Annotated in this window: 41 protein-coding genes, 1 tRNA gene and 1 pseudogene; 37 read left to right on the top strand and 6 right to left on the bottom strand. The window is 50.8% G+C overall.

What is annotated here, in order from left to right; genetic code table 11:
- The first annotated feature begins 358 nt into the window (after positions 1-358).
- A complete protein-coding gene (locus Q8L79_RS00215) occupies positions 359-1009 on the top strand; it encodes an START domain-containing protein (protein WP_305266976.1) in 651 nt (216 codons plus the stop codon).
- 81 nt (positions 1010-1090) lie between these two features.
- Here the strand turns inward: Q8L79_RS00215 and Q8L79_RS00210 are convergent, their stop codons facing one another.
- On the bottom strand, positions 1091-1324 hold the full coding sequence (locus tag Q8L79_RS00210) for a hypothetical protein (RefSeq protein WP_305266974.1): 234 nt from the start codon (positions 1322-1324) through the stop codon (positions 1091-1093).
- Between the two features lie 273 nt (positions 1325-1597).
- On the opposite strand from Q8L79_RS00210, the gene Q8L79_RS00205 reads away from it, so the two are divergent.
- The 9 genes from Q8L79_RS00205 (at position 1598) to Q8L79_RS00165 (ending at position 17104) form a co-directional block, all read left to right on the top strand.
- Positions 1598-1831: a hypothetical protein gene (locus Q8L79_RS00205; protein WP_305266973.1), complete on the top strand. Its 234-nt coding sequence runs from the start codon at positions 1598-1600 to the stop codon at positions 1829-1831.
- Between the two features lie 86 nt (positions 1832-1917).
- Positions 1918-3054: an efflux RND transporter periplasmic adaptor subunit gene (locus Q8L79_RS00200; protein WP_305266972.1), complete on the top strand. Its 1137-nt coding sequence runs from the start codon at positions 1918-1920 to the stop codon at positions 3052-3054.
- Between the two features lie 76 nt (positions 3055-3130).
- Positions 3131-6331, top strand: a complete 3201-nt coding sequence (locus tag Q8L79_RS00195; protein ID WP_305266971.1) for an efflux RND transporter permease subunit — start codon at positions 3131-3133, stop codon at positions 6329-6331.
- Positions 6328-7968, top strand: a complete 1641-nt coding sequence (locus tag Q8L79_RS00190) for an efflux transporter outer membrane subunit (protein WP_305266970.1) — start codon at positions 6328-6330, stop codon at positions 7966-7968. The genes Q8L79_RS00195 and Q8L79_RS00190 overlap by 4 nt, the downstream gene beginning before the upstream one ends.
- 176 nt (positions 7969-8144) lie before the next feature.
- A complete protein-coding gene (locus Q8L79_RS00185) occupies positions 8145-10526 on the top strand; it encodes a phosphoketolase (RefSeq protein ID WP_305266969.1) in 2382 nt (793 codons plus the stop codon).
- A gap of 24 nt (positions 10527-10550) precedes the next feature.
- Positions 10551-13064, top strand: coding sequence for a glycogen/starch/alpha-glucan phosphorylase (locus tag Q8L79_RS00180; RefSeq protein ID WP_305266968.1), 2514 nt, complete (start codon positions 10551-10553; stop codon positions 13062-13064).
- On the top strand, positions 13061-13699 hold the full coding sequence (locus Q8L79_RS00175; RefSeq protein WP_305266966.1) for a histidine phosphatase family protein: 639 nt from the start codon (positions 13061-13063) through the stop codon (positions 13697-13699). The genes Q8L79_RS00180 and Q8L79_RS00175 overlap by 4 nt, the downstream gene beginning before the upstream one ends.
- A gap of 31 nt (positions 13700-13730) precedes the next feature.
- Entirely contained in the window at positions 13731-15815 is a 2085-nt protein-coding gene (gene glgX, locus Q8L79_RS00170) for a glycogen debranching protein GlgX (protein ID WP_305266964.1), read from the top strand.
- Entirely contained in the window at positions 15812-17104 is a 1293-nt protein-coding gene (locus Q8L79_RS00165; RefSeq protein ID WP_305266962.1) for an acetate/propionate family kinase, read from the top strand. Before glgX ends, Q8L79_RS00165 begins: the two co-directional genes overlap by 4 nt.
- A 280-nt stretch (positions 17105-17384) precedes the next feature.
- On the opposite strand, the gene Q8L79_RS00160 is transcribed toward Q8L79_RS00165, so the two are convergent.
- The 3 genes from Q8L79_RS00160 to Q8L79_RS00150 form a co-directional block, all read right to left on the bottom strand.
- On the bottom strand, positions 17385-18017 hold the full coding sequence (locus tag Q8L79_RS00160; protein ID WP_305266961.1) for an ion channel: 633 nt from the start codon (positions 18015-18017) through the stop codon (positions 17385-17387).
- Between the two features lie 212 nt (positions 18018-18229).
- Positions 18230-18355 carry a glycine zipper domain-containing protein gene (locus tag Q8L79_RS00155; protein ID WP_305266982.1) on the bottom strand — a complete coding sequence of 42 codons (126 nt, stop codon included), beginning with the start codon at positions 18353-18355 and terminating at the stop codon, positions 18230-18232.
- Positions 18356-18520: 165 nt separating this feature from the next.
- A complete protein-coding gene (locus Q8L79_RS00150) occupies positions 18521-18907 on the bottom strand; it encodes a Rap1a/Tai family immunity protein (RefSeq protein WP_305266959.1) in 387 nt (128 codons plus the stop codon).
- Positions 18908-20162: 1255 nt separating this feature from the next.
- On the opposite strand from Q8L79_RS00150, the gene Q8L79_RS00145 reads away from it, so the two are divergent.
- The 9 genes from Q8L79_RS00145 to Q8L79_RS00105 all read left to right on the top strand — a co-directional run bounded on the left by Q8L79_RS00145 (position 20163) and on the right by Q8L79_RS00105 (position 29350).
- Positions 20163-21023: a DUF2092 domain-containing protein gene (locus Q8L79_RS00145; RefSeq protein ID WP_305266957.1), complete on the top strand. Its 861-nt coding sequence runs from the start codon at positions 20163-20165 to the stop codon at positions 21021-21023.
- Positions 21020-21820: a hypothetical protein gene (locus Q8L79_RS00140; RefSeq protein WP_305266956.1), complete on the top strand. Its 801-nt coding sequence runs from the start codon at positions 21020-21022 to the stop codon at positions 21818-21820. Before Q8L79_RS00145 ends, Q8L79_RS00140 begins: the two co-directional genes overlap by 4 nt.
- Before the next feature lie 132 nt (positions 21821-21952).
- Positions 21953-22435 carry a hypothetical protein gene (locus tag Q8L79_RS00135; protein ID WP_305266955.1) on the top strand — a complete coding sequence of 161 codons (483 nt, stop codon included), beginning with the start codon at positions 21953-21955 and terminating at the stop codon, positions 22433-22435.
- Positions 22436-23282: 847 nt separating this feature from the next.
- Positions 23283-24473 (top strand): hypothetical protein, encoded by a 1191-nt coding sequence (locus Q8L79_RS00130; RefSeq protein WP_305266954.1) that lies wholly within the window; start codon positions 23283-23285, stop codon positions 24471-24473.
- A 158-nt stretch (positions 24474-24631) separates the two neighbouring features.
- Entirely contained in the window at positions 24632-25765 is a 1134-nt protein-coding gene (locus Q8L79_RS00125) for a hypothetical protein (protein ID WP_305266953.1), read from the top strand.
- A 416-nt stretch (positions 25766-26181) separates the two neighbouring features.
- On the top strand, positions 26182-27273 hold the full coding sequence (locus Q8L79_RS00120; RefSeq protein ID WP_305266952.1) for a hypothetical protein: 1092 nt from the start codon (positions 26182-26184) through the stop codon (positions 27271-27273).
- 330 nt (positions 27274-27603) lie between these two features.
- Positions 27604-27792, top strand: coding sequence for a hypothetical protein (locus Q8L79_RS00115; RefSeq protein WP_305266951.1), 189 nt, complete (start codon positions 27604-27606; stop codon positions 27790-27792).
- 160 nt (positions 27793-27952) lie between these two features.
- Positions 27953-28591: a class I SAM-dependent methyltransferase gene (locus tag Q8L79_RS00110; RefSeq protein ID WP_305266950.1), complete on the top strand. Its 639-nt coding sequence runs from the start codon at positions 27953-27955 to the stop codon at positions 28589-28591.
- 258 nt (positions 28592-28849) lie between these two features.
- Positions 28850-29350 carry a DUF2799 domain-containing protein gene (locus Q8L79_RS00105; RefSeq protein WP_305266949.1) on the top strand — a complete coding sequence of 167 codons (501 nt, stop codon included), beginning with the start codon at positions 28850-28852 and terminating at the stop codon, positions 29348-29350.
- 294 nt (positions 29351-29644) lie between these two features.
- Here Q8L79_RS00105 and Q8L79_RS00100 read toward each other — a convergent pair whose 3' ends face one another.
- Complete coding sequence (locus Q8L79_RS00100; protein ID WP_305266948.1) at positions 29645-31054, bottom strand: amino acid permease; 1410 nt, start codon at positions 31052-31054, stop codon at positions 29645-29647.
- Between the two features lie 295 nt (positions 31055-31349).
- Between Q8L79_RS00100 and Q8L79_RS00095 the strand changes: the two genes are divergently transcribed.
- The 18 genes from Q8L79_RS00095 to Q8L79_RS00010 all read left to right on the top strand — a co-directional run bounded on the left by Q8L79_RS00095 (position 31350) and on the right by Q8L79_RS00010 (position 45500).
- On the top strand, positions 31350-32444 hold the full coding sequence (locus Q8L79_RS00095) for a L,D-transpeptidase family protein (RefSeq protein ID WP_305266946.1): 1095 nt from the start codon (positions 31350-31352) through the stop codon (positions 32442-32444).
- A 119-nt stretch (positions 32445-32563) separates the two neighbouring features.
- Positions 32564-34147: a phosphoglycerate dehydrogenase gene (gene serA, locus Q8L79_RS00090; protein WP_305266944.1), complete on the top strand. Its 1584-nt coding sequence runs from the start codon at positions 32564-32566 to the stop codon at positions 34145-34147.
- A complete protein-coding gene (locus Q8L79_RS00085) occupies positions 34144-34785 on the top strand; it encodes an HAD-IB family phosphatase (protein WP_305266942.1) in 642 nt (213 codons plus the stop codon). The genes serA and Q8L79_RS00085 overlap by 4 nt, the downstream gene beginning before the upstream one ends.
- Before the next feature lie 146 nt (positions 34786-34931).
- Entirely contained in the window at positions 34932-35678 is a 747-nt protein-coding gene (locus Q8L79_RS00080; protein WP_305266941.1) for a YebC/PmpR family DNA-binding transcriptional regulator, read from the top strand.
- Positions 35679-35691: 13 nt separating this feature from the next.
- Complete coding sequence (gene ruvC / locus Q8L79_RS00075) at positions 35692-36192, top strand: crossover junction endodeoxyribonuclease RuvC (protein WP_305266981.1); 501 nt, start codon at positions 35692-35694, stop codon at positions 36190-36192.
- The gene (gene ruvA, locus Q8L79_RS00070; RefSeq protein WP_305266939.1) at positions 36189-36800 is read left to right on the top strand and encodes a Holliday junction branch migration protein RuvA; all 612 of its coding nucleotides are present in this window, start codon (positions 36189-36191) and stop codon (positions 36798-36800) included. The genes ruvC and ruvA overlap by 4 nt, the downstream gene beginning before the upstream one ends.
- The gene (gene ruvB, locus Q8L79_RS00065) at positions 36797-37831 is read left to right on the top strand and encodes a Holliday junction branch migration DNA helicase RuvB (protein ID WP_370869840.1); all 1035 of its coding nucleotides are present in this window, start codon (positions 36797-36799) and stop codon (positions 37829-37831) included. Before ruvA ends, ruvB begins: the two co-directional genes overlap by 4 nt.
- A gap of 27 nt (positions 37832-37858) precedes the next feature.
- Positions 37859-38275 carry a tol-pal system-associated acyl-CoA thioesterase gene (gene ybgC / locus Q8L79_RS00060; protein WP_305266937.1) on the top strand — a complete coding sequence of 139 codons (417 nt, stop codon included), beginning with the start codon at positions 37859-37861 and terminating at the stop codon, positions 38273-38275.
- Positions 38265-38942 carry a protein TolQ gene (tolQ, locus tag Q8L79_RS00055; protein WP_305266936.1) on the top strand — a complete coding sequence of 226 codons (678 nt, stop codon included), beginning with the start codon at positions 38265-38267 and terminating at the stop codon, positions 38940-38942. Before ybgC ends, tolQ begins: the two co-directional genes overlap by 11 nt.
- Before the next feature lie 11 nt (positions 38943-38953).
- Positions 38954-39379 carry a protein TolR gene (gene tolR / locus Q8L79_RS00050; protein WP_305266978.1) on the top strand — a complete coding sequence of 142 codons (426 nt, stop codon included), beginning with the start codon at positions 38954-38956 and terminating at the stop codon, positions 39377-39379.
- A 9-nt stretch (positions 39380-39388) separates the two neighbouring features.
- Entirely contained in the window at positions 39389-40672 is a 1284-nt protein-coding gene (gene tolA, locus Q8L79_RS00045) for a cell envelope integrity protein TolA (protein WP_305266934.1), read from the top strand.
- Between the two features lie 97 nt (positions 40673-40769).
- A complete protein-coding gene (tolB, locus tag Q8L79_RS00040; protein WP_305266932.1) occupies positions 40770-42053 on the top strand; it encodes a Tol-Pal system beta propeller repeat protein TolB in 1284 nt (427 codons plus the stop codon).
- 57 nt (positions 42054-42110) lie between these two features.
- A complete protein-coding gene (pal, locus tag Q8L79_RS00035) occupies positions 42111-42686 on the top strand; it encodes a peptidoglycan-associated lipoprotein Pal (protein ID WP_305266930.1) in 576 nt (191 codons plus the stop codon).
- Positions 42687-43523 carry a tol-pal system protein YbgF gene (gene ybgF, locus Q8L79_RS00030; protein ID WP_305266928.1) on the top strand — a complete coding sequence of 279 codons (837 nt, stop codon included), beginning with the start codon at positions 42687-42689 and terminating at the stop codon, positions 43521-43523.
- 2 nt (positions 43524-43525) lie between these two features.
- Positions 43526-44167 carry a 7-carboxy-7-deazaguanine synthase QueE gene (gene queE, locus Q8L79_RS00025; protein ID WP_305266926.1) on the top strand — a complete coding sequence of 214 codons (642 nt, stop codon included), beginning with the start codon at positions 43526-43528 and terminating at the stop codon, positions 44165-44167.
- Between the two features lie 6 nt (positions 44168-44173).
- Complete coding sequence (gene queC / locus Q8L79_RS00020) at positions 44174-44851, top strand: 7-cyano-7-deazaguanine synthase QueC (protein WP_305266924.1); 678 nt, start codon at positions 44174-44176, stop codon at positions 44849-44851.
- A gap of 49 nt (positions 44852-44900) precedes the next feature.
- Positions 44901-44976, top strand: a tRNA-Lys gene (locus tag Q8L79_RS00015).
- Positions 44977-45281: 305 nt separating this feature from the next.
- A complete protein-coding gene (locus tag Q8L79_RS00010) occupies positions 45282-45500 on the top strand; it encodes a hypothetical protein (RefSeq protein ID WP_305266922.1) in 219 nt (72 codons plus the stop codon).
- A gap of 97 nt (positions 45501-45597) precedes the next feature.
- On the opposite strand, the pseudogene Q8L79_RS00005 reads toward Q8L79_RS00010, so the two are convergent.
- A pseudogene (locus Q8L79_RS00005) lies at positions 45598-45966 on the bottom strand (transposase); the annotation flags it as partial.

Below are 45966 nucleotides of genomic sequence, written 5' to 3'. Positions count from 1 at the left end.
TCTTGATTAGCAAGATGCTTCAGCTAGCACCGTCATACTGGCAGGGATGCCAGTATCCAGAGCCAGGGATGGTAACTTTCCGATACCGCTGTGGCCTGATTTAGGCTTGATGCCAAGCCATAGTCTCACATCCATGTGACTGGATTCCGGCATCCCTGCCAGAATGACGAGATTTTTGGTGCTAGCTGAAGCATCTTGCTAATCAAGATGATTCTTGAGCTGATAATGTATGAGTATTACCGGTCGGATATAGACATCGCTACAGTTAAATAAAATTGTTATGTCTTGTGTTTGCAATTCAACACATAAGCTAAAACTATCAATCTTTTAGCTTTTATCATTGGGATTTTATGACGAAATGAATAAAATGTTTTTATGGCTAAGCTTATTCACTTTAATCTACGAATTCACATCAACAGCAATAGCGAGTGACTGGAACTTAGAGCTGGACGAAGAATCCATTCAGATCTATACGAGAAATACTACGGAAGGTAATTTCAAAGAGTTTAAAGGGATAACTAAATTAAAAACATCTCTAAATAGCATGGTTTCTCTGTTGGAAGACGCGGAGGCCTGTAAACAATGGGTGTATAAGTGCATAAATGAACAAACATTGAAAGTAATAAGCCCATATGAAAAATATAACTATTTGCTATCTGATGGAAACCCTTTAAGTGATAGAGATTCTATAGTTCACATCATTAGAGCTCAAGACGTTGAATCCAGAACAGTGACTTTTAAGGTTACAGGCGTTCCCGATTTTATCCCGGAAAAACAAGATATAGTCAGGGTGCCAATGATTAATGGATCGTGGACATTAGAACCGGATAACGATGGTAATACCATTATTACACTTCAAAATAATAGCAATCCGGGCGGTAGTATTCCTGACTTTATAGCCGATTATTATGGCATTTACACTCCGTTTTACACGCTCTTAAAATTAAAAAGCATAGTAATGAATAAAAAATATCAAAAGGTAAATAATTTAGTTGATGAGTTAAAATAAACTAATAATTTTTCTCCTGCCTGCGCGGGACTGCGAGACGGTATCTACGGGACTGGATATTGCGCCAAAGGCTGAGTGTGATTACGCATCACTTCTTGAATGCGGCCATTGCTCCAGCGCGGCCAGCTGTCCATAGCGATACAGCGCCACGTTGATATGTTTGGACAACGCCAGTGCATCCCGTACCAACGCGCCGGGCAATGTGTAGATGTTATGGATGGTGCCGGTGATGTTTTCCGCAGTCCGGAAAGGTTGCATAAAGCCGACTGGCGCGATCACCGGTACTTTACCGCTTTCTACATCTTTCGAACTCAATACGCCATACGAAAGAATACCTATCCGGACTAACTCGAAAAATCAGCGACTTTTATATTCCAAAGCCTGTGAGCCCAGTGCATGAAGCAGGGGCAGTCAGTCGAATCTTCAAAGCAAATAAGGCGCAACATGAATCTTGGACTAAGGTCCAATAGCGCGGCCTGCCCAGGTAGGAATACAGTAATTACCTATCATCTTGAGATTAACCAATCCGTTTTCCGGCAAAGCATTAACAGTTTGCTGTTTGGGCGTTGATCATAGGGAGCTTTCGTGATGAACCAAATTAATACTCTCACCCACCATCTTGCAACGCTTCGTGTGTTTTTTGGCCGTACTGCGTTACTCATCTTCGCGATGCATGCTGCCGGATGCGGCGATAAGGACAAAGAGGAAGCCCAGACGCCGCCAGTCACAGCAACGCCCCAGCCTGCGCAACCGGCATCTGCAATTGCTCTGACTCCGAAGCCCGAGAGAGGTGAGCTGACGCTGCCCCTGAGATTTTTCTGAGGAATTGATCAGGTAAGCACTTAAATACAGGACATGAGTTTCAGGCTGGAGATAGTCAAAAAACAATTCTTGGATGAGGAGCCAAAATGAATTTTTATGCGCTAGTTCAGCGAGGGTCGCAGATAAAATCCGGACTTGCAATTTGCACGGTCAGCTTGGCATTGCTCGCGGCGTGCGGACAAAGCGAAGAACCCGCCAAAACCGACGAGACGATACGGCCAGTAAAACAGATGAAGGTCGGCGGTTCCCTGGCAGGAAAGACCCGAAAATTGCCCGGTACGGTACGCGCTTCCGATCGCGTCGATCTGGCGTTTCAAGTGCCAGGCCCACTGGTTGAACTTCCGGTTAAAGAAGGTCAAAGAGTCAAGAAAGGAACGCTCGTCGCACGCATTGATCCCAGGGACTATGACACCAATCTACGCAACGCTGAAGGGGGGCTGGCGAAAGCTGAAGCAGGGCTCACTTACGCCATCGCTGAATACCATCGTTATGTAAAAGTCAAGCAAACCGATGCCGGAGCTGTCAGCGATTCGATGGTTGCGCTAAAACTGGCCTCCGAAAAGGTCGCCCGCGCCGAGCTGAAATCCGCGAAAGCCACTGTTACTGCGGCCAGGGACCAATTGGGATACACCCGTTTAAAGGCCCCTTTCGATGGAGTGATCGCCCGAAAGCACGTTGATAACTATCAGGAAGTGCAGGCCAAGGAGGTAATACTCAGCTTACAGAATGTGAAAGACGTGGAAGTATTAATTGACGTTCCTGAGCTGATGATTGCGCCGATCCGTAAAACAGAACCCCGCTTTTATGCCGAATTGGCCGCGGACTCAAATCGGCGATACGAGTTACAGGTTAAGGAGTTCGCGACCCAAGCCGATTCGGTTACACAAACGTATCGCGTGGTGCTGGTGATGCCTGCGCCGACCGGTATCCGAGTACTTCCTGGAATGACGGTTGACGTTTCCATTGAATTTACCGAAGAAACCGAGGGGGGAGCGGAAATCTTGATACCGGCAATCGCCGTAATTGCCGACAGCGCCGGTAAACCGCAAGTCTGGGTGATCGATCCGCAAACCCAGAAAGTGCAAAGACGTGCCGTGACAACAGGCGATTTATCCGGAAGCGACAGTATTCGAATTGTCAGTGGATTGAATCCGGATGAAACCATAGCGGTCAGCGGGGTCAGCAAGCTCCGTGAAGGCCAAAGGGTTCGGGCGCTTGAATAAAACCGTTAATCCTGTCCAAAAATGACAAATCCTGCACGATTCTAATTATCAATTAGACCAAGGGGGACCCAAGCAAATGAATTTAGCGGAGTGGAGCATACGTAAAAGCGTCATCACTTGGGTGATGATCGTGCTGATGTTGGTGGTCGGCTGGCAGTCTTACCAGGCCTTGAGTCGTTTGGAAGACCCAGAGTTCACGATCAAGGAGGCTGTGATTTTGACCCCTTATCCCGGCGCGTCTGCCGTGGAAGTGGAAGAAGAGGTCACCAACGTGATCGAGAAGGCCGCGCAGGAAATGGGGCAGTTGGATAAAGTCGAGTCGCATTCATACCGCGGTCTCTCCAACGTAAAAGTCGAAATGAAAGATGAGTACGACAAGTTTTCGTTGCCGCAGGTATGGGACGAGCTGCGCCGCAAGGTCAACGACGCCCAGGGCAAATTGCCGCCCAAAGCGGGCCCTTCGCTGGTCAACGATGATTTCGGCGATGTTTACGGCATTTATCTCGCGATTACTGGTGAAGGCTACAGCTACAAGGAAATGTACGAATACGCCAAATACCTGCAAAAAGAATTGCTGAAAGCGACCGATGTCAAGCGCATCGTCCTTTACGGGGAACAAAAGGAGGCGATTTACGTGGAAATGCGCCGCGAAAAAATGGCGCAGCTCGGCATCTCTCCGACAGACATCTACACAGCCTTGCAAGCAAAAAACATTGTTGCGAGCGCAGGTAATTTCAGTTTGGGGCAGGAATTCATACCAATTAACCCGACCGGCGAGTACAAATCGGAACAGGATTTCGGCGATCTTCTGATTACCTCCCGTGGGCAGAAATCCCAAAGCCTAGTGTACTTGCGCGATGTGGCTGACATCAGGCGCGGCTATCGAGAACCGCCAACGACGCTGCTGCGCTTCGACGGACAGCCCGCCATCGGCTTGGGAATTTCGACCGTATTAGGCGGTAACGCCATCCTAATGGCCGAGTCATTGGATCAGCGCTTAAAGGAGCTCGAATCGATGCGCCCGGTGGGCATCGAAACCCACATCATTTCCCATCAGGCGCAATCGGTGACCACGGCGCTAACCGGCTTCATCGTGAACCTGGCGGAAGCCGTGGCCATCGTGGTCGGCGTGCTGCTGGTGTTCATGGGTTTGCGTAGCGGCCTGATTCTCGGCGTGGTGCTGATGGTAACTATCATGGGTACCTTCATCGTAATGAATATGCTTAATATCACCTTGGAGCGCATCTCCTTGGGGGCGTTGATCATTGCCTTGGGCATGTTGGTGGATTGTGCCATCGTGGTCACCGACGGCATGCGCATGCGTATGGCGCAAGGACAAAACGGCGACGATGCGGCGCGCGACATCGTCGGCCAGAACGCGTTGCCGATGCTGGGCGGCACCGCGGTAGCGATTATTGCTTTTGCCGCGATCGGCACTTCCGAGGATTCCACCGGCGAGTATTGCCGCACCTTGTTCTCGGTGATCCTGATTTCGCTCTCGTTTAGCTGGCTGACCTCGGTCACCTGCACACCTTTGTTATGCAAGACCTTTCTCAAAACCGGTGCCGTTGCCACGAGCGGCGACGTGGACCCTTATTCGGTAGGGTTTTACGGAAGTTACCAGCGTTTCCTGATTTTCTGCCTGCGTTTCCGCTGGGTTGTGGTGGGCATTGTCGTGGCGCTGTTTATCTCAGCTCTTTTTGGATTTGGTTTTGTCAAGAATAGCTTTTTCCCCGACTCCACTCGTCCGCAATTCTACGTCGATCTTTGGTTCCCGGAAGGCATGGACATCAAGGAAACCGACCAGCGCATCAAAGAGGCCGAGAAGCTGATCAAGAAGCACGAAGGCGTGACCCATTTGACCAGCCAGCTGGGCGGCGGCCAGGTGCGCTTCCTGCTGACGTATACGCCGGAACACAGTTACCGCAGTTTCGGACAGATCCTGGTCGATGTCGACGATTACACCCGCATTGCCACGATGGCCCCGCGTGTTCAGCAGGAACTCGAAGCGCTCTATCCCGATGCGGTCGTGAGCGTGCGGCTGTTCGTCCTGGGCCCGTCGACCGGCGGCAAGATCCAGCTGCGCATCTATGGAGCGGACGCCGAGGAATTACGGCAATTGGGCGAGAAAGCCGAGTCTATCCTTTTAGCGGAGCCGACCGCCAAGGCGGTGCGCAACGAATGGCGCGACAAAACCAAGATGCTCAGGCCGCAATTGGCGGAATCCCAGGCGCGCCGCGCCGGCATCGACCGCCCTGAGGTGGCCGAAGCGCTGGCGATGGCGTTTGAAGGCCAGATAGTCGGGATTTACCGCGAGCGGGACGAATTGATCCCGCTGGTGGCTCGATCTCCGGCAGCCGAGAGCGCCGATCTGGACAGCCTGGGAGCTGTGCAGATCTGGAGTCCGGCTGCGCAAGCGATGATTCCGATGGGGCAAGTGGTGTCTTCTTTTCCTCTCGAATTCGAAGACGCGCATGTATGGCGCTGGGACCGGCGGAAAATGCTGCGCATCCATGCCGACCCCCGCGAAGGATTGCCAAGCGAAGTCTTCGTCAAAGTCAAGGCGGAAATCGAACAAGCCCTGGGCGTGGATATCAACGCGGTGCTTGGCAAATCCTCCGATGAACCGGTTGAGGAATTCGATGCGTCCACCCTCAAAGTCGGCGATAACAATCTATGGCCGATCAAGGATAAGCCGGGCTATTACATGGCCTGGGGCGGCGAAGCCGAAGATTCCGCGCGCGCCAATTCGCGCCTGACGAGTTCGATCCCGGTGTTTTTCGGCCTGATGGTATTGACGGTGTTGATTCTGTTTAACTCCCTCAAACAGACCCTGATCATATGGCTGACGGTACCGTTGGCCCTCATCGGTGTTACCCTTGGTTTGCTGGTTTTTCATCAGCCATTCGGCTTCATGGCGCTGCTGGGGCTAATGAGCCTTTCTGGTATGGTCATCAAGGCGTCGATTGTACTGATCGATGAAATTAACGTTCAGATCGGCCAGGGGGCGAGGCCGTATCAGGCAGTGATGCGCTCCGGTGTCAGCCGTCTGATTCCCGTGACCATGTCTTCCGGTACGACCATGCTGGGCATGATCCCTTTGTTTACCGACGCCTTTTTCATCGCGATGGCGGTGACGATCGTATTCGGCCTTGGCTTTGCGACGCTACTGGTCTTGATCGTCGTTCCGGTGCTGTATGCCATTTTTTACAAAGTGGAAGTAGAAGACCAAGCGCAAACCGGGCAGCGCAATCCGAACTTAGGGAAGGGGGAATGACTATGCAAGGCAAGAAGAGTGACGGCAAGCAGTCAAATTCCAGCGTTACCCGTATTCTCCACGGCTTGACTGGTATGGCTGCGATGCTGCTGGTGAACGCCGGTTGCACGGTAGGGCCGGATTATGCCAAACCCGAAGCCGCCGTGGAAACCCAGTGGATCAACCAGTCCGATTCTCGGGTCAGCCAGCGCGAAGCGAAACTGGCTGACTGGTGGAAAGTGTTCAAGGATCCGGACTTGGATCGGCTGGTTGAAGCGTCTCGGCGGCAGAATTTAACATTGCAACTGGCGGGGGTCCGCATCCTGGAAGCACGGGCGCAACTGGGTATCGCCACGGGCTCCGAATATCCTCAACTGCAACAACTGAACGGTGATTTAGGTTATCAGCAAATCAGTGCCAATGCGCCGAACACCAGTCCTCTGATCGACCGCAATTTCGGCACTGTCGGCATAGGCTTTGATGCCGGTTGGGAACTCGACCTGTGGGGCAAGTTCCGCCGCGGCGTGGAATCGAGTCTGGCTAATCTGGACGCTTCGGTTGCCGGTTACGACAACGCCCTGGTGTCGCTGACTGCCGAGGTGGTACGCACCTATGTGGTGCTTCGCACCACCGAAACCCGCATTCAGGTCGCCCGCGACAACGTGAAAATCCAGCAACGCACCTTGGAGATCGCCGATGCGCTATTTTCCGGTGGTTTGATTCCCGAACTGGATCACCTGCAGGCAAAAAGCCTACTGAGCAGCACCTTAGCGACCATCCCGCCATTGCAAGCCAGTGTGCGCCAGGCGAAAAACGCCTTGGGCGTGTTGCTCGGTCAACCGCCGGGACGGGTAGACAGTTATGTGGCGCAGTCCCGCCCGATACCTGCCGCGCCTGCCGAGATTGCAGTCGGCGTGCCAGCCGATTTGTTGCGGCGCCGTCCCGATATTCGCCTCGCCGAACGTCAGCTTGCAACGCAGAGCGCGCTGATCGGCGTGGCCAAAGCGGATTTATATCCGCATTTTTCGCTGCTCGGTTCGATCAACCTGCGCGCCAGCGACGCCGCGCTGACTTTTGCCTCGGCTGGCGGTAGTGAACTGGGTGATGTTTTCAACGCCAAGAGCTTCCAATACTTTATCGGACCCAGCCTGAGCTGGGACATTTTCAATTACGGACGCATCACCAACCAGGTGCGCGTTGAGGATGCCCGCTTCCAGCAATTGATCGCCGATTATCGAAGCACCGTGCTAAACGCCGCCAAGGAAGCGGAAGATGCCACCATCAGCTTCCTAAAATCTCAGGAACAACGCAATGCGCTGCAAGACACCTATGAGGCGGCCAAACGATCGACCGAATTATCGCTGTATCAATATCGGGAGGGGCTGGTCGATTACCAGCGCGTACTGGATTCCCAACGCAATCTGGTGAACTCGCAAGAGTCGCTGGTGATTGTATCCGGCGACATCGCCACCAATCTGATTGCGCTCTATAAAGCCATGGGCGGAGGCTGGGAAACGCGAACTGAAAAGGATTTCGTCGACAAACCGGTACAACAACAAATGAACGAGCGGACGGATTGGGGTGATCTACTGGAACCTCAACAGCTTGATTTACCCCCAAAAGAAAAAGACAACTGGTGGCGCCTACCGGATTGGTAATTGTGATGAGCACATGGAGCTGAAAAAGCCATGCTGGCGTGATTGCTCGTTAAGTAAACACGATTTTAACGAGTCAGCACACTTGGCTAAATGTTGTTTAAACCAGGACTTACTGGATTTAAGCATCCATTAGCTTTATCGAACAGAAACAATTCAACAAAAATCAGGAGTATCCCATGACTGAAACGACCTTGAACAATCTCAAACCACTCGACCAGGAATCCTTGCGCAAGATACATGCCTACTGGAGAGCCTGCAATTATCTGGCCGCCGGTATGATTTATCTGCAGGAAAATCCTTTACTCAGAGAACCGCTCAAACCCGAGCAGATCAAGAACCGTCTTCTTGGTCACTGGGGCGCCAGTCCGGCATTAAGTTTTACCTATATCCATCTCAACCGTCTGATTAACGACTACGATCTTAATGCGATTTTTATGGCCGGTCCAGGTCATGGCGCGCCGGGCGTTCTGGGTCCGGTGTATCTGGAGAGCACATACTCGGAAATTTATCCGAACAAAAGCGAAGACCTGGAAGGTATGCATCAGTTCTTTAAGGAATTTTCCTTTCCCGGCGGCATCGGCAGCCACTGTACGCCGGAAACGCCGGGCTCCATTCACGAAGGTGGGGAACTGGGTTACAGTGTGTCCCATGCCTTTGGCGCGGCATTCGATAATCCCGACCTGCTGGTGGCGGTCGTCGTCGGCGATGGCGAAGCGGAAACCGGACCTTTGGCGACTTCCTGGCATTCCAACAAGTTTCTGAATCCTGCCCGCGACGGCGCGGTTCTTCCCATCCTTAATCTGAACGGTTACAAGATCAATAATCCGACTTTATTGTCGCGCATCAGCCATGAGGAGCTTGAAAATCTGTTCAAAGGCTATGGCTGGACGCCTTATTTCGTTGAAGGCAGCGATCCCGAAGTCATGCATCAACGCATGGCTGCCGTCATGGAACACTGCGTCACCGAAATACGTAAAATTCAGGAGACGGCCCGCGCCGGCGGCGTTCCGGAGCGGCCCAGATGGCCGATGATCATACTGCGCAGTCCGAAAGGCTGGACAGGACCGAAAGAAGTGGACGGGCATAAAGTGGAAGGATTTTGGCGAGCCCACCAGGTGCCTCTGGCCGGAGTCAAGGAAAATCCGGCGCATCTGAAACAACTGGAAGACTGGCTGCGCAGCTACAAACCGGAAGAGCTGTTCGATGCAAACGGCCGCCTGATCTCCGAACTGAAGGAGCTTGCGCCAAAAGGCGTGCGGCGCATGAGTGCCAATCCCCATGCCAATGGCGGCCTGTTGCGCAAGGCATTGCGTCTGCCGGATTTTCGCGACTACGGCGTCAAGGTAGACAACCCCGGTCAAACCGAAGTCGAGAACACCAAACCCTTGGGCGTTTTTTTGCGCGATGTCGTCAAGCTCAATCCGACTAATTTCCGCGTGTTCGGCCCGGATGAAAACACCTCCAACAAGCTCGACGCCATCTATCAGGCCAGCAAAAAAATGTGGATGGCGGATTATTTGCCGGAAGATGCCGACGGCGGCGAATTATCGCCGGATGGGCGGGTCATGGAAATGCTTTCCGAACATACCCTGGAAGGATGGCTGGAAGGCTACCTCCTCACAGGACGCCACGGTTTTTTCTCCAGTTACGAAGCTTTCGTGCATGTCATCGATTCGATGTTCAATCAGCACGCCAAATGGCTGGATATCAGCAACGATCTTTCCTGGCGCGCGCCGGTTTCATCGCTCAATTTGCTGATCACCTCAACGGTATGGCGGCAGGATCACAACGGTTTTACCCATCAGGACCCGGGTTTTCTGGATGTGGTTGTCAATAAAAGCCCTGAAGTTACGCGCATTTATCTGCCGCCGGATGTCAATACGCTGTTGTCGGTGGCCGACCATTGTTTGAAGAGTACCGACTATTTCAACGTGATCGTTTCGGACAAGCAGAAACACCATCAATTTCTGGACATGGACGCCGCCATCGAACATTGCACCAAAGGCATCGGCATCTGGGACTGGGCGAGCAATGACCAAGGCTCGGAACCCGATGTGGTCATGGCGAGCTGCGGCGATATTTCGACGCAAGAAGCCTTGGCAGCTGTCAGTCTACTGCGGGAGTATTTTCCTCAATTGAAAATCCGCTTTATCAACGTGATGGATCTTTACCGTCTGACGCCTGAGAGAGAACATCCGCACGGGCTTTCCGACCGGGATTTCGACAGCCTGTTCACCATCGATAAACCGGTGATATTCAACTTTCACGGCTATCCCTGGCTGATTCACCGTCTCGCCTACCGCCGCACCAATCATAACAACATGCATGTGCGCGGCTACAAGGAAAAAGGCAATATCAATACGCCGCTCGAATTGGCTATTCGCAACGAGGTCGACCGTTTCAGCCTGGCCATCGATGTGATCAATCGGGTTCCGGGGCTTAACGTGGCCGGCGCCCATGTCAAAGAAAAATTACGCGGCATGCAGATCGGTTGCAGTCACTATGCTTATGAACATGGCATAGACAAACCCGAGTTTGCGTCCTGGAAATGGTCCTAATAATCGTGCAGCGAGGATATCGCCATGACAAAAAAGAATAAGACCGCCGAAGCTGAAAACGCGGTTGTTACTTTGCTTGGATATGAAAACAGGCTGACGAGTGCTCAAGAAATAAAAAATGCAATTTACGATCATCTTGTACACAGCTTAGGAACGCCTCACTTTGTGGCTACTAGGCATGATTATTACAAGGCTTTGTCGCTGAGTGTGCGCGACAGATTGCAACAGCACTGGATTCAAACGGTAGAGAGCCTTGAGAAAGATATGAAAGTGGCATGCTATCTGTCCGCAGAGTTTCTGATGGGCCCTCATCTAGGCAATAATTTACTTAATTTAGGTATTGAAAATGAGGTCAGGCAAGCGCTTGCCGAAATGAGCTTCGAGCTGGACGAAGTGCTGGCCGAAGAGGAAGAGCCCGGTCTCGGCAACGGCGGCTTGGGCCGCTTGGCCGCCTGTTACCTGGATTCCCTGGCAACCCTCGAGCGGCTTGCGGTCGGATACGGTATTCGCTATGAATTCGGCATTTTCGATCAGGAAATCCGTGACGGATGGCAATGCGAGATAACCGATAAATGGTTACGCAAGGGCAACCCATGGGAAATAGCCAAACCCGATGTCATTTACACTGTTAATTTCGGTGGTTGTACCGAACGTTACCAGGATGACGAAGGTTATCAGCGGACTCGATGGATACCTGATCGGGCGGTTAACGGCATGGCTTATGATACCCCCGTCCAGGGCTATCGGGTCAACACCTGCAACACTTTGCGGCTATGGAGCGCCGAGGCCTGTGAAAGTTTCGACTTTCAGGCTTTCAACGCCGGTGACTACTATGCGGCAGTGAACGAGAAAGTGATCTCCGAAACGCTGACCAAGATGCTTTATCCCAATGATGAGCCCGAGATCGGCAAGAGGCTGCGCCTGGCGCAACAATACTTTTTCGTTTCTTGTTCGTTGCAGGACATGCTGCGCCTTCTCGATATTTGGGGACAACCACCGCAGCGTTTTCCTGATAAGTTTGCGGTACAGCTTAACGATACCCATCCGTCTATCGGAGTGGCCGAACTCATGCGGCTATTGGTCGACGAACGACGGCTGTCTTGGGACGAAGCCTGGGACATTACCGGGCGCACTTTCGGCTATACCAATCACACCTTGCTGCCCGAGGCGCTTGAAACTTGGCCGCTGCCTTTGTTCAGAGAAATGTTGCCGAGGCATCTGGAGATTATTTATGAAATCAATGCCCGGTTTCTTGCCGTGGTACGCGAGAGCTATCCCCAGGATGAAGAGCGGATTAAACGGCTGTCGTTGATTGATGAAAATGGTGAAAAACGTATTCGCATGGCCCATCTTGCCTGTGTTGGCAGTCACTCTATCAACGGTGTGGCGGCATTGCATAGCGAACTCTTGAAACAAAATGTGCTCAAGGATTTTTATGAATTATGGCCGGATCGCTTCAATAATAAAACCAACGGCGTGACGCCCAGGCGTTTTATGGCTTTGGCCAACCCGAAACTGGCCGAATTGATCACCCGCACAATCGGTGACGGATGGGTTACCCATACCGAGCAACTCAGAAATCTCGAACCTCTCGCAGAGGACGCAGCGTTTCGCAAACAATGGCGCGCCGTCAAGCAGTCCAATAAACAGCAACTCGCCGACTATATCCGCAAACAGACCGGTATCGAGCTCGACCCAAGCTGGTTGTTTGATGTTCAGGTCAAGCGTATTCATGAATACAAACGCCAGCATTTGAACATTCTTCACGTTATCACGCTGTATAACCGACTGAAGCGTGATCCGAAGCTGGCTATCGCGCCGCGGGCATTCATTTTCGGCGGCAAGGCGGCCCCCGGTTATTTTATCGCCAAACGTATCATTAAACTGATCAATGCGGTGGGTGAGGTGGTCAATAACGATCCGGACGTGAATAAATATCTGCGCGTCGCGTTTGTACCCAATTTTAATGTACAGAATGGCCAACTGATATACCCGGCAGCCGATCTGTCCGAGCAGATATCAATGGCAGGCAAGGAAGCGTCAGGCACCGGCAACATGAAATTCACCTTGAATGGTGCCTTGACCATCGGCACATTGGATGGCGCCAATGTTGAAATACGAGAAGAAGTGGGCGCGGATAATTTCTTCCTGTTCGGACTGAGCACTGAAGAAACCGTCAAACTTCAGCAGCAAGGCTATCGCCCTTACGCTTACGTCGAAGGCAATCCGCAACTGGCCGACGCGATTTCGCTGATCGCATCGGGGCATTTTTCCAATGGCGACGCCGAGGTATTCCGTCCTTTGGTGGACAATCTGTGCCAGCATGACCCCTTTCTTGTGTTCGCCGATTACGCCGAATATATCGACTGTCAGGACAAAGTCGCCAGGGTCTGGGCGGATCCGGAAAAATGGACCAGGATGTCGATTCTGAATACCGCCAGAGCAGGCAAGTTTTCCTCGGATCGCGCGATTCGTGAATATTGCGATGAGATTTGGCAGGTACCCGCGACTCCTATTATTCGGCGAGATGACCTATGAGCTTAAAAATCTATTTGTTACGGCATGGCGAGACAGAATATAGCCGGCGGGGCGCCTTTTGTGGAGATCTGGATATCGACCTAACCACGGAAGGAAACCGGATGGCACACTCTTTTTCAGAAGCCTATCGTTCGATCCCCTGGACTGATGTTTATGTCAGTCCGATGAAAAGGGCTATCGCAACAGCGCGGCCTTTATGCGACGCCTTGGGCCTGCCCATGCAGATCAGGGATGGGCTCCGTGAAATCAGTTATGGCGCGTGGGAAGATCAGGAGCAGGACGCTGTCAGGCAACTTTACCAGGAAGACTATCTCCGTTGGCAGACTGATCCGGCCTGGAACCCGCCGACCGGCGGAGAAACCGCTATTCAGATTGCCGCCCGCGCCCTTCCCGTTATTACGGAAATCGAGTTCAGGTACAAGACCGGCAATGTGCTGGTGGTATCGCATAAGGCGACCATCCGCATCATTCTTTGTAGCCTGTTGGGAATCGATGTCGGCCGTTACCGGGATCGGATCAACGCACCCGCTGCTTCCGTTTCGATTATCAAGTTTGTTGCTTATGGGCCGATGCTGGAAGTTTTAGGCGACCGAAGCTACATGCCCGAGCATTTGCGCAACCGCGCCGGCACTTGATGTCCAAGCCAAAATTTTAGGGAGTGACGCAATGACTCTTACCTACCAATCAAGCGATGGTTCGTATTTACCTACCGGCGCCACAGTCAGCGATGCCGGTGTCAATTTTTCAATTTTCAGCCGTCATGCCACGGGAGCCGAGCTTTTGCTCTATGAAGCTGCCGGAAGCCCAGAGCCATTTCAGATCATCAGCCTCAATCCCAAAACGAACAGGTCGTTTTTTTTCTGGCATGTGTTCGTCGAAGCGCTTCCGCTCGGAACCCATTATACCTGGCGCATGTTTGGGCCTGGCGATACGGCTTCGACGGGGAGACGCTTCAATGCCAAAAAGGAACTTATCGACCCTTGGGCCAAGGCGGTTACCGATGTTTTTTGGAATCGGCACCGCGCGTCCGATCCGGATGACGAAAGCCGCTCATCGTATCGGGCCGTGGTCGCGAAATCGGATTATTTCTGGGCGAACGAACGCGCCTGTAAACGGGGGCTGGAAGGCGCGGTGATCTATGAATTGCATGTCGGAGGATTTACGCGCCATCCTTCCGCAGGCGTCGGACATCCCGGCACGTTTGCAGGATTGATTGATAAAGTTCCTTATTTGCAGGAACTTGGTATTACGCATGTTGAGTTGTTGCCGGTTATGGCTTTCGACGAACAATGCGTGCCGGACATCGTGATGGCAAAGGGATTGAAGAATTATTGGGGCTACAACACGCATAGCTTTTTCAGTCCGCACCCCGGCTATTGCATAAACCCCGAGCTCGGATCGAATGCGCATGAATTTAAGGATCTGGTTAAAGCCCTGCATGATGCCGGCATCGGCGTTATTTTAGATGTGGTTTTCAACCATACGGCGGAAGGCGGTTACGATGGGCCCACGATAAACTTCAAGGGCTTCATTAACGAAATTTTTTATCATCTCGATCCGCATAACCGGAACTATTATCGCGATTACACCGGCTGCGGCAACACTGTGAATTGCAATCATCCTCTGGTTACGCAGTTCATTGTGCATTGCCTAGAGTATTGGGTCGAAGAGATGCATGTCGACGGTTTCCGCTTCGATCTCGCCAGCGTCTTTACGCGCGGCGAAGACGGCACGCCGCTAGCCAATCCGCCGCTGCCTTGGCGGATCGAATTTTCGCATGCGCTAAACGAGGTGCCAATGATCGCGGAAGCATGGGATGCTTCCGGCCTTTATGATGTGGGATCGTTTCCGGGCCTGCGCTGGGCGGAATGGAACGGCCGCTATCGTGATGTGATTCGGCGTTTTGTCCGCGGCGACCCGGGGCTGATCGGCCAAGCGGCATCATGCATTGCCGGCAGCAGCGACCTTTATGCGGACGAGGGCCGGTTGCCACTGCACAGCATCAATTTCATCAGTTGTCATGACGGCTTCACGCTTCACGATTTGGTCAGCTACAACGGTAAACACAACGAAGCCAATGGAGAGGACAATCGCGACGGCTGCGATAACAATTTATCCTGGAACTGCGGCGCTGAAGGCGAGACTGATAATGAGGAAGTTTTAACCCTCAGGCGGCGGCAAGCCAAAAACCTGATGAGCATCCTGCTATTAAGCCAAGGGGTTCCGATGCTGCTCTCCGGCGATGAGGTACTGCACACGCAAAGAGGCAATAACAATGCCTATTGCCAGGATAACGAACTTTCGTGGTTTGACTGGAGCTTGGTCGAAAAAAATCGCGATATGCTGCGTTTCGTCAGGGAGCTGATTGCCTTAAGACGTCGGCACCCGAATCTGAACCGGCGCGAATTTCTGAGCGGCGAGCAGGTAGGCGGGCGCGGCCTTCCCGATATTACTTGGCATGGCTATCGGCTTGACGAGCCGTTATGGTTCGATTTTAGCGCTCAATATTTGGCTTACACCTTGGCCGGGCAAGCCGAAGATGAGGAAGATTTGTATGTCATTTTAAATATGTCCGAGCGGACAGTGGAGGCACTCTTGCCCGAGATTCCGGGACGTTTATGGCACTTGGCGCTGGATACCTCGCGCACAGAGCCGGATGACATCATGCCTCGCAATCGGCAGAAGGCTCACGAAAATTCGTCTTACCGAATATCCGGACGCACGGTCGCCGTTTTCGAGGCGCGTGGGTGATTAAAGGCGGCGCTCCTAAGGTACTGGTCATCAATTGCGGCAGTTCTTCGATCAAATACGGACTGTTTGCAATGGAGCCGGGGCATCTGCTTGCCGGTGGGTTGTTGGAGCGTATCGGTGAAAGCGGGAGCCTGATCCGGCATCGCACAGAAAATGCCCAAGGCGAACTGGTGGAGAACCAGAATGAAATCGAAGCCCCCGACCATCGCGCGGCCTTCGCCCATATTGCCGATGTTTTACGCGGCACGGTCGGATTTGAAGCCGGGCAGGGGCCGGACGCGATTGGTCATCGCGTAGTCCATGGCGGTGAGGCTTTTTCGGTATCGGTGGCGATCAATCAGGCGGTCATCGATACGATTCGAAATTTGATTCCGTTGGCGCCGCTGCATAATCCGGCCAACCTGACCGGCATCGAAGCCTGCCGGGAAATTTTTCCGTCCGTACCGCAAGTAGCGGTGTTCGATACCGCTTTTCATCAGAGCATGCCGCCCCGCGCTTTTCGCTATGCCGTCCCGGAAGCCTGGTATAGCCGTCATGGCATACGCCGCTATGGATTTCACGGCAGTTCTCATCGCTATGTCGCAAACCGGGCGGCCGACTATTTGCAGCGTCCGCTTGAGGAACTTGGCTTAATTACCCTGCATCTCGGCAATGGCGCCAGCGCCGCAGCCATACAGCACGGACGCAGTATCGATACCTCGATGGGCTTCACCCCTTTGGAAGGTTTGGTCATGGGAACCCGGTGCGGCGATTTGGACGCAGCAATACCGCTGCATCTGGAAAAGGTGCTGGGCCAGAGTGCCGACGAGCTTCAGGAAGCCCTTAACCGGGATTCGGGATTGAAAGGCTTTTGCGGCAGCAACGACTTGCGCGAAGTGCTGGCAGAGGAACAATCCGGCGACGAACGCGCCCGGCTGGCATTGGATGTTTACTGCTATCGCATACGAAAATATATCGGCGCTTATTTTGTTGCGCTGGACGGTCTGGACGCACTGGTTTTCACCGGCGGAGTCGGCGAAAACGCGCCTTTGATTCGAAGCCGGGTCTGTCAGGGCTTGGAAAAGCTCGGCATCGCCATCGATCCGGCAGCCAATGACAGGACAGTTGAAGAAATCAGCGATATAGGGCGTGGCGGCCATTCCGTTCGCGTTCTGGCCGTGCGCACCAACGAGGAGTTGCAGATTGCGCGGGAAACGCTTTCGGTCTTAATTGAACCCGAAAAAACAGTTGAGCATTCCAAAGCCCGTTCGCCAAATGGGGGCGTGGAGTCCGCTTCAACTGATTTTTAGACTCAATATCCATCGTATCGCATTAAAGAAGGGGATCATCTCCCAGGCAATTACGCTACGTCGGTATGACGCGGTAAGCCCCCTCTCCCTCAGGGAGAGGGCGGGGGTGATCTGGATTTGATTCTTCGTGCCGATAACGTCGATGCAGCCCTGCGTATCATCAAAGGTATTCATAAACCTTGAACTCAGCCTGATGAGGTCAGACATTGGTTCAACACTGTTTAGTTAAGCCTGGCGAACCATGAACGGCTTAACGGCATTGGGCAGTAGCCTTAAGCCGTTATCTGCGTTCGTTCAAAAAAAGCCCTACCAATCCAGCCAGCATAATTGCAATGTAGAGCTGGCCGCCAATCGCTTCGAAATAGGCGAGCGTCCGCGCCAGCGGCGCAACCGGGGTAATGTCTCCGTACCCCAAACTGGCCAGGGTTACAAAGCTGTAATAGAGCAGGGTATCCATCGGCGCCTTGCCGTCAAGCACTTCGATACCGTTGAACGAGCCCGGCAAAAATTGAAAGATTAATCCGTACAGGATCGCCCAAATAAGACCCATCAGCAGATAAACGCACATGGCGCCGAACAGCAAATTGCGATCGACCCTGGTTCCTCCGAACACATGCTTGGCCGCAATGACAGCGCTGGTGACGGAAAACAAAAGGACTACCGCTTTTATGCACAATTCGATGACGATGCTGTTATAAAAAACATCGATGGCGGAGAACGCAACGCTCAACAAAGCAAGCGCTAATCCGAATTTGAAAAACGTGTTTTCTCGAGGCAGGCCCCAGACTCCAATCAACATCAAACCGCTGTATCCAGCCTGCACGGCAACCCGTATCAAAAAAGCATTCTTTGCCAAGGCGGGAAAGGTGCTTAGCAAAGGCATCAGCAAGAAAAGCAATAGTAAACCGGACATAAGGAAAGCGTAATTGCCGGCTTTTGACCGCCGGGTTAGCGTAGGCATATAAGACAACTATCGAGAAAAACAGGGGCTTGCTTAATATGGGAACGTAAGCAATGGTGCGGGCTTAAGCAGCACCTATTTACTGATACATGTTTTGGCGACGCAGCCGCCGGATTGTCTGCCGGTTCCGGCATCGTATTTTTTATTTTTCAGGTTTATCACGGCTATCGATAGGCATCTCTTTGCCCTTGTTGGTAGGCCCGCTGTTCGGCTTCTTTGTGTTTGCCATACAAATACCCGCCTGCGGTGCCGGCGGCTGCACCGATTGCGGCTCCCACCCATGCCGGCATTGCCTGCGATCGCGCCAATTATCGCTCCTCCTGCAGCTCCGCCCAAACCGCCGGTTACAGTGCGTTGCTGAGTATCCGACATGCCGGCGCAACCGGCTAAATGGGTAACGACTAATATCGCTATGACTAAAATCGAGAATCTTTTCACGTTGTATCCCCTTTCATTTATTTTTTACATGGCCATTTTGCGGTTAAAAACCTGAATTCCGTTTCGACCGGTGCTTCGTTCATATATTGAGGGTGTGTCTGCGCCCATGAAATAAACATGGCGATAGTCTCGTTGCGCGAGGGCTTAGGCTCTGGAGGACAAAACAGCTTCGCTCCCTGTTGATCTGCCGTCTGGGCTTGATGATAATGATAGGCGCCGACCAAATAACCATGGCAAAAATGGATTGCTTCCCGATAATGGGGGTCCTGCGGCGAAGCAGTACAGAGATTGAGAAAGTTTTGTGTCTTTTGGGCTACGAAATCTTCATCGGTAACATTGGCTTTTGCGGCTCCAGTAACAAATAAAGCGAATAACAAGAGGGGGGCTAGATGTTTTAGTTGCATGGGTAATCTCCTTGATGTACGCCAGTGTCTCATTACGAAATATACTCTCTAAAACAGGGTAAAGCATCTCAAAAAAGCCTTAAAATTCACTCTTTTATGGGCGGCAGGGTCATCGCGCTTAAATTTTAACCATTTGAAATCAATATGATACAAATGGCTGTTTCGTACTTTTTTACATTAAATCACGAAATTTGAAAGAGTCACATTCCTAACCGATTGATTGCCCCATGATTATAAAAGTCAATCCAATTTAAGCTCGATTGCCCTGCATCCTACGGTATTAGCTATTGACCTTTGGTCCAATTGCTAAGATTTCGCAAATTTGTTAATAATTGTTCTTGATTAGCAAGACGCTTCAGCTAGCGCCGTCATACTGGCAGGGATGGTAACTTTCCGATACCGCTGTGGCCTGATTTAGGCTTGATGCCAAGCCATAGTCTCACATCCATGTGACTGGATTCCGGCATCCTTGCCAAAATGACGAGCTTTTTGGCGCTAGCTGAAGCATCTTGCTAATCAGGTAATTGTTTAGCAGCTTAAACGTAAGAGGAACCACGACATGACGAACACGGACGTCTTGTCCACCGGCGCTGGATTTTGGGGGAATCACTGGATGGCTCGTCCCTGTTGGAGACCCAGGAAATTGGCCCGGTAGCCGATACTGTCGGTCTTTACGAGGCCGTGAAGAACATGCGCGAGCGGCGCCCATCGGCAAGTCAGCGATCCTCGCTGTGATCTTGCCAGCCACAGTTCCGATGCTGGTGCTATTCGCCATCGAAATTCCAATCAAGGAGTTGTTGCTGAAGATATTGGGCTCCTTGGCGTAGCGGCGCCGCGCTGAGCATTGAAACTGTTTGCTGTGAAAATGTCCCCCTATGCAGAATGCCGTTACGAACCCATAAAAAACCTGAGAAATGCAAAATCCCAATTCGCTTTCTTGCTCGTCGCGCTGCCACGGGCTCTTCAAGAGCCAACGTCAACCTATGCAATGTTTCAACATAAATTTCCACAAACCCCAAAAGCGTAAAGCCTGTCCGAATTGAACCTGCCCGAGTCCGCTTGTCTATGCGAGGGGGCGAGGATACTGAGTTCAAGTTGGTTAATGTCCTGTTTTTTCGAAGCGTCTGATGAGTTTGACCTGAAATTTTTGCCCCGTCCGATCAAGCTAACTTGGCCTAAAGTCCAATATCCGCGAGTTACGAATGGCGGTAGATTAAAAATTGCATTTTGATATTTATCAAGAGGAGCGACAACCATGAAAAAATGTAATTGGAGCTTAAAACACTCTGTTTTGTGTGCAATAGCATTGTTGATCATGGTGAGCTGCGCGCAGGAACCAGCGGCAACTCGGCCACAGCCGCCAGCCGCCGTTAGCTCGGCGACGATGCCTGTGGCCGAAACGGAGCGCGACGCAAAAAAAATACTCATGAGCATGGCCGGGTTTCTGGCCAAGAGCCCGCGGTTCAGCGTGAACCTTTCAAGCAGCTATGAAGTGCTCCAGGAATCGGGCCAGAAGATCGAATTCGGCGAAAGCAGGAGGATCATCGTCAGTCGGCCCAATGGGCTGCGCGTCGAAGTGGCGCATAGCGACGGCGAAAAGCATCTTGTCCTGTACGACGGCAAGGAGATCACGACGTTTAGCCCGACACAGAACGTCTATGCACAGGTATCCAAACCCGGCGGCATCGACGAGGCGGTCACCTATTTCCTCAAGGACCTGCACATGCGGCTGCCGCTCGCCGCGCTTTTACTCAGTCGGTTACCGACCGAACTCGAACGCCGGACGCAGACGCTCGACTATGTGGAGAAAGATGTTATTCACGGGACACCGGTTCATCACCTGGCGGGACGTACCGAAACGGTTGATTATCAGGTCTGGATTCCGGCAGACGCCCAGCCGTTACCGCTCCGGATGGTGTTAACCTACAAGAACGCAGAGGGCCAGCCGTCGTTCAGGGCGCAGTTTTTCGATTGGAACCTCGCGCCCGAAATTCAGCATAACCAGTTCACGTTCACTCCGCCCGAAGGGGCACGCAAGATTGCCTTCCTCGCGCAGTTGCCGCAAATCGGGCTTGAGGGACCCGCAAAAACAGAACAATCCGGAGGACAGAAATGAATACCAAACCTTATTTTGTGGTTACGGCTATTACGGCCACAATTGTTTTACTCATAGTATCCATGGATGATGCCGTCGCCCGTGGTCGTGGGGGCGGAGGAGGTGGCGGGAGAGGCGGATTTTCACGTAGTGGCACCGCCGCAAGCGGCAGTTTTTCGTCCAGTGCGGGACGAGCCGGTTCGCTGAGCGCCGGAAGCTCGGCGGCCTCCGCATCCAGAGCTTCCAGCCGGTCGCAGACCGCTCAGACCTATTCCTCGAGCCGGGCGCAAACTGCACAGTCGGCTTCTGCAGATCGGGCGGCGACTCTGCAGAGCCGTCAGTCGACTTCGGCGGCGAATCAAGCCCAACGGCAGCAATACTCAAGTCAAAACGTCGAGGAGCGCCAAGAAGGGCGCACTGCACGGACTGGCACGCGCCAGCAAGGATCCACGGACAGGACGCAAACGAGGCAACAAACCGCGCAGCAATACCAAGGAAGAGGGTATGGTTACTATGATGATCACTATGATAATGACAACTGGGACGATGGCGAAGTCGCTGCCGTAGCAATCGGAGCCGCTGCGCTGGGCGCCATGGGAGGGTATATGGCGGGCGAGTCGTCGACGACAACCACGGTTCCATCCACGACAGTCGTTTATGCCACGCCGCCCTCGGGTTCTGCGAATCTGCCATGCAGCCCCAACACCGTTAATGTCAGTGGCGTGAATTATTATCAGTGCGGATCTACCTGGTATACCGAGGCATACGGTAATACAGGCGTCGTTTATACGCCGGTACCTGCACCGGCAGGATATTAGCGAGGTAACGGCGCCGGCAGTTGCAATATCGATTCCAAAGGCCGCGATGAGGGCTACCATCGTGGCCGGCGCTGTTGAGGAGGGAAATAAACTTAAACCATAATTAATAACTTGAAAAATAGGAGAATAACTATGAAAAACAGATATTTATCGTTCACAATAGGCTCGGGCCTCCTGATATTGGCGGCCACATTTTCATCAGGTGTTTCGGCGCTTACGATAACGCCCATGCAGGGGCAAACTCCGGATCAGATCCAAAGGGATCAGGCTGATTGCACGTCAATCGCACAACAGTCTGCCGGTTCGCAAACCCAGCCCGCCACACCGCCAACCGGTGGACGGGCGCGTGGCGCGGCAGTGGGCGCGATGGCAGGCGCGGCCAAGGCCGAGGCGAAAGGGCGACAATACGGTGCCTACGGCAATGTGAACGAAGACGTTAAGCAAGAGTACCGTCAAAACGAAGCCAAATCCTCCGCAAAGGCCGGTGCCGCTGTCGGCGCTGCCAAACAAAGGCAGCAACGTCGAGAGGACTCTCAACAGGGCGCTACTTCGTCTCAAGCAGTTGATCAGGCTTATAGTTCATGCTTGATGGGGCGGGGTTACAGCGTGCAATGATAGGGCTGCGAGAGCTTTAAGCCGGGCGGGGCTGAAACTCCATCCGGTATTTTGCTTTTACTGATGCTAATCTCCAAAATTGCCGCTGTTATCGAGTTGATACGCCCTATCGGCTATGCATCGGCTCAAAAACCGCTCGCCGGATTTAACAGAGCGCAGATCATGGTCCGGCTATTCTTTGTTCCGCTTCTGACGTTTTCATAGATTTCGGTGACGACTTATGGCGGGAGATTAGAAGTAAGGAGCAAGATAATCGAACCCTCCACATGACTCTCTTGGTTTTCGAAAATGATCTTTGTTCGTACAAATAATGGATGAGAGACACGCTATGATTTCAATGCACCAGAACCGGCTCGTTGCTCCGGAAAGGCATGGACTAGGACTGATGAAGATGTCATCGACTCGACGCTCGGTTTCATAAGTAATAGGGATTCATACTTATTAAGTATTCACGAAGATACAAGGATAATGAACAGAAATTTGCACGGAATGGGGCAAATACTGTGGGTATATGTCGTAACTCCATTTACACCTGCCACTTAGCCCGCAAGGATAATCTCGAATGAAACTATTTGAAAAATTAAGGCAGGAGTTTCTGCTCATGTTGCCGCCAACGATCGTTTTTTCTTCGCCTTTATGTTGCTTGTAATCACCCTGCGTTTGATTCAATGCGAAACAGGCATCAGGTCATGATTGATCAATTACAACTTTACGGACATGGAAAAAATGCGAGCTTTATTGAATTCTTATATCGACACCAAGTTGCAACAGATCGGCCCGGATTGTCAGATATCCCTGCAGGTCACTGTTCTCGGAATTATCCCGACTTTTTGACATTAAAAATCCTATGAACTATTCAGCTGACAAAAATAAGTCCGATGACTTCTCCCTGGTATTGGGTGGTCCGCTGTTTCAGCTTTTTATCCGTGCGGGGCTGACCACCGATACGCTGGGTTTGGTCAAGCGCCGATTGATTTTCTTTTCCCTGTTAACCTGGTTGCCGTTGCTGCTGCTTGCGGCATTGTCCGGCGAGGCGCTGGGCGGCGCTATTAAAGTCCCTTTTATTTATGACGTGGATGTGCATGTCCGCTTTCTGCTGGCCTTGCCATTGTTGTTGGTCGCGGAACTCGTGGTCCATCAGCGGATCAGACTGACCGTCCGGCAATTTATCGAGCGCGGAATCGTTGCCGCCCGATCCCTCCCGGAATTCGAAGCTCTTATCGGCTCTGCGATGCGTTTGCGCAATTCGGTGGCGATCGAGGTATTGCTGATTGTCCTGGTATTGACGGCTACGCATTACCTCTGGTCAAGTCGGATGGCGCTGGAATCGGACACCTGGTATGCGGCCATTGTGGATGGGCATCGGCAATATTCACTGGCAGGGTATTGGTACGCCTTTGTCAGCATTCCGATTTATCAATTCCTTGCTTATCGGTGGGTTTTTCGCATTTTCATCTGGGCGCGGTTTCTGTGGCAGGTTTCCCGACTGGACCTGCATCTCGTGCCGACGCATCCCGACCGCGCTGCGGGACTCGGTTTTCTCGGGGGAAGTGCGGCTGCATTTATGCCGTTACTGCTGTCTCAAGGTGTTTTGCTGGCAGGCATGATAGCCAACCATATTTTCTATGAGGGCAAAACACTAATGGACTTTAAACCGGAGATCGTAGCCGCCGTGGTTTTTTTCTTGCTGCTCGTGCTCGGACCTTTGTGCGTGTTCGCCCCCCGTCTGGCGCAAGCGAGACGGCAGGGGTTGCTTGAGTACGGCGCACTGGCGAACCGCTACGTGCGTGAATTTGACGATAAATGGCTGCGCGGCGGAGTCCCGCTGGATGAACCACTGGTCGGCAGCGGCGATATTCAATCCTTGAACGACATGGCGGGCAGCTTTGAGGTAGTGCAGACGATGCGACCGTTTCCGTTCAGTAAAACCGCTGTGCTGCAAACTGCCATTGCAGTCCTGGCGCCGTTGCTGCCGCTGACATTGACGCTGATTTCACTGGAAGATCTGATTAAACGCTTGGTAGGGATTTTATTATGATCCGGGAAAAGAGATTGAAGTATTCACAGGTAAATACGGCAATAGAGGGGCGATTGGAAGTTTATCTCGAGCGTTGAGGACAGGGCGGGCAATGAATGATGCTCTATTAAAGATAACAAAGAACAGGATCAGCAACTCGGAAGTTGGAGAGCACTAACATGGCTTGGTTTGACAGTCTTTTAAAACGTCTGAAATATCGGGAGGCAACCCTTGCTTGGACTGCACTAGGCCGTCTGTCCCTGTTGGCGAGCATCGCGCTCAGTCTGCCGGGATGTGCGAGCTTTGGTCCCTCGAGCGTGGATCGCGACCGCTTCGATTACATCAACGCGATCGCGAGTTCCTGGAAACAGCAAACCTTGCTCAATATCGTCAAGATGCGCTACGCCGATACGCCGGTGTTCCTGGAAGTGGGACAAATTATCAGCGGCTACCAGTTACAGGGGGCCGTGACAGTGTCGGGAACGCTCAATAGCGCAAGCGCAGTAGGCGATATAGTGAACCTGGGGTCCGCGGCAACTTACACCGATCGCCCGACGATCACCTACACGCCGCTAACGGGCGCCCATTTTATTCAGGTGTTGATGACGCCTATCCCGCCTCCGGCCCTGTTCAGGCTCATCGAGCAAGGCTGGCCTGTAGACATGCTCCTTCAGGTCGGGGTGCAAAGCATCAACGGGATATCGAACCACAAAGGCGGAGCACGAGGCAGTGCGATGGACCCCGATTTCGCCGCGCTGTTGGCAGCTTTCCAGCGTCTCCAGGCTTCGGGTGCGCTCGGGTTGAGGGTGGAAGTGTCCCCGGAGACGAAGCAGGAGGGTACGGTCATGGTAATCAGTCGGAAGGATCTTCCTCCAGAGGTCGAGGCCGATAGGAAACTGGTCAGGAAACTGTTGGGCCTGCGGACCGATGTGCAGGAGTTCAAGGTTGTCTACGGCTCGGTGCCTGAAAAAGATGACGTAGTTGCTGTGCAGACCCGGTCCGGGTTACAAATCTTGAATCTATTGGGTTCCACTGTCGAAGTGCCGCCCGAGCACATTGCGGAACTGCGCACTTACCCGACGTTTCAGGAATCGGAAGGAGCCCGGTCGCTGCCGCCTTTGATCAGGGTTCATGCGGATAATTTGCTGCCTGATAATGCCTTCGCTGCGGTCAAATATCGCGACTACTGGTATTGGATCGACGACCGCGACTTCAGGTCAAAGGGCGTCTTTTCGTTCCTGATGATCATCATGACGCTGGCGGAGAAAGGGGAGAAGGTCCAACCGCCGGTTGTTACGATCCAGGGGAATTGAGTAATAAGCCAACGAATGCCCGGAATTGTCGGATTGCCGGTTGTTTGGCAATCCAACAGCGCTGTCGTAAATCAGAAATGTCCTAAGGAGCCGATACCTTCATGCGAGCAGTGCATCAACCATCCTGTCAGGGTGCCCAAAGACGGGCGCCCAAAGTCATTCTGCTACTCGCCTTGGCCTGTGGTGCGAGCGGTTGCAATTTACTCAAAAGTACCCTGGAGATGCCTGAAAAGGGTATCCGCTCCCTATTTTCGCTCAACCAGGAAAACGGCGTGCCCGATCCCGTCGAACTGCAATCCCAATTGCTCCGCTTTGCTGACAATTCTATCGAAACGCTCAATCGCGCCATCGGCAGGTTGCAGCGAGAAGATGAAAAGGGCACCCGAATGCGCACCCTGCTGAGGCGCCGCATCACCATGACCAACGATATATTGGCCGTCGCCACCGGGGCCAACACTTATGCCAATCTCCTCGATATGGCCATCCTCGCCAGCTTGAACCGGATGAATGTCGAGGATTATTGGATACCCAAGTACTACGGCGAATCGGCTAAACCTTATCTGCTTGCCTCTCAACATGTAGAGAAAGAGATTTGGCAGATCGCCGCGACAACGCTAAAAAAAGAACAGATTTCGGAACTGCGCGCCGCCATCAAAACCTGGCACGAGCAACACCCAACTGTGCGTTCACCCAGTGATCTCGGATCGTTTGACTTTGCGTCCGAAGTCGCACAGATTAGCCGCAGTTCCGGGCCTGGGATAACCAGCAGTGTTTTCAATCTGCTCGCCATCGACCCCTTAGCGGGACTCGACCCGGCCACGCGCGAACTGGCCAACACCCGGCTGTTCGCGGAACGCGGCTTGTTCCTTGCCCGGCACATGCCGACCCTGATCCGCTGGGAAACCGAGTTGTTGACCATAAATGCGGCGGAAATGCCTCAGATGGAAAAGCTGCTGGCCAACATCACGCAACTGTCCGAATCGGCAGATCGGTTCAGCCAGACAGCGGAGCACCTGCCGGAATTCATCAGCGCCGAGCGCCAACAGATCGTCCAAGCCCTGGAAGCCCAACAGCCGGGACTCACCAGCTTGGCCGCACAGACCGAGAAAGCGCTGGACGCAGGCACGCAGATGTCCAATGCGTCCACCGTCACCTTAACGTCTTTTCAAGATGTGCTGCGGCAACTCCAAGCCAGTCCATCGGACCCCAACGCCGAGCCTTTCCGCATCAACGATTACACTGCCGCCGCAGCGCAGATCAACGCCGCCGCGCAAGACTTGGCGAAATTGCTGCAAGCTTTCGACCAGACTCTGGCTCCCGGTAAGCTTGACGGACTCTCAGCCCGATTGGACGCGGTGCTCCGTCAAACCCAGGCCGGCGGCAAGGAATTAGTGGACTATACGTTCAGGCAAACCTTGTTTCTGGGTTTGATACTGATGGGTTCGGCTTGCGGGATGGGGTTGGCTTCCGCTGTTGTTTTTTGGAGGCTGAAGAAGAAACTTGCTTAAGCCATATTGGTCAATGGCAGCAAAGCATAAGCCCTTCCTGTTCATCCTATTCCAACTGACTGGCGCGCCACATTAAGGGATTTATCGGTTATTTACGGATAAGCTCTAAAATTCAAATTTTATGTCCATTAAGAGCAGTCTCAACAAGCTTATAAACGAAAACAAATGTTACGACGAACTCAGGTAGAAACGCTCGCCCTACAGTATATGTTGCCCACACTGTACGTCCGATAAAATTAATAAGCGCGGCAAGAATCACCGGCGCAATCATGTTGCCGCTACCTGCAAAAAATGTGGTAAGCGGTTTGATGACTGACGGGAAAACTATTCATGGGGCGCCATCAGCCGTTATCGATCTGGTTTGCCTCTCTGTGCCTGATAAGCCTGAACATATCGAACCGGCAGATTGCCGAAGAATTAGGCTCGAATGAACGCGATGCTCAGGCCATGGCGGAGTTGTTTCGCGAAGGCATCTTCAAACGCCGACCCAAAGCGCGAATGAAAGGGGGGCGAATGTGATGAAGTTTATGGGGTTGCTGGACACAAGGGTAAATCTGACAAGATCCAGGAACGGGTACTTGCCGTCATCGACTCAAAAGCGCGGGGCCGTGGTATGCTTGAGAAAGAAAAGCCCCCGATCTTAAGCATGATTAAGCGTGGCGGCGAAGTGCGGATTATTATGCTGGAAGAAGAATTAGATCAAATCGAAACGCTTACTCTGAGCCACTATAACCAGAATGCAGAAGCGTTTTGGAATGGAACGAAAGACCACGATGTGGTTCAGAATTATGAGGCATTTTTAGCACCGTTTCCAAAAGACAAAAACCTGGATATTTTAGATTTTGGATGTGGGCCGGGAAGAGATGTTAAGTATTTTCAAGCATTGGGCCACAGGCCGGTGGGCCTGGATGGCAGTGAAATATTCTGCAGTATGGCTCGCAGTTATACCGGTTGTCAGATTCTTCACCAGAAGTTTCTTAGCCTGAAATTGCCCAAGCACGGTTTCGACGGCATCTTCGCCAATGCCTCCCTGTTTCATGTTCCCAGTCAGGAACTGCCACGAGTGCTTAATCACTTAAATACTGCATTAAGGCCAGGCGGTGTTTTATTTTTATCTAATCCTCGTGGCAATGGCGAGGGCTGGTCAGGACAACGATATGGGCATTATATGCAAATTGATTCCAGCAAGACGTTTATGGAGGCGGCAGGATTTCAAGTGATCGATTATTACTACCGGCCAATAGGCAAACCTGACCATGAGCAACCCTGGTTAGCGATTGTGGCAATTAAGCCGCCCTGTTCATTGACTCGGTATTAGCGTGGAAAATTTGCCAGCTTTACCATAAAAAATCGTCTACACTTTCCAGCTGGAAATTACTACTTTACTATTTTTATTTAATGAATTTATTTTCTTTAGCTAGAAAAACCAGTGCCGACGACTGGAAAAAACTAAAAGCTGTTTTGCAAGCTGAGCAACCCGTCGTCGAGCTAAACCATGAAAACTGAGGAAGGGAGAGGTCAATTGCATCGTTTAACAGGATTTCTTTGTGTAATTTTTCTATCAGGTTGCGCAACTTTGAGCCAGGAAGACTGTCGTCGTGGCGATTGGTTTGGACTGGGTGTTCGTGATGGACTCGCCGGTGAAACCGGTAGCCGACTGTCAGATCACGTAAAAGCCTGTTATGAATATGGCATTGCAATAAACAATGAGGCGTATTTTGCCGGTCGCGAACAAGGATTGCGCGATTACTGCCGAATTGATAATGCCTTCAGCGTAGGATTAAATGGGCATCAGTACCAGCATGTCTGTCCGCCCTCCATAGATGGCTTATTTGGGCGCTATCATTCAGCTGCCTTTACCATCTACGAACACCGCGCTGAACTGGACGGGCTTGATCGGGAAATCTCCAGCAAAGAAAGCAGTTTGCACGACAAAAAATTAAGCGATAAGGACCGCGGGCGGATTCGTTCCGATCTGCGGGACTTGGACCACCGATACCATCATCTTCGCGATGATCTTTACTACCGCGAACGGCAGCTTGATGATTTGCGCCGCGAAGCCCAGGTTTATCGTTGAGGGTGTTAAATATTTGCTTGTAATAGTCTCACTGAGACATTCAGTAAGCAGTTGCCGTTTCCGACAACTACTTTTTCCTGGTTACTTGCCTTTGCGTTGCTGCATCGTCAAGGAAATGGCAGTTTTTTGGCTTTTATCTGCCATTAACTTGAAGTTCTTTATCGTCTTTTATGGCCGAATACGGTAATACAATCTATTATTTTCCGTCCACGGCTTAGAGGTTGTGGATAGGGTGCGCTACGCCTACCAGTGAATGAGCGTCACTCACAGCGTACCCTATCAAGCCAAGTCAGCTTAATCCGTCGTCGCCAACTTACTATGCTGCACAGAGTAAGAAAAATACACAATCAAGCCAATAACCAGCCAGATCACGAAGCGCAGCCATGTTAGCGAGGGCAAAAATGCCATCAATGCGGTGCAGGACAACATGCCCAGCACGGGAAATAACGGACTGAACGGTGAACGGAACGGGCGTTTCATGTCCGGTTTGGTGATGCGCAGCACCAATACGCCTAAGCACACAAGCACAAACGCGGCCAGAGTGCCGATGTTGACCAGTTCAGCCAGATCGCCGAGCGGTATGAAGCCCGCGGCTATCGCCATGATGATGCCGCACAGTACGATGACGCGCACCGGGGTTTGGGTTTTTGGGTTCACTTCGCTAAAGAAGGGTGAGAGCAGGCCGTCGCGGGACATCGCGAAGATGATCCGGGTCAGTCCGTAATACAGCACCAGCATGACGGTGGTAAGACCTGCAATAACGCCGGTTGAGATCAGCGCCGACGCCCAGTTGTAACCGAGCAGATTCAGGGCGTGAGCGACAGGCGAGGATACGTTCAGCTCGGTGTAGTTGACGACACCGGTCAGCAGGCCGGATACCAGGATGTAGATGACAGTGCAAAAACCCAGCGAGGTGACGATACCAAAAGGCAGGTCGCGTTGCGGATTACTGGCTTCCTCGGCGGCGGTGGATACGGCATCGAAGCCGACGTAGGCGAAAAATACCAGTGATGCGCCGGCCAGAACGCCGGTGGTTTTGCCGTCAGGCAGGGTTTGAAACCAGCCGAATGGCATGAACGGATGCCAGTTTTCCGGGTGGACGTTGAATGCGGCAACGGCAATGAAGACAGTGATGGTCAACAGCTTGACAAACACCATCGCGTTGTTGACTTTGGCGCTGTGTTTTACGCCCATGATCAACAGCATCATCAGTATCAGAATAATGGCGGATGCGGGCAGGTTAATCAGGCCACCGAGTTTGGGGGATTTGGTCAGCATTTCCGGCAACGGTATGCCGATGGCGGTCAGTGCGTTATTGAAATAGCCTGACCAGCCGTTGGCGACGGTCGCTACGGCAAGACTGTATTCCAGCAGCAAGTCCCAGCCGATAATAAAGGCGAATATCTCGCCGAAAGCCACATAGCTGTAGCCATAGGCGCTGCCGCAGCCGCCGACCGAGGCGGATAATTCGGCATAAGACAAGGCGGCGAAAGCGCAGGCGAATCCGGCGATGACAAATGACAGCATCACGGCAGGTCCGGATTGAGTGGCGGCGGCGACTCCGGTCAGCACGAAGATACCGGTGCCGATAATTGCGCCTATGCCGAGAAAGGCCAGATCCCATTTAGACAGGCAACGCTTGAGGCCGCTGCCTGCGTCATCATCGGAAGTAACGTGTTTGCTGCGAAAAATTTGAATGGACATCTGGAGCTCTTGTTATTTAGTTGAAAGTAGATGGTGTAGGTAAAGTGTTGTATTGGCTGGATTATAGGGGCAATAGCGATAATCCCCAAAACAAGTCCATGAAATCAGCAAAATTATGCGTGTGTCGGCCTTGCATGATAATATAAGCGGTTTTTTTAGGTAGGCAGATCTTGAGTAATTACCTGGGGATTGCCTGTAGATGGGGATAAATCCGCAGCTACAACTGGCAAACAACGTTGGTTGCTGAAGAGAGTTATTATTTTTTTATATTGTGTTTTCTGAGAAACTTATCGCAATGAACATTCGCGCACTACTTGCTTTTACACTCTTACTGTCCGTCATTGGCGGCCATGCAAACGCTACGACCTATGCAATGCCTGAAAACAGCAGTGATAGCGTAATCACTCAATATCCTGATGGTATGGCTTTAACTCGCGCAGACCAGAACGAAACCTTATTGGATGTGGCGCGCCGCTTTCTTCTGGGGCAAACAGAAATAGTCAGGTTGAATCCGGACGTGGATCGCTGGCTGGTTAAAAAAGGCGAGATTGTTCGCTTATCCAATAGACGTATTTTGCCGGATTCGCCTCGTAATGGAATTACTCTAAATATCTCCGAATACCGCATGTATTATTACCCGCCGACTAAAAAGGGTCAGGCGCCTCAGCAGGTTATGTCTTATGCGCACGGTGTTGGCAGGCAGGATTGGAAGACGCCGTTGGGTAAAACCAAAGTCGCGCGAAAAATCATGAATCCTGCATGGCATCCGCCCGAGTCAATAAGACGCGAACATGCGGCGAATGGCGACCCTCTGCCTCTTGTTGTTCCGCCGGGGCCGCATAATCCTCTGGGCACACGCGCACTGCATCTGGCTTTGCCTGGAGAATACCGGATACACGGTACCGATATTGATAAAATTCATGGCATAGGCATGCAGATAACGCATGGCTGCGTTCGCATGTATCCTGAAGATGTTGAGGCGTTATATGACATGGTTTCAGTCGGAACGCCGGTTTATATTGTTAAACAGCCTATCAAGGTTGGTTGGCTGAACAATGTTCTTTATGTGGAAGCGCATCCTGATCTGGAAGGTGAAGAAACAACATTGGATCAGCGCTTTGCCGTGGCGCTAGGATTAATCCAAAAAGCCAATAATATCGGCAGGGATCGTGAGTATGCGGGAGTTGATGCGGCGCAGGAAGTGCCTGATTTCGACCAGCAAGTTTTAAACAAAGTACTTAAGGAGCAGAGTGGAGAACCTATAGCGATCTATGAACGCTTACCGCCACTGGAGGACATGTCATCTTCCATGCCGACGGACTTGTCGACATCTGTACCCGCAAAACCGGCGCGCCAAGCCTCTCCAGATGGTTATTTTCATGGAAACTAAGCCATAGAATTATCTGGGAGATTGTAAAAAGCCATTTATAACCGCAGGGTACAAGTGCCCTGCGAGTAAACCTGTTAAACTACATGTTTTTAACGCATAGCCTTTTCCGGTACATTCCTTTGAAAAAAATCCTTATTTCCGACAAATTAGCAGAAGCGGGTATCAATTATTTAAATGATCAGCCCGGCATACAAATACATATTGAAACGGGGCTTAATGAGGATCAGCTTTGCAATCTCATCGGTGATTACGATGCGTTGTTGATTCGTAGCGACACACAGGTAACAAAAAAGGTTTTGCAGGCGGCAAAGAACCTTAAGCTGATAGGTCGCGCCGGTATCGGTGTCGATAATGTCGATATACCCGCAGCAACGGAGCTGGGGATCATTGTCATGAATACGCCGGATGCCAATGCGACCACGACTGCCGAATTGGCCATTGCGCACATGATGTCGCTGAGTCGGCATTTGCCGACCGCAGACCGCTCGGTTCGCGCCGGAAAATGGGAACGCTCCAAGTTGATGGGTTCGGAAATCGCTCATAAAACACTGGCTGTACTCGGTTTCGGTACCATCGGGCGGATCGTCGCACAGCGCGGTTTTGGCTTAAAAATGCAGGTGATTGCCTATGATCCATTTGTTGCTCCTGAAATATTTGAAGATCTGGGTGTTGAATCGGTCAGTCTGGACGAGCTGGTAAGCAGGGCGGATTATTTGACCTTGCATTGCCCATTGATTGAAAAAACCCGCAATGTTATCGGCAGCGCTCAGCTGGCGATGATGAAAAAAGAGACGATGATTATCAATTGCGCCAGAGGCGGTTTGATTGACGAGACGGCACTGTATGATGCCTTGAAAAACGGCCGAATAGCTGGTGCGGCACTTGATGTTTACGAAAATGAACCACCTGCCGATTCGCCGCTGCTGGAGCTGGATAATATCGTTTTTACCCCGCATTTGGGCGCATCAACCAGTGAAGCGCAAGTGGCGGTGAGCGTTGAAATTGCCCGGCAGGCGGTCACGTTTTTAAAGACCGGGGAAGCTGTTAACGCCTTGAATCTGCCCCGAGTGTCTGCGGAAGAGTTGAAAAAATCCCATGAATTTATGACGCTGGCCAATATCTTGGGCAAAGTGTTAGTTGGCCTGGCGACCAAGCCGATAGAAAAAATAGAAGTGGCGTTAATGGGTCGGGCTGCGGAAGTTGAGGTGCGGCCGGTTTCAGTCGCTACCCTGATCGGTGTGTTAAGCGGGCAATTTTCTACACCGGTAAACCGGGTTAATGCCGAAAATATTGCCAAACGTCAGGGTATTGCTCTGGTCGAATCGAAAACCGAAGAAACCCAGGATTATTTATCGCTGATCCGGGTTACCGGGCATTGTGCGGATCATACAATTACGCTGGCGGGAACCTTGTTGGGCGGATGTCATCCGCGTTTGGTTTGCATCGACCAGTTTGATATTGAAGTGGTGCCGGTAGGAACATTATTAGTGACACAGCATGACGACAAGCCGGGCGTTATATCGGCAATCAGCAGTGTGCTGGGTAATGCGGACATCAATATCACCAGAATGCAGGTAGGTACAGCTGATGTGCTGCAGCGGGCGATGGCGGTTATCAGCGTTTCCGAACCTTTAACCGACGATTTGTTGCAGCAACTCTGTCATATCCCCGCCGTGTATAAGGCTATCCAGATCAACTTATGAGTTTTGATGTCATCTGCTTCGATTGTGACAGCACGTTAAGCAAAATAGAAGGCATAGACGAACTCGCCGGACGTGTCGGTTTGGGCGAGGAAATGTCCAGACTGACCGATGCGGCGATGAATGGCGAGGTGTTGCTGGAAGCGGTTTATGAGAGACGTTTATCGTTGATCAGGCCGGATCGGGACAGCATCAACTGGCTGGCCGATTTGTATATCGAACAGATAGTCGATGGCGTTAAAGACGTGTTTGAAGCTTTAACAGCTCCGGACAAGGAACTGCATATTATTAGCGGCGGAATCCGTCAGGCTATTTTGCCGCTGGCAAGGTATTTAGGTTTGCCTGAGGCCCAGGTTCACGCCGTCGATATTTATTTCAATGAGGATGGCAGTTATCGCGATTATGATCAGGAATCGCCGTTGGCCAGATCGGGCGGGAAAGCCGAGATTTGCAGGCGGTTGCTTAAGTCGCAAGGTTCGCTGGTCATGATAGGCGACGGCAAAACCGACATGGAAGCCAAACAGGCCGGAGCCTTTGTGATTGGCTTTGGCGGCGTGGTCGACCGACCGGTTGTCCGTGAGCAAGCCGATTTTTACAGCGCCGAACCGAGCTTGGTTTCTATATTGGCGCATATTTTATAAGCTTGGTAGTTATTTAGCGGATAAAAAGGCAAGGACGAAAGGCAAAAAATCTTCGCCCTTTGCCTTTCGTCTTGTGCCTATAAAATCCTTTTTCCGGTTGCTGAGTAATTGCGAATTCACATTTAACTATTTTTAAGAGAGAGACAATGGCTGGGCATAGTAAATGGGCTAATATCAAGCATCGCAAAGCTGGGCAGGATGCCAAACGTGGAAAAATTTTCACTAAAATGTTGCGGGAAATTACGGTGGCGGTAAAAACCAGCGGGCCGGATGCGGCGAGCAACCCGGCCTTACGCACTGCGGTAGATAAAGCTTTGGGTGCGAATATGCGCCGCGATACTATCGATACCGCGATCAAAAAAGCGTCCGGCGCGCTGGAAGGCGTTAATTACGAAGTCGTTCGCTATGAAGGCTACGGCCCCGGCGGTACAGCGGTTATGGTTGATTGTTTAACCGATAACCGTAACCGTACTGTCGGTGAAGTCCGCCATGCTTTTTCCAAGGCGGGCGGCAACTTGGGTACGGACGGTTCTGTTGCCTACATGTTCAGTAAGATCGGTATTCTCAGTTATGCGCCTTCCGTTGATGAAGATGCGCTGATGGAGGCCGCTTTGGAAGCCGGGGCGGAAGATGTCATCGTCAATGACGACGGCTCGGTTGATGTGATGACCACGCCGGAAAGTTATCTGGAAGTCAAAGACGCCTTGGTTGCCGCAGGCTTTGAGCCGGATAATGCCGAAGTCACGATGCAGGCGGCAACGATGACCGAACTGGATGCCGAGGGCGCCGAAAAAATGATGCGCTTGATAGACCGGTTGGAAGATCTGGATGACGTGCAGAATGTCTATTCCAACGCGGATATCAGCGACGAAATTATGGAAGGCCTGGATTGATAGTTTACCGTAGCTGATGCGAATTTTAGGGATAGATCCGGGATCGAGAATAACCGGTTACGGCATTATAGAAGACTCGTCGCGCGGTTATAAATACATAGCCAGCGGTAGTATTCATATTAAAGCCGATTATTTTCCCGACCGGCTCAAACAAATATTTGACGGTATTCTGGACGTTGTCGAACGCTATCAACCTGAACAAATGGCCATAGAACAGGTGTTTATGCATAAAAATGCCGACTCCGCGCTTAAACTGGGTCAGGCTAGAGGCGCGGCAATTTGTGCGTTCCAGACCACCGGTTTGCCGGTGTTTGAATATGCTGCCAGGCAAGTCAAACAGGCCGTAGTGGGAAAAGGCAGCGCCGAAAAAACTCAGGTTCAGCACATGGTGAAAATTCTGTTAAATATTCAAGGCGAGTTACAAATCGATGCCAGCGATGCGTTGGGTATCAGTATTTGTCATGCCCATTATCAGCAAACTGCACAGCGTTTACAGCAGGGCTTGTTGCGGTGATCGGTTTTCTGCGCGGCAAACTGGCGCATAAATCGCCGCCATTTTTAATGCTTGATGTGAACGGTATCGGCTATGAAGTTGAGGCGCCGATGACGACTTTTTATAATCTGCCTGCCATCGGTGCAGAGGTAGTATTGCATACTCATCTGGTGGTTCGGGAAGATGCACATATTTTATTCGGGTTTTCTACTGAAGCGGATCGCTCGATGTTTAGAACCCTGATCAAGGTCAATGGTGTCGGACCTAAGCTGGCTTTGACGATTTTATCGGGCCAGAGCGCTGAAGAATTTCATCGCTGCATACATAATAATGATACGCAAGCATTGGTGCGCTTGCCGGGAGTAGGTAAAAAGACGGCCGAACGCCTGGTTATCGAAATGCGCGACAGGTTGCCGGATCTGGCTAATTCATCCGATTCAGCCGACTTATCAGTGACTGGCGTCGATAAAGTCCGCCCACTCAATAATCCCAAACAGGAAGCTATCAGTGCTTTGTGTTCACTCGGCTATAAGCCGCTGGATGCCGGTAAGATGGTGCAAAATATCAGCGCTGAAGGTAAAAGTTGTGAAGACATTATCAGGCTTGCGCTACAGGGTACGATAAGATGATTGAAAGCGATCGCATGGTTACCGCTCATAGTCACTCGGATGAAGAGCGTCAGGATCGGGCTATTCGACCCAAACGCTTGGCCGATTATATCGGCCAAAAAGAATTGCGCGAGCAAATGGAGATTTTTATTCAGGCGGCAACGGCGCGGCAAGAAGCGTTGGATCATGTGTTGATTTTCGGCCCTCCCGGTTTGGGCAAAACCACGCTGGCTAATATCATAGCGGCCGAAATGTGTGTTAAAATTCGCCAAACATCGGGCCCTGTGCTTGATAAAGCCGGTGATCTTGCGGCATTGTTGACCAATCTTGAACCCCATGATGTGTTGTTTATCGATGAAATTCATCGCTTGAGTCCGGCGGTTGAAGAGATTTTGTATCCGGCTATGGAAGATTATCAGCTTGATCTCATGATTGGCGAAGGTCCCGCCGCGCGCTCCATCAAGCTGGATTTGCCGCCCTTCACCTTGGTTGGCGCGACTACCCGTGCCGGATTGCTGACCTCGCCGTTGCGAGATCGCTTTGGCATTGTTCAGCGATTGGAGTTTTACACAGTTGATGAGCTGGCGAGTATCGTGGCGCGTTCAGCTAATGTGTTGGGTATCGCGATGGAGCAGCGCGGCGCTTATGAAATAGCCCGTCGTTCTCGCGGCACCCCCCGAATTGCCAATAGATTGTTACGTAGGGTGCGGGATTTTGCGGAAGTAAAAGGCAATGGCACGATTACTGAAGAACTGTCCTTTCAGGCATTGGAAATGTTGAAAGTCGATAATAACGGTTTTGATTCATTAGACCGCAAACTGCTGTTAACCATGATTGAAAGCTTTGCCGGAGGGCCGGTAGGGTTGGATACGCTGGCCGCTGCTATCAGTGAAGAGCGGGGCACTATTGAAGACGTAGTGGAGCCGTATTTGCTGCAACAGGGGTTTATTATGCGTACCCCCCGTGGCCGTGTGGTCACCCAGAATGCTTATTTGCATTTTGGCTTGCAGCCTCCAAAGCAATTGGGAGTGTCTGAAGATTTGTTTGAATAATCAGACGCAAGATATGCTAAACAGTATATGAGAGATTTTGTCTGGCCGGTACGCGTTTATTACGAAGATACCGATGCAGGTGGGGTGGTGTTTTATGCCAATTATCTGAAGTTTTTCGAGCGGGCCAGAACCGAAATGCTCAGGGCAATGGGTTATGAGCAGGACGAACTGATCGCTAATGAAAGTATTATTTTTGTTGTGCGTTCCGTGCAGATCGATTATTTGAGTCCGGCCCGGTTCAATGAACAATTACAAGTTAGTGCGAAGGTGAGTCTCGCTAAAAAAGCCAGTCTTACTTTTGAACAAGTCATTACCCGAGGTGATGATGTTTTATGCAAGGGCAGTGTTCGAATTGCCTGTTTGGATGCACAAACCATGCGTCCTAAAGCTATTCCAGAAACCTTATTTAGAGCAATTTTAGAGCACACAAGAAATGAATACTGATTTATCGATTTTCCATTTAGTTAAAGAAGCCAGCTTTGTTGTTCAATTCGTCATGTTGATATTATTATCGGCATCGGTGTCATCGTGGACATTTATTTTTACCAAGCGCAAAGAACTCAATCGGGCAGTTGAAATCACTGACGAATTTGAAGAACAGTTTTGGTCTGGTGTGGTATTGGCGGAGCTTTATAGAAAGTTGGCAGCAAAAGATTTTGAGCCGGAAGGCATAGAAAAAATATTTCTTGCCGGATACAAAGAGTTCTCCCGGATGCGGCAAGCCGGCAATGTAGAACCCGGTGTGCAGGTGGAAAGTGCGCAACGCGTTATGCGAATTGAATTATCGCGTGAATTGGAACGGCTCGATGAGCATTTAGCATTTCTTGCCACGGTCGGTTCGATCAGTCCCTACATCGGTTTATTCGGTACGGTATGGGGCATCATGAATTCCTTTATGTCGTTGGGTAATGTCAAACAGGCGACTTTGGCGCAAGTCGCACCGGGTATTGCCGAAGCATTGATTGCAACAGCCATTGGCCTGTTTGCCGCGATTCCCGCCGTTATTTCGTATAACCGCTTTTCCACTCGGCTGGACAGATTGACCGGTCGATATGAGTTATTTGTTGAAGAGTTCGTCGTATTGTTGCAAAGGCAGGCACACCAAAAATGAGCGCGCCACAAATGGGTAGAAAAAACGGGCGCCGAAAGCCCATGGCAGAGATCAATGTAGTTCCTTACATTGACGTGACTTTAGTGCTGTTGATTATTTTCATGATCACCACGCCAATGTTACAGACAGGGGTGCAAGTCGAGCTTCCGCAAGCCGAATCCGCAACCGTGGAATCGGAAGGTGATAATTTGCCGGTTGTTGTGTCGATTAACGAACAGAGCCAATATTTTATTACCATTGATGATAAAGAGCCTGAGCTGGTACAGCCGGAAGAAATCGAAGGCCGGGTGATGGCGGTATTAAGCCAGAAACCGAAAACCCAAGTTCTGATCGGGGCTTATAAGGGCATTGATTATGGTGTCGTGGTTACGTTGATGGCGGGATTAAAAAATGCCGGGGTGTCCAGAGTAGGCTTAATGACCAAGTCGGGCGAATAATAGATTTCAATGGATAGTAATAAAAAGAAATTTTCATGGCCAATCATTCTGGCTCTGGCTTTGCATCTTACGATTCTAGGCCTGTTTGCCTTAAGTGCTTTATTAAAACCAGATAAAACGGAATCGGAATCCGCGCCGGAAATTATTCATGCTGAAATTGTCGATGAAAGTCAGGTTAAGAACCCCGCCGAGGTAACCGCAGAGCCTGTAAAGGCGACTGAAAATCCTGTTGAAGAGAAAATAAAACCGGAAACGGAAACTAATCAGGAAGCCGAGCGGGCAACTCAGCAGGCGAAAGCAGAAAAAGCCAAGGCCGAAGCCGCCAAAGCGAAAGCCGAAGCTGCCGAGCAAGCCAAGGCTGAAGCAAAGCAGGCTGAAGCCGCCAAAGCGAAAGCCGAAGCTATCGAGCAAGCCAAGGCCGAAGCAAAGCAGGCCGAAGCCGTCAAAGCGAAAGCCGAGACAGCCGAGCAAGCCAAGGCCGAAGCAAAACAGGCCGAAGCCGCCAAAGCGAAAGCCGAGGCCGTCGCACAAGCCAAGGCCGAAGCAAAACAGGCCGAAGCCGCCAAAGCGAAAGCCGAGGCCGCCGAGCAAGCCAAGGCTGAAGCAAAACAGGCCGAAGCCGCCAAAGCGAAAGCCGAGGCCGCCGAGCAAGCCAAGGCCGAAGCAAAGCAGGCCGAAGCCGCCAAAGCGAAAGCCGAGGCCGTCGCACAAGCCAAGGCCGAAGCAAAGCAGGCCGAAGCCGCCAAAGCGAAAGCCGAGGCCGCCGCACAAGCCAAGGCCGCCGCAAAACAGGCTGAAGCCGCTAAAGCGAAAGCGGCAGCAGAACAAGCGGAAGCGGCTAAAGCAAAAGCTGCAGCAGAAAAAGCGAAAGCCGAAGCTGCTGCACAAGCCAAGGTCGAAGCAGAGCGAGCTGAAGCCGCTAGAGCAAAAGCAGAAACAGAAAGGGCCGAGGCAGCAAGGATGGAAGCAGAGCAGGCGAGAATGGATGCAGAACAAGATCAATTAGCGATAAAAACAGCCGCCGCAGCCATTCGGCAAAAAGTAGCCCAGAGCTGGATTAGACCGGTTTCTTCCACAGAAGGTTTAAAGTGTACAATTCAGGTCAGATTGATGTCCGATGGTACTGTGATAGATGCCGTGGTGGTTACTTCCAGCGGTGATGCGATTTTTGACCGCTCAGCGGAAAATGCCGTTCATAAAGCATCGCCGCTTCCAGTACCTAAAGATAAGGAGCTGTCTGCTAAAGAATTTAAGACATTTAAGTTTTTGTTTGATCCAGACCGTTCCAGGTAATCAGAAACAAGGTATTATTATCACAAAAATGTCGTTGATGAGTATTAACGTCAATCATTTAATGGTCTTTTTTCAGTTAAATTACTGAGGTGAACAAGTGAGTTTTTTTAGAAAAATTTTGTTGATTGGTCTGGTTAGTTTCTATGTGCCAAGTAGTTATGCAGAACTGACGATTGAAATTACCGAAGGTATTGAGAGTGCATTGCCTATTTCAGTAGTTCCTTTTGGTATGCAAGGGGCATCCGGCGTCCCGGTTGATGTTAGTTTTGTCGTTGATGCAGATTTGGGTCGTAGCGGATATTTTAAAACGCTGGATAAGCAAAGTATGCCGGCTAAACCGAGTACTGCAGAGGCTGTTCAGTTTAAGGACTGGCAGGCTTTAGGCCAGAACTATCTGGTTATCGGCCAGGTGATTGAAGATCATGGTCAGTATAATGTTCAGTTTCAGTTGTTTGACGTCTATAAGGGCGAACAACTGATGGGCTACCGGATGACATCATCAGCAGCCGAGTTGCGCAGAACAGCTCACCATATCAGTGATCTTATCTTTGAGAAGTTAACCGGTAAGAAAGGTGTTTTCAGCGGTCGGATTGCTTACATTACCAGCAGCAGGCAGGGCAAGCAAAGTAACCATAAGCTGCAAGTTTCAGATGCCGATGGCTTTAATGCGCAAACAATAGCCTCATCTGTGGAACCCTTGATGTCTCCAGCGTGGTCGCCTGATGGTAGAAAAATAGCCTACGTGTCATTTGAGAAAAAATCAGCCGCAATTTATATCCAGACCTTGGCTACCGGAGAGAGAGCGAGAGTTGCCGAATTCCCCGGTATCAATGGCGCGCCTTCCTGGTCGCCCGATGGAGCAAAGTTGGCTTTGACGTTATCTAAAGATGGCAATCCCGATATTTTTATCTTAAATCTGATGACGCGCTCTTTAACTAAATTGACTAAAAGTTTTGCAATTGATACCGAGCCAACTTGGTCTCCTGACGGCAGCAGTATTGTTTTTACCTCGGATCGGGGAGGAAAGCCACAGTTGTATATTATGTCAAGCCAAGGTGGAGACGAAAAAAGGCTGACATTCTCAGGAAATTATAATGCCAGAGCCAGTTTTTCACCGGACGGCAAAAGCATAGCCATGGTACACGGGAACGGCAGCGATTATCGTATTGCCGTTATGGATATGGCAACCAAGTCGGTTAATGTGATTACTGATGGTCGATCGGATGAATCCCCAAGTTTCGCGCCGAATGGCAGTATGATTTTGTATGCTTCGCGAAAAGGCAATGCAGGTTACTTATCGGCCGTATCATTGGATGGTAAAATGCAACAGAAGCTGGTGTTTGATAGCAGTGAAATCCGCGAACCGGCATGGTCACCCTAGGTCGGTTGGGCACAACACGATTTTTTGAATTAATAGATTACTTTTTGGAAATTAAAAATGAAATTGAATAAAACAGTATTGGCATTGGCAATAAGCGCGGTAATTTTATCGGGTTGTAGTGAAGATGAACAAGATGCAAGTCTTACTGACGGTACTCAAAATACTGCCAGTGGTATTAACGATGCCTCAACCAGTGGTTTAAATAATGGATCAGGCTTATCCGGGTCGGAAATGAATGCTTCGGGAATGTACCCCAATGCCGGAATAGGTCCTGAATTCAGTGATCCGAACAACCCGCTGTCAAAAAGTACTATCTATTTTATGTTGGACAGCAGCCAGGTTCAGGATGATTTTGTTCCGGTTATTGCCGCTCATGCACAATATCTGGTGGCACATCCTGATCAACGTGTCGTTATGGAAGGTCATGGCGATGAGCGCGGCTCTCGTGAGTACAATATTGCATTGGGTGAGCAACGCGCAAAATCCATAGTCAGTATGATGAGAGTTCAAGGCGTTACTGACGGTCAGCTACAAGTCGTTAGCTACGGCGAAGAAAAGCCTGCGTCATTAGGGCATGATGAAGCGTCCTGGGAGCTTAATCGTCGCGTTGAGATAGTTTATCAAGGTAAATAAATGAAAGCTCGACTTGTCATGTTGCTGTGTGTCTGCAGCTCTGTCCATGCGGAATCTTTGCCGCCGGTTATTGATAACTCAATGTATCCAGCAGGTGAGGTCAGTGTTGCAAAGCCTTCGTCGGCTAATGCCCTGTATGAGATGATGGGACGGATTGAGCAGTTACAATCTGAAGTGCAACAACTGACAGGCAAGGTAGAAGAGCAGACAAATCTTATTGCCGAGATGAAAAAGTCTCAAAGTACAATGTATTCTGATTTTGATGAGCGGATGCAGAGTCTTGAGAAAAAAACTGAAGGTGTTAAATCGTCGGCTACTGAAAGTCCCCCAGCGCAAGAGAGTTCAGCTGGATCCGAAGCTAAGGTGGTCGAGCCTCCGGTTGCGGATTCGTCCGCAGTTCCAGAGGTTAAGCAGGCTCCCGTACAAAAACAGGGTGCAGTGCAAACATCAGGCGATGAAAAACAGCAATATCAACAAGCATATGAAGCATTAAGAAACGGCCATACCGCGCATGCAATTACTGAATTCAATGCATTGCTGGGTAAAAATCCAAAGGGTGAGTATGCGAATAATGCCCAATATTGGCTAGGTGAGGCCTACAGGGTTAACCAGGATATTGAGTCAGCGCGTAAAGCTTTTAATGGCGTGATTGAGAATTATCCGGAGAGCTCAAAAGTGCCGGATGCTTTATTAAAACTGGGTTCTATCGAGGTTGAGCAGAAAAACGCAGTAAAGGCGCGTGAATATTTAACGCGCGTTACTGCAGATTTTCCCGGTTCGACAGCGGCCCGTTTGGCGACGAAGAAGTTACTGTTACTTGATGATGTTAAACAATAGTTGTGAGTTTATTACGCATAACTGAAATTTTTTATTCGTTACAGGGTGAGTCGAATACGGTAGGTCTACCCACCGTATTTATTCGACTCACCGGCTGTCCATTAAGATGCGTTTATTGCGATACGGCCTATGCTTTCACTGGCGGTGAAAAAATAGGAATTGATGCAATCATTGCGCAAGCTGAACAGTACGGAACTCAGTATATTACTGTAACCGGTGGCGAACCTTTGGCGCAGCCGGGCTGTCTTGAGTTAATGACTAGGCTACTCGATAAAGGCTATATTGTTTCGCTTGAAACCAGTGGTGCGCTTGATGTGTCGGAAGTCGATCAGCGCGTTATTAAAGTCATGGACTTTAAAACGCCCAGCTCGGGGGAATTAAGCAGAAACCGGTATCAAAATATCGAATACCTAACCCCAAAAGACCAAGTTAAGTTCGTTATCGGTAACGGCGAAGACTACGACTGGTCAAAATCCGTTTTAACAGAATATGATTTGCCTAATCTTTGTGAAATATTGTTTTCACCGGTGATGGGTCAGCAAAACCCAACCGAGCTTGCCGAAAAAATTCTAAAGGACAGGTTACCTGTTCGTTTTCAACTTCAACTACATAAAATACTTTGGGATGACGCCCAAGGTAAGTAAACCGACATGCAGAAAAAAGCCATAATACTTCTATCCGGCGGATTAGATTCAATTACCGTACTTGCTCTTGCAAAAAAGCAGGGATTCAAATGTTATGCCTTAAGCTTTGATTACGGTCAGCGGCATAATGCCGAGCTCATCGCGGCTGCGCAGATAGCCGCAGATTATCAAGTTGAAGATCATAAAATCATCAAGCTTGGCTTAAGTTCGATTGGCGGTTCTGCGCTGACCGATGAGCACATTGCCGTGCCTCACACGCCACAGGAAGGGATACCGGTAACCTATGTGCCGGCAAGAAACACCATTTTCCTGTCCTTTGCATTAGGTTGGGCGGAAGTTTTAAATCTAACGGACATTTTTATTGGTGTTAATGCCGTAGATTATTCCGGTTACCCTGATTGCAGGCCTGAATTTATCAAAGCATTTCAGCAATTAGCGAACCTTGCGACTAAGGCTGGTGTAGAAGGTGAGCATTTCACGATACATACCCCACTGATCGCTCTGAGCAAGGCAGAAATCATTAAGCAGGGCATTGAATTGGGCGTCGATTACCGGCACACGGTCTCCTGTTATTCTGCTGATGAGCAGGGGCGCGCATGCCGAGTATGTGATGCTTGTCGTCTGAGAGCGGCTGGATTTATGGGTGCGGGAATAAAAGATCCAACGCAATATCAATCAATCTAAAAAAAAGTTGCCATAATCAGATTAATCAGTATAATAGGCAATCTTTGTTGGGTCGTTAGCTCAGCCGGTAGAGCACCGCACTTTTAATGCGATGGTCGCGCGTTCGAATCGCGCACGACCCACCACCAAAGAACCTTGTTAATCAAGGAGTTAAACAGATTGCCCGTCGAGTTGAAGCAATGTAAAACGCAGTTAGGCGCAAATTTAGGCGCACTTCTGCATAATTGCTCAATGAGGTGGCGTAATGAACCAGCAAGATCCAATCCAAAGCAGTCCAATTCTGGGCTGACAATCAATTAGTCGTTTCCGGCAATCATTGCCGATTAATCGACAACTATACTCCAAAAAATCTATTTCAATTTGATGCCGGTTTGGTATCTCATGCCATTGAAAAATTTTATCCGCTCTTGCGTTTCGGGAGGGGTGCATAATGGCTTACATTCGCCCTTTAGCAAACGGAAACTTCCGCGCCGATGTTCGCATGAAAAGCATTGTCAAAAACAAAACCTTCTCTTCCGAATCAATTGCCCAAGCCTGGGCGGAAAAAATCGAACATAGTATAAAAACCATTCCGTACATGGATCAGGCGCAATTGTTGGCACTATCTGAGGCCGATATTGATAGCATTGCATACTCTGGCCCAACCTGAACAGTCATTCTGACATCGGCGCGGAAGTTTCCGTTTGCTAAAGGGCGAATGTAAGCCATTATGCACCCCTCCCGAAACGCAAGAGCGGATAAAATTTTTCAATTTCACGGCGTAGACGCTCTTTGTCCGGTATCCGCTGCGACAGGCAGCTGTTCGACAAGACGGCCAATTCGATTTCGGCGATGTTCAACCAGCTGCCGTGCTTGGGCGTGTAGTGGAACTCCAGTTTGCGTGCCAAAGTTCGCGCTTGCTCGGCGGGGAAAGCCTCATACAAGGACGCCACTTTATGGGTATTGAGGTTATCCAGCACCACACGGATCACGGAGGCTTCAGGATAGAGTTCGGCCACATGTTTCATGCTGTGGGCGAAGTCGATTTTGGTGCGCCGATCGGTGACGTCCACTTGGCGGAATCCCTGTTTGGGCTCGCAGATCATCATCAAATCGCATACCCCTTTGCGTTCGTA

This window comes from Methylobacter sp. (assembly GCF_030680395.1).
GTDB lineage: Bacteria > Pseudomonadota > Gammaproteobacteria > Methylococcales > Methylomonadaceae > Methylobacter_A.
The sequence above is the reverse complement of the archived record's forward strand: the minus strand, read 5'-3'. Positions and strand labels throughout refer to the sequence as shown.

What these genes read in the sequence shown, in the direction of transcription:
- Q8L79_RS00190 (WP_305266970.1), top strand. Translation starts at nt 6,328, where the DNA reads ATGACTATGCAAGGCAAGAAGAGTGACGGCAAGCAGTCAAATTCCAGC.
- Q8L79_RS00185 (WP_305266969.1), top strand. Translation starts at nt 8,145, where the DNA reads ATGACTGAAACGACCTTGAACAATCTCAAACCACTCGACCAGGAATCC.
- Q8L79_RS00130 (WP_305266954.1), top strand. Translation starts at nt 23,283, where the DNA reads ATGAACTATTCAGCTGACAAAAATAAGTCCGATGACTTCTCCCTGGTA.
- Q8L79_RS00200 (WP_305266972.1), top strand. Translation starts at nt 1,918, where the DNA reads ATGAATTTTTATGCGCTAGTTCAGCGAGGGTCGCAGATAAAATCCGGA.
- Q8L79_RS00095 (WP_305266946.1), top strand. Translation starts at nt 31,350, where the DNA reads ATGAACATTCGCGCACTACTTGCTTTTACACTCTTACTGTCCGTCATT.
- Q8L79_RS00195 (WP_305266971.1), top strand. Translation starts at nt 3,131, where the DNA reads ATGAATTTAGCGGAGTGGAGCATACGTAAAAGCGTCATCACTTGGGTG.
- glgX (WP_305266964.1), top strand. Translation starts at nt 13,731, where the DNA reads ATGACTCTTACCTACCAATCAAGCGATGGTTCGTATTTACCTACCGGC.
- tolA (WP_305266934.1), top strand. Translation starts at nt 39,389, where the DNA reads ATGGATAGTAATAAAAAGAAATTTTCATGGCCAATCATTCTGGCTCTG.
- Q8L79_RS00100 (WP_305266948.1), bottom strand. Translation starts at nt 31,054, where the DNA reads ATGTCCATTCAAATTTTTCGCAGCAAACACGTTACTTCCGATGATGAC.
- queC (WP_305266924.1), top strand. Translation starts at nt 44,174, where the DNA reads ATGCAGAAAAAAGCCATAATACTTCTATCCGGCGGATTAGATTCAATT.
- ybgC (WP_305266937.1), top strand. Translation starts at nt 37,859, where the DNA reads ATGAGAGATTTTGTCTGGCCGGTACGCGTTTATTACGAAGATACCGAT.
- Q8L79_RS00085 (WP_305266942.1), top strand. Translation starts at nt 34,144, where the DNA reads ATGAGTTTTGATGTCATCTGCTTCGATTGTGACAGCACGTTAAGCAAA.
- Q8L79_RS00150 (WP_305266959.1), bottom strand. Translation starts at nt 18,907, where the DNA reads ATGCAACTAAAACATCTAGCCCCCCTCTTGTTATTCGCTTTATTTGTT.
- tolQ (WP_305266936.1), top strand. Translation starts at nt 38,265, where the DNA reads ATGAATACTGATTTATCGATTTTCCATTTAGTTAAAGAAGCCAGCTTT.
- tolR (WP_305266978.1), top strand. Translation starts at nt 38,954, where the DNA reads ATGGGTAGAAAAAACGGGCGCCGAAAGCCCATGGCAGAGATCAATGTA.
- Q8L79_RS00080 (WP_305266941.1), top strand. Translation starts at nt 34,932, where the DNA reads ATGGCTGGGCATAGTAAATGGGCTAATATCAAGCATCGCAAAGCTGGG.
- Q8L79_RS00160 (WP_305266961.1), bottom strand. Translation starts at nt 18,017, where the DNA reads ATGTCCGGTTTACTATTGCTTTTCTTGCTGATGCCTTTGCTAAGCACC.
- ruvB (WP_370869840.1), top strand. Translation starts at nt 36,797, where the DNA reads ATGATTGAAAGCGATCGCATGGTTACCGCTCATAGTCACTCGGATGAA.
- Q8L79_RS00115 (WP_305266951.1), top strand. Translation starts at nt 27,604, where the DNA reads ATGGGGCGCCATCAGCCGTTATCGATCTGGTTTGCCTCTCTGTGCCTG.
- Q8L79_RS00145 (WP_305266957.1), top strand. Translation starts at nt 20,163, where the DNA reads ATGAAAAAATGTAATTGGAGCTTAAAACACTCTGTTTTGTGTGCAATA.
- Q8L79_RS00010 (WP_305266922.1), top strand. Translation starts at nt 45,282, where the DNA reads ATGGCTTACATTCGCCCTTTAGCAAACGGAAACTTCCGCGCCGATGTT.
- Q8L79_RS00175 (WP_305266966.1), top strand. Translation starts at nt 13,061, where the DNA reads ATGAGCTTAAAAATCTATTTGTTACGGCATGGCGAGACAGAATATAGC.
- Q8L79_RS00180 (WP_305266968.1), top strand. Translation starts at nt 10,551, where the DNA reads ATGACAAAAAAGAATAAGACCGCCGAAGCTGAAAACGCGGTTGTTACT.
- Q8L79_RS00155 (WP_305266982.1), bottom strand. Translation starts at nt 18,355, where the DNA reads ATGCCGGCATGGGTGGGAGCCGCAATCGGTGCAGCCGCCGGCACCGCA.
- ybgF (WP_305266928.1), top strand. Translation starts at nt 42,687, where the DNA reads ATGAAAGCTCGACTTGTCATGTTGCTGTGTGTCTGCAGCTCTGTCCAT.
- Q8L79_RS00215 (WP_305266976.1), top strand. Translation starts at nt 359, where the DNA reads ATGAATAAAATGTTTTTATGGCTAAGCTTATTCACTTTAATCTACGAA.
- pal (WP_305266930.1), top strand. Translation starts at nt 42,111, where the DNA reads ATGAAATTGAATAAAACAGTATTGGCATTGGCAATAAGCGCGGTAATT.
- Q8L79_RS00110 (WP_305266950.1), top strand. Translation starts at nt 27,953, where the DNA reads ATGCTGGAAGAAGAATTAGATCAAATCGAAACGCTTACTCTGAGCCAC.
- Q8L79_RS00135 (WP_305266955.1), top strand. Translation starts at nt 21,953, where the DNA reads ATGAAAAACAGATATTTATCGTTCACAATAGGCTCGGGCCTCCTGATA.
- Q8L79_RS00120 (WP_305266952.1), top strand. Translation starts at nt 26,182, where the DNA reads ATGACCAACGATATATTGGCCGTCGCCACCGGGGCCAACACTTATGCC.
- Q8L79_RS00205 (WP_305266973.1), top strand. Translation starts at nt 1,598, where the DNA reads ATGAACCAAATTAATACTCTCACCCACCATCTTGCAACGCTTCGTGTG.
- Q8L79_RS00140 (WP_305266956.1), top strand. Translation starts at nt 21,020, where the DNA reads ATGAATACCAAACCTTATTTTGTGGTTACGGCTATTACGGCCACAATT.
- Q8L79_RS00125 (WP_305266953.1), top strand. Translation starts at nt 24,632, where the DNA reads ATGGCTTGGTTTGACAGTCTTTTAAAACGTCTGAAATATCGGGAGGCA.